The organism is Oikeobacillus pervagus (assembly GCF_030813365.1).
In the GTDB taxonomy this organism is placed as follows: Bacteria; Bacillota; Bacilli; order Bacillales; family DSM-23947; genus Oikeobacillus; species Oikeobacillus pervagus.
The window spans coordinates 1-57,671 of the sequence record NZ_JAUSUC010000014.1; the positions used below are offsets into that span (position 1 = coordinate 1).

Sequence of the window (57,671 nt, forward strand, 5' to 3'; positions counted from 1 at the left end):
CTCAAATTATTGAACCGCCGTATACGGAACCGTACGTACGGTGGTGTGAGAGGGTCGAACGAATCAAAATTCCGATTCGTTCACTCTACTCGATTGTGAGGAAAGAAGAGATTTTTAGCGAATTATAAAGGTTGAGGGAAAATTCGAAAATAATGAAATAATTAAACTTTTAATCATTTTAATGATTAGAAAGTATGAAGTATATCAACGGTTCACACTTCATTTATGAAGAAAGTGCACTAGACAGGCTATGCATATTTTTTCCTTGCGGGGGGATACTGAACTTTGAAACTGTAGCTCCTGCAAGGAGGGAATTCAATTGACTCGCAACAAAGTAGAAATTTGCGGTGTAGATACTTCTAAGCTCCCTGTACTGAAAAACGAGGAGATGCGTGAGCTTTTTAAAGTGATGCAAGCTGGCGATCTTTCTGCTCGAGAAAAGCTCGTCAATGGGAATCTTCGCCTCGTACTAAGTGTTATTAAACGCTTTAATAATCGTGGAGAATTTGTTGATGACCTATTTCAAGTAGGTTGTATTGGTCTCATGAAATCCATAGACAATTTTGATTTAGGTCAAAATGTAAGATTCTCTACCTATGCAGTCCCGATGATTATCGGTGAAATTCGCCGTTATTTAAGGGATAATAATCCGATAAGGGTTTCCCGTTCCTTAAGGGATATTGCCTATAAAGCATTACAAGTACGGGAACGACTAATGAGTAAGACATCAAGGGAGCCGACAGCGGAAGAAATTAGTAAAGAACTTGAAGTTCCCCATGAAGAAATTGTGTTTGCTTTAGACGCAATACAGGACCCGGTGTCATTATTTGAACCGATTTATAATGACGGGGGAGATCCAATTTACGTCATGGATCAGCTTAGTGATGACAAAAACCGCGACAGTCATTGGGTAGAAGAACTGGCATTAAAAGAAGGAATGAAAAGATTAAATGATCGAGAAAAATTAATCATTCGCAAACGCTTTTTCCAAGGGAAGACTCAGATGGAAGTTGCGGAAGAAATTGGAATTTCACAAGCCCAAGTATCTAGGCTTGAAAAAGCAGCCATTAAACAAATGAATAAAAACATTAATTAGTTTTTTGAAAGTGTAAAGTTACATGAAAACAACTGAATTGAAAGATTTTTCAAGACCCTTTAATGATTTTTAAAGGGTCTTTATCTTGTTTTCATGCATATATTTAGGTAATAAGTTTACATGGGAAAGCGGGGAATACGGATGGTTCGCATTTCTGAATTTCAAGTGAAAGATGTTGTTAGTGTTTCCGATGGTCGGAAATTAGGAAATATATCCGATATTGAAATCGACCTTGATACAGGTCGGATCGTCGCAATCGTAATTAGTTCTGGAGGTAAGTTATTAGGCTTTTTTGGAAAAGAAGAGGATACCGTCATTCCTTGGAACCAAATTGTGAAAATTGGCGAAGATGTTATACTTGTTCGCTATAAGGATTCATATTATACTCAAGCCAAACTAGAACAACCTAAAGCATGAAAATAAAGTGACTCTTATTGTGTCATTATGGTAAACTAAAGAAAAAATGGTCGGGAGAATTGTCAAATGATGGAGCCGTTTCAATTAGTAAATGAAAGCTATTATTTGATCAAAGATTGGCAAATAAAAGATCCCTCACTTGTTGCAGGTTTCACCACAAGATTTGGGGGTGTCAGTGGAAAGCCGTTTGATGAATTGAATATGGGATTTCATGTAGGGGATCAAGTAGAAGACGTTCGTATAAATCGAAAGCGGTTGGCCAATTCGATTTCATTCCCTATTGACGAATGGATTGGGGCAGAGCAAACCCACAAACATCATATTCAATATGTAACATCGCTACATAAGGGGAGGGGCGCTCTTCAGTACGAAGACAGTTTACTTGATACGGATGGATTATATACAGATGAGTCGAATCTTTTCTTAACGTTATGCTATGCTGATTGTGTCCCTATTTATTTTCTTTCATTTGAGAAGAAGAAAATAGGAATCGTCCATGCCGGATGGAAAGGGACCGTACTCGGAATTGCAGCTGAATTAGTGAAAATATGGAAAAATCTAGGAATTCATGAAGATGAAATCCATGTTGTGATTGGCCCCTCCATTTGTGGTAATTGTTATATTGTAGATGACAGGGTGATCAACCAGGTGAAGAAGCGGCTATCTCCTAGCCAGGAGTTGCCATTTACCATGAAAGAGACGGGTCAATATTATTTAGATTTGAAGCGAATGAATGAATTGATCCTGAGGGAAGCAGGAATACCGAAACTTCAAATTCGAACGTCAAAGCTTTGCACGAGTTGTGATCATCGGTTTTTTTCCCATCGGAGGGATCATGGAAAAACAGGTAGAATGATCGGGTTTATCGGTTGGAAGGAGAATGGAAATGGTGGAAAAGGTAGTAAATAATTTAGAGATGATTCGGAAAAACATTGCGGATACGTGCCAACGCATCAATCGAGATCCTGCAGAAATTCAAATTATTGCTGTAACGAAATATGTATCAACAGAGCGAGCCATGGAAGCGTTAGATGCTGGAGTTTCTCACCTTGGTGAAAACCGTGATGATGGATTAATACATAAATATGAAATCCTAGGAGACAAGCCTACATGGCATTTTATCGGTACATTGCAAACAAGAAAAGTGAAGAATATCATCGATAAAGTATCATATATTCATTCCTTGGATCGGCTCTCTCTTGCTAAGGAGATCCATAAAAGAGCGGACAAGCCTATCTCTTGTTTTGTACAAGTGAATGTATCTGGGGAACAGTCGAAACATGGATTAGGGGAAGAAAGCGTAAAGGAATTTATTCTTCAATTAGAGGAGTTATCCCATATTCGAGTCGTTGGACTTATGACGATGGCACCTTTAACCGAAGATGAGCAAATCATCCGGTCCTGCTTTCGCAAATTAAAACAGCTGCAGCAGGAAATACAAAGTTTGAATTTGGAATATGCCCCATGTACAGAACTTTCAATGGGGATGAGCAATGACTATTTAATTGCAATCGAAGAAGGGGCTACATTTGTAAGAATTGGTACAGCACTTGTAGGCGAGTAAAAAATATAGACGGTTTTAGGATGAATCTCGAAACTATGTTTAAAAAGAGGACTGACTAGTCACTTTTTAGCTATTCGGATCCGCATAATGCTATAGTAATGGGAGGAATAATCGATGGGAATTAAATCGAAATTTAAAACGTTTTTCTTTTTAGATGAAGAAGATGAAGACGTTAAAGAAGATGGCGATCTAGATGAACATACAACATCGTCCAATCAAGTAAAACAGCAGCCTGTTAAACAAAATGTTGTGAGCTTGCAAAGTGTCCAGAAATCCTCTAAAGTTATTTTGATAGAGCCAAGAGTCTATGCGGAGGCGCAAGAGATTGCAGACCATCTAAAAAACCGTAAAGCGGTTGTGGTCAATTTACAACGGATCCAACATGATCAAGCCAAAAGAATTGTGGATTTCCTAAGTGGCACAGTCTACGCAATTGGTGGAGATATTCAACAGCTTGGCCCAAAAATATTTTTATGCACACCAGATAATGTCGAAGTCTCCGGTAATATTTCCCAGATGATGGAAGGCGATGAAATTGAAAATACAAGGTGGTAATAAGTAGAATGATTATTGTGATTCAGGGTATCGCGTTCCTTATTGAAATTTATTCATGGGCGCTCATTATTTATATTTTAATGTCATGGTTTCCAGGGGCTAGGGAAAATGCATTTGGCCGATTTTTAAGTTCTATTTGTGAGCCTTTTTTAGAACCTTTTAGGAAAATCATTCCTCCACTTGGCATGATTGATATTTCCCCAATTGTTGCCTTTATTGTGTTGAACCTAGCCAAAAAAGGGGTACAACAACTATATTTTTGGTTTTAATGAAAAGGACATTCCTCCATCCAAAAGTTCATGTATTCCGCTTTTATACAAAAAATCAAAAGACATGAAAGGAAGCGAACGGTTGGGAACCGGCTTCCTTTTTTCATAAAATAAAACTAGCCGTACGTCACAGGCAGGTGGCAGAAAAAAGGTATAACTGTAATTTGGAGAGAGAACAATGACTATTTATCAACATTTTCGCCCAGAAGAACACGAATTTATTGACAAGGTTTTAGGTTGGAAACAGATAGTGGAATCTCAATATGCCCCTAAGCTCACTGATTTTCTTGACCCGAGAGAACAGAAGATTGTTCAGTCAATCGTCGGAAATCACGGAGAGATATCGGTTTCTTTTTTTGGTGGTACTGAGCAAGCAGAGAGGAAGCGAGCCCTAATTTTTCCTGAATATTTTTCCCCAGAAGAAGGCGATTTTAATCTAATATTGTTTGAGGTTACATATCCAAAAAAGTTTATTGTCCTCGAGCATCGAAATGTACTTGGAAGTCTTATGGGATTGGGGTTACGACGTGAAAAATACGGAGACATATTGGCGGATGGAGATTGTTTCCAATTCTTCGTTACAAATGAAATCAAAGATTATGTGAAAATGAATCTAGATCAAATTGGGAGAGCCTCTATAACATTAGAGGAAAAGCCACTACATGAAGCTGTTCAGACAAAGGAGATATGGAGGGAACGTATGATTACAACAAGTTCTTTACGATTGGATACCATTCTTTCCTCCTTTACCCATCAATCAAGACAAAAAGTACAAAACCAAATTAAGTCAGGGCTTGTAAAAGTAAATTGGACGACTGTAGAAGAGACTTCATTTGAATGTGATGAAGGCGATGTCATTTCAGTAAGAGGAATTGGAAGAAGTAGGATTATGTCAGTTAATGGGAAGACTAAAAAAGAAAAATGGCGAATAACTATAGGAACAATGAATTAATTTCTAAAAATTGCAGGAATTCCCCCACAATTCGTCGAAAAACCATTATAATATACATTAGAGTTTTGCTTGGAGGTGGCTAAATGCCTTTAACGCCGTTAGACATACATAACAAAGAATTTAGTCGGGGTTTTCGCGGTTATGATGAAGATGAGGTAAATGAGTTTTTAAATCAAGTGATTAAAGATTATGAACTTATTATTCGTGAAAAAAAGGAATTGGAAGAAAGACTAGAATCATTAAACGATAGACTAGGTCATTTCACCAATATTGAAGAAACCTTAAATAAGTCCATTTTAGTTGCACAAGAAGCTGCTGAAGAAGTAAAAAGTAATGCTCATAAAGAAGCAAAGTTAATTATTAAGGAAGCTGAGAAGAACTCAGACCGCATTATCAATGAAGCGCTATCGAAAGCTCGCAGAATTGCGATTGAGATTGAAGATTTGAAAAAGCAGTCCAAAGTATTTCGTACCCGTTTTAAAATGTTAATTGAAGCCCAGTTAGATTTATTAAATAATGATGATTGGGATCATTTAATGGAATTTGAAGTGGATGCAACGGAGCTAACCAGTTTGCAAGAAGAAGAACGTTAATCTTGACGAATCATGATTTCATTTTTTATAATGAGAAATTAAGAGCTGAATTTAAAGAGTATACGATGATAGGGAGAGTACATTCCTTAAGCTTATAATTGTCATACAACAGCGAACTAGGGAAGGTGGAAGCCTAGTATAAGCCGGGAAATGGAAAATCACCCTTGAGTACTTGATTCGAACGTATGATGACTAGTAGATGATAGCGACGCATTCACGTTAAGAATGTTAAGTGGGTAAACAAGATATGTTTACCAATTTGGGTGGTACCGCGGGTAAGCCTTCTCGTCCCTTTATAGGGATTGGAAGGCTTTTTTTATTGTTTTAAATAAACCTATTTTCTATCATCGTGTTTTTGAATAAGGAAAATGGTTGAATCAGTTTATTTTTGGAAACATATGTATTAGGAACCTATTAGAGGAGGTTATGAGGATGGAGTTTAAAGATACTTTATTAATGCCAAAAACGAAATTCCCAATGCGTGGGAATCTTCCGAAACGTGAGCCGGAAATTCAAGAAAAATGGGAAGAAATGAAGATTTATGAAAAGGTACAACAACGGACAAAAGGACGTCCCCTTTTTGTATTACATGATGGCCCCCCTTATGCTAATGGAGACATCCATATGGGGCACGCGCTTAATAAAATTTTAAAAGATTTTATTGTTCGCTACAAATCAATGAGTGGTTTTCACGCACCATATGTTCCGGGGTGGGACACTCACGGACTTCCAATTGAGCAAGCTTTAACAAATAAAGGGGTCAAACGAAAAGAAATGACCGTTGCGGAATTCCGCAAACTTTGTGAAAAATATGCTTATGAACAAATCAATAATCAAAGGGAACAGTTTAAACGATTGGGAGTACGTGGAGACTGGGAAAACCCATACATTACATTAAAACCTGCTTTTGAAGCACAACAAATTAAAGTGTTTGGGGAAATGGCGAAGAAGGGCTATATCTATAAAGGAAAAAAACCAGTATATTGGTCTCCTTCTAGTGAATCTGCTCTTGCTGAAGCTGAAATTGAGTATAAAGATAAACGCTCACCATCTATCTATGTTGCGTTCGACGTAAAAGATGGAAAAGGCGTGTTAGAAGAGGGCACGAAAATCATTATTTGGACGACAACTCCTTGGACAATTCCAGCTAACCTAGGGATTTCTGTACATCCTAACTTAACTTATGTGGTCGCAAGCGTGAATGAAGAAAAGTTTGTCATTGTTGAAGATTTACTTGAAGAGGTTAAGAAGGAGTTGGAATGGGAAGATCTACAAGTAACGAAAAAGGTTAAAGGATCTGAGTTGGAGTATGTCGTGGCGAAACACCCGATATATGACCGTGATTCATTAGTAATGCTAGGGGAACATGTCACAACTGATTCTGGTACTGGTTGCGTACATACGGCACCAGGACACGGGGAAGATGACTTTCTTATTGGAAAGAAATATGGTCTTGATGTGCTTTGTCCTGTCGATGATAAAGGTCATATGACAGCAGAAGCTCCTGGGTTTGAAGGATTGTTTTATGATGCAGCGAATAAACCTGTGACAGAAAAACTGGAAGAAGTGGGAGCCTTATTAAAATTAACATTCATTACTCACTCCTATCCACATGATTGGCGGACGAAGAAACCTGTTATTTACCGTGCAACTGCCCAATGGTTTACTTCGATTGAAAAATTCCGCGATGAATTATTACAAGCGGTGAAAGAAACGAAATGGGTACCAGCATGGGGAGAAACAAGATTATTCAACATGGTACGGGATCGTGGAGATTGGTGTATTTCTCGTCAACGTGCGTGGGGAGTTCCAATTCCAGTGTTCTATGCGGAAAATGGGGAAGCCATTATTACAGACGAAACGGTCCAACATATTTCTGATTTGTTCCGTGAATTCGGTTCAAATGTATGGTTTGAAAGAGAAGCGAAGGATTTATTACCAGAAGGATTTACTCATCCAGGAAGCCCGAATGGCGAATTTACAAAAGAGATGGACATTATGGATGTGTGGTTTGATTCAGGTTCTTCTCATCAAGCTGTCCTAGTTGAACGTGAAGAGCTCCAACGTCCAGCTGATTTATATTTAGAAGGTTCAGATCAATACCGTGGATGGTTTAATTCCTCTTTATCAACGGCTGTTGCGGTTACAGGGAAAGCTCCATATAAAGGAGTATTAAGCCATGGATTTGCACTTGATGGGGAAGGCCGCAAGATGAGTAAATCATTAGGAAATGTCGTTGTACCAGCTAAAGTGATGAATCAATTAGGGGCAGATATTCTACGTCTATGGGTGGCTTCTGTTGATTATCAAGCAGATGTGCGGGTTTCTGATGCGATTTTAAAACAGGTTGCTGAAGTATATAGAAAAATTCGTAATACATTCCGCTTCTTACTCGGAAACCTTGCTGATTTTGATCCGAAAGAAAATGCTGTAGCATATGAAGAACTTCGCGAAGTGGATCAATTCATGTTAGTGAAATTAAATCATTTGATTAAAGAAGTTCATCATTCATATGAACATTTTGAGTATGCTGCCATCTATCATGCGATCAATAATTTCTGTACAGTCGATTTAAGTTCTTTCTATTTAGATTTTGCCAAAGATATTCTTTATATTGAACCTGTTAATCATGAAGATCGTCGAGCGATTCAAACCGTTTTATATGAATGCTTAGTATCTTTAGCGAAATTATTGTCACCAATTCTTTCTCACACGACTGATGAAGTATGGCAATTCATCCCGGGTGTTCAAGAAGAAAGTGTTCAGCTAACAGATATGCCGACATATAAGGAATTACCAAATGCTCAACAACTAGAAGAAAAATGGAATCAATTTTTGGCATTGCGGGATGATGTTCTAAAGGCACTTGAAGAAGCTAGAAATAACAAAGTCATCGGAAAATCCTTAAACGCAAAAGTCATCTTATATGTGAATGAGGAAATGAAGTCTCTTCTTGACTCCATTAAAGAAGATTTGAAACAATTATTTATCGTTTCGAACTTAGAAGTGGCTGGAGATTTAGAAGTTGCACCGAAAGAAGCCTTAGCGTTAGAACATGCGTCTATCGTGATTGAAAAGGCAGAAGGTGAAACATGTGAGCGTTGTTGGATTGTAACACCAGATGTCGGTCAGAATGAAAATCATCCAACTTTATGTCCTCGTTGTGCTGAAGTAATCGAGACGCATTATACTTGCCAATAATCTAGCTTATTTGAAAACAGCTTTGAATAAAGATTTTGTTAAAAAGAATCAGTAATTAAAAAAAGAAGCTTTGGATAATATTATCCAAAGCTTCTTTTTCTTTCATCGTAAGTCCTCTCTATTCTTAGGGATAATAATGATATGGAGGGATGATGATGGAACAAAAATTCGAACAGATTTACAATCAGTTGCAAGAAATGTATGAAGAACTATCAGATGTCACCTCAAATCGGGAAGAAATTCAAGTATATATTGACCAAGAAAAATTAGATATTAAAAGGGCACTTCAAAAAATAAAAAATGGGCATTATGGTTTTTGTGAAAATAGCGGTCAACCAATTCCATATGAATGGGTAGAACAACTCCCTACAATTCAAACATTGGACGATTGGGATCAGTGTATTCAACATTATGGAAGGAAGAGTTTTTATTAAGGAAAAGAGGACATCTTAGATTTATCCCACCTTAACGGGCAGTAAAACCTCCTCCTCAAAATGTTGGAATATAAGAAGATAGGTGTGGATGATCACTGCCTTAAAGGTCCGATATTTTGTGGTAAATTCTTTTTTGGCATCAAGGAATCTTTTAGTATTCATCCGAAATCATTGTAGCTGGAAAAAATTTTATGATAAAATGCAGAGGAAATCATTTTTTATTAAGATTTAAATGGAGGTTTCCTTTGTGTACTATATTATTGCCTTATTTGTTCTACTCTTAGATCAATGGACTAAATGGCTTATCGTTCAAAAAATGAACATTGGGGAGCAAATCGAAATCATCCCTAACTTTTTTTACATTACATCCCATCGAAATCGTGGGGCGGCGTGGGGAATGTTAGAGGGTCAAATGTGGTTGTTTTATATTATTACTGTAATCGTTATGATCGGAATTATTTATTACATGAACCATTATGCGAAAGATAAGCCACTAATGAAAATAAGTTTAGCCTTTTTATTAGGTGGAGCTTTGGGGAATTTTATCGACCGGGTATTTCGTCAAGAAGTAGTGGACTTTATTAATACGTACATTTTTAGTTATGACTTTCCAATCTTCAATATTGCTGATTCTGCATTAACGATTGGTGTCGTGTTACTAATGGTCGCCATGTTTAAAGAAGATCGGGAAGAAAAGGAGAAAGCAAATGGAAATAGTCGAACACATCATTCCTGAACAGCAACAAAATCAACGGATTGATAAATTGGTTTCAAGTCTAAATAGGGAATGGTCAAGAAGTCAAGTGCAAGAATGGATTAAATTAGGATTTATTAAAGTAAACGGACAAACGGTCAAACCAAATTATAAATGCTCCACAGATGATCGTGTCACGATTACGACACCAGAACCTGAACCAATACATATCGAGCCGGAAGAAATGGATCTTGATATTTATTATGAAGATAAGGATGTATTAGTTGTCAATAAACCTAAAGGGATGGTTGTTCATCCAGCACCTGGTCATTCCAGTGGAACATTAGTCAATGGTTTAATGGCCTATAGTGATCATTTATCCACCTTGAATGGAATTTTAAGACCGGGGATTGTGCACCGAATTGATAAAGATACGTCAGGTTTGTTAATGATTGCAAAAAATGATTTTGCACATGAAAAATTAGTTCAGCAATTGGTAGACAGAACGGTTACACGGAAATATCAGGCCATTGTTCACGGAAATATTTCTCATGATGCAGGCACCATTGATGCACCTATTGGACGTGATCCTAAAGATCGCCAAAGCATGGCTGTTGTGGATAATGGAAAACATGCTGTGACCCATTTTCATGTATTAGAACGATTCTCTTCTTTTACATGGGTTGAATGTAAACTTGAAACTGGTAGAACCCATCAAATTCGTGTGCATATGAAATATATTGGATTTCCATTAGCAGGGGATCCTAAGTATGGTCCGAGAAAAACATTACAAACTGACGGACAATTGTTACATGCCGGAATCATCGGATTTAAACATCCACGAACAGAAGAGTATCTAGAGTTCGAAGCGCCATTACCCAATGAGTTTACAAAGGTTTTAGATTTTTTACGACAATCTCATTGACAAATTTCTCAATAAACATTAAGATAATAACAGTTCAATAAGAGCCTTTAATACAGTCCAGAGAGGCTGAGAAGGAAACGGAAAGATTAAGGACGCCTTAATCTAATCATTTACGCGCTAGCTGTGTAAATTTTCCCTCTCGCCAAATTGGTGAGAGGATTTTTTGTTACATAGGACCGTTTCCTATAAAGGAAAGAGGTGAAGGATGAATGCAAAAAGCAATTGTACTCGACCAGCCAGCCATAAGGCGAGCATTGACGAGAATTGCCCATGAAATCATTGAACGAAATAAAGGAATTGAAAATTGTGTGATTGTCGGTATTCGCACGAGAGGAATTTATTTGGCAAAAAGACTAGCTGAACGAATCCAGCAAATTGAAGGTGAGGAAGTTCCAGTTGGTGAAATCGATATTACCTTATATCGTGATGATTTAACGATAAAAGGTGAAACGAATGAACCAGAAGTAAAAGGTTCCCAAGTTCCAACAGATATTACGAATCAAACGGTCATTCTCGTTGACGATGTATTATTTACAGGTCGGACTGTTCGAGCAGCATTGGATGCATTGATGGATTTCGGTAGACCCTCACTTATTCAGTTAGCCGTTCTTGTAGATCGAGGACATCGAGAACTTCCAATTCGGGCTGATTATGTTGGAAAGAATATTCCCACTTCAAGAGGAGAAAAAATTGTCGTGGAGTTAGAGGAAGTCGATCAATTGGATCAAGTAAGTATTTACGATAAATAAATAACCCTTTAATTGTAGTCCGAGAGGCTAACAAAGGGGAACAAGGGGAGCGCTCGAGTAATAGAGTGACTGACCCAGTGTACCCTCTTTGAGAAAACAAAGAGGTTTTTTTGTAAGACCGCGGTTAATGGTAAGAAAAGGGCGCCTGCAGCAGGAATCAATTGCCAAGTTTAAACGGAGCCCTATATAAAAAAATAAAGATTCACCTTTTAAGAAAGTACAGTGAGACGTTCAAGGGTGTAGGAAAAAAGCAAAAGAAGTTTGCTAAACACCTTGGAACGGTTGATGGTCAAGGTGTTTTTTTATCCAAATTTTCGCGAATCTTAATGGTTGTTGGATGGACAAAAGTAAAATAGTAAAAAGTGTAGATAGACGAAAAATGGAAAAAGGAGAGATTCTCATGTTAAGAAATGTCGTTTCAATGAAAGATTTAAGTAAAGATGAGATTCTGTCAATTTTAAAACAAGCTAGAAAATTCACACTTGGTGAAAAATGGTTTCCAAGTCAACAAACATTTGTGGCCAATCTTTTTTTTGAGCCAAGTACTAGAACGAAAACGAGTTTTGAAGTAGCTGAGAGAAAATTAGGATTAGATGTTGTACCTTTCGAGGCTGGCAGATCAAGTGTTTTGAAAGGTGAAACATTATATGATACGGTCCGCACGTTAGAATCGATTGGAATTAATGCTGTGGTCATCCGCCATGATGCAGATGAATATTATCATGAGCTTGTCAATAATGTGAATATTCCTGTCATCAATGCAGGAGATGGGTGTGGACAACATCCAACCCAATGTTTACTTGACTTATTTACGATTCATCAACAATTTGGCCAATTTGAAGGGCTGAAAATTGGTATTGTCGGAGATGTTCGCCATAGCCGAGTTGCCCATTCAAATGCGGATGCTTTAAAAAAATTAGGGGCTGAAGTAAAATTTTCTGGACCTTCTGAATGGTTTGAGGAAGAATATGTACAGTCAGGGGATTATCTACCTTTCGATGATCTCATTCCTGAGGTGGATGTGCTCATGCTCTTGAGAATTCAACATGAACGCCATAACAGTGAAAGCGCGATGTCGAAGGAAGAATATCATCAATCATATGGATTGACAGTGGAACGGGAAAAAAGAATGAAAGAAAACAGTATTATCATGCACCCTGCACCAGTGAATCGTGGTGTTGAAATTGCAGATGAACTTGTAGAATGTGAAAGATCAAGAATCTTTAAGCAAATGGAAAATGGTGTATATATTCGAATGGCTGTATTAAAAGAAGTCTTAGAAGGGAGAATGGCAAATGAATTGGCTTATAAAAGACGGAAGTATTCTATCTAACACAGGTGGACTAGTAAAGAAAGATATAAGAATTCAGGATCAGAAGATTGTTGAAATCGGAGAAAATTTAGAACCAGTTTCTGAAGAAAAAATCTTTCAGGCAAATGGACATCTTATTACTCCCGGCTTTGTGGATCTTCATGTCCATCTACGTGAACCAGGCGGTGAAAGAAAAGAAACGATCGAAACAGGCACGATGGCAGCGGCAAGAGGTGGATTTACAACGATTGCTGCAATGCCGAATACAAGACCAGTACCAGACACTGTGGAACATGTAAGAGATTTGCAACAACGTATCAAGGAAACAGCACATGTAAGGGTACTTCCATATGCATCGATCACGATTAGAGAAGCCGGAAAAGAGTTAACCAATTTTGCAGAATTAAAGCAAGAAGGTGCCTTTGCCTTCACAGATGATGGTGTAGGTGTACAGAATGCAGGGATGATGTTTGAAGCGATGAAACAAGCCGCTGCTATCAATGGATCGATTGTAGCTCATTGTGAAGAAAATACGCTCATTTATGGCGGAGCCGTGCATGATGGAGAATTTGCCAAAAAGCATAATATTCCGGGAATTCCATCTATATGTGAAGCAGTACATATTTCCAGAGATGTTCTGTTAGCAGAAGCTGCCGGTTGCCATTACCACGTTTGCCATATTAGTACGAAGGAATCTGTACGAGCAGTCCGTGATGCTAAGAAAGCAGGAATTCGAGTAAGCGCAGAAGTAACTCCTCATCATTTATTGCTTTGTGAAGAGGATATTCCTGGTTTAGATACGAATTTTAAAATGAATCCACCATTGCGAAGCCGAGAGGATCGCGAAGCATTAATTGAAGGCTTAATGGATGGGACGATTGATTTTATCGCAACAGACCATGCTCCACATACAGAGGAGGAAAAAGCAGTAGGCATGAAAACAGCCCCATTCGGAATCGTAGGGCTTGAGACAGCCTTTCCGCTATTGTATACAAATTTTGTCGAAAAAGGTCTAATGTCATTAAAGCAATTGGTTGATTGGTTAACGATTCATCCCGTAGAAACCTTTCAATTGCCATATGGAAGATTAGAAGTCGGACAATTAGCAGATATTGCCGTCATCAATCTAAAGGAAGAAAAAGAAATTGATCCGCAACAATTCGCATCAAAGGGAAAAAATACTCCATTTAAAGGTTGGAAGTGTAAAGGTTGGCCAGTGGCGACATTTGTAGATGGGAAACTTATTTGGCAGGAAGGAATGGTTAACGCATGAACAAACAACTCGTATTAGAAGACGGAACAATCTTTGTGGGAAAAGGCTTTGGAAGTGATAAAGAAACGAGTGGCGAAGTCGTCTTTACAACAGGAATGACAGGATATCAAGAAGTGCTATCAGATCCTTCTTATTGTGGTCAAATTATTACCTTTACTTATCCGTTAATTGGAAACTACGGGATTAATCGTGATGATTTTGAAACGATTCATCCAGCTGTAAAAGGTTTAATTGTAAAAGAACAAGCACAGTTCCCTTCCAATTGGAGAAGTGAAATGTCCATTGATGAATATTTAAAAATGCGGGATATTCCCGGAATTGCAGGGATAGATACGAGAAAATTAACGAGAATCATTCGTCAATATGGAACATTAAAAGGAGCCATTGTTTCTGCAGACGTAAATGTCCAAGATGTCATTGAAAAATTAAAAAACACTCCATTACAGAAAGACCAAGTCAAACAAGTGTCAACAAAATCTGCATACCCAAGTCCAGGACGTGGATTCCGCGTTGTTTTGATAGACTTTGGAATGAAACACGGAATATTGCGCGAGTTAAATAAAAGAGATTGTGATGTCATTGTTGTCCCTTATAACACGACAGCCGATGAAATCATTCAACTAAATCCAGACGGTGTTATGTTATCAAATGGACCTGGTAACCCGAAACATGTACCTGAAGCAATCGACACTCTTAAAACATTGATCGGAAAGGTACCAATATTTGGAATTTGCTTGGGTCATCAATTATTTGCCTTAGCAAGTGGAGCTGAAACCTTCCAATTAAAATTTGGACATCGTGGATCCAATCATCCTGTGAAAGATTTAGAAACAGGGAAAACAGCTTTAACTTCACAAAACCACGGATACGCGGTGGATGAAGATTCTCTTAAAAATACGAAGTTAGAAGTGACTCATGTCGCATTAAATGACGGTACAATTGAAGGGCTGAAACATAAAGAATTTCCTGCATTTACTGTTCAGTACCATCCAGAGGCATCTCCTGGTCCAGAGGATGATAATCCATTATTTGATCGCTTTATTGAATTAATGAAAAAACATAGTGCTACTCGAAAGGAGATTCATCATGCCTAAACGTACAGATATCGAAAGCATATTAGTTATTGGATCAGGTCCTATTATCATTGGACAAGCAGCCGAGTTCGATTATGCAGGAACTCAAGCCTGTCTCGCACTGAAAGAAGAAGGGTATCGTGTCATCTTAGTGAACTCTAACCCTGCTACGATCATGACGGATACAGAAATTGCCGATAAAGTCTATATCGAACCTATTACGTTAGATTTTGTCAGTCGTATTATTCAAAAAGAGCGTCCTGATGCGATTTTACCAACATTGGGCGGGCAAACGGGACTGAATATGGCTGTTAAACTTGCAAACGCTGGAGTATTAAAAGAGTATGGAGTGAAAATATTAGGAACAGAACTTTCAGCCATCGAAAAAGCAGAAGATCGTGACTTATTTAGAAACTTAATGAATGAGTTAGGAGAACCTGTTCCTGAAAGTGACATTGTCCATTCACTTGAAGAAGCGTATAAATTTGTTGAAAGAATCGGGTACCCGATCATTGTTCGACCTGCCTATACACTAGGCGGAACTGGTGGAGGAATTTGTGAAAATGAAGAAGATTTAATCGAGATTGTATCAAGTGGCTTAAAGAATAGCCCAGTAAACCAATGCTTACTTGAAAAGAGTATTGCAGGATACAAGGAAATCGAATATGAAGTAATGCGTGATAGCAATGATAATGCCATCGTAGTTTGTAATATGGAAAACATTGATCCGGTAGGAATTCATACAGGGGATTCAATCGTTGTTGCACCGAGTCAAACATTAAGTGATCGCGAATATCAATTGCTTCGAAATGTTTCCTTAAAAATTATTCGTGCTTTAGGAATCGAAGGTGGATGTAATGTCCAATTAGCACTTGATCCATACAGCTTCAACTATTACATCATTGAAGTGAACCCACGTGTTAGTAGATCATCGGCACTCGCATCGAAAGCGACAGGTTACCCGATCGCAAAATTAGCAGCAAAAATCGCTGTTGGATTAACATTGGATGAAATTAAAAACCCTGTAACTGGGAGAACATATGCATGCTTTGAACCAACACTTGATTATATCGTTACCAAAATTCCACGCTGGCCATTCGATAAATTCGAATCAGCCAATAGACATTTAGGAACACAGATGAAGGCAACCGGTGAGGTTATGGCGATCGGTCGTACATTTGAAGAATCGATTTTAAAAGCCGTCCGCTCACTCGAAAGTGATGTATACCATTTGAATTTAAAAAATGGCGAACAACTCTCGAATCAACATATCGAAAAACGCATCCGAAAAGCAGGAGATGAACGATTATTTTATATCGGAGAAGCACTTCGCAGAGGAATTACAATTGAGACGATCCATGAATGGAGTCAAATTGACTTATTCTTCTTAAATAAATTTAAAGGGATTGTTAACTTCGAAAAAGAGGTGAAGGCACATCCATTTGATCAGGAAGTGGCTAGAAAAGCAAAAGAATGGGGCTTTGCTGATCGTACAATCGCTACTCTTTGGAACACAACAGAAAAAGAAGTATATGATTGGAGAAAACAACAAAACATCATTCCTGTCTATAAAATGGTAGATACTTGTGCAGCTGAATTTGAATCGGCAACACCATATTATTACGGAACTTATGAAGAAGAAAATGAATCGGTTGTAACAGATCGCAAAAGTGTAGTTGTACTCGGTTCCGGGCCAATTCGTATTGGTCAAGGGGTAGAATTTGATTATGCAACGGTTCATTCTGTTTGGGCCATTAAGGAAGCGGGATATGAGGCCATCATCATTAATAATAACCCTGAAACCGTTTCGACTGACTTCAGTATCTCAGATAAATTATATTTTGAACCATTAACGATTGAAGATGTAATGCATATCATTGATTTAGAGAAACCAGAAGGGGTAGTCGTCCAATTTGGGGGACAAACGGCCATCAATTTAGCTGCAAAATTAGTGGAACATGGTGTAAAAATTTTAGGAACATCATTAGAAGCATTAGACCGCGCAGAGGACCGTGATAAGTTCGAACAAGCTTTAGAAAAATTACAAATCCCTCAGCCTTTAGGAAGAACCGCTTTCTCTGTAGAAGGGGCAGTGGAAATTGCTAATAAGATCGGTTACCCTGTTCTCGTAAGACCGTCCTACGTTCTTGGGGGACGTGCGATGGAAATCGTTTATAAAGAAGAGGAACTTCTACTTTATATGCAAACGGCGGTAAATATTAATCCTGAACATCCTGTGTTAATTGACCGTTATTTGACAGGGAAAGAAATTGAAGTGGACGCGATCAGTGATGGTAAAAACGTTGTGATCCCAGGGATTATGGAACATATTGAAAGAGCGGGTGTTCACTCTGGGGACTCCATTGCGGTCTACCCACCACAACATTTAACAAAAGAAATAAAAGACAAAATTGTTGACTATACAATTAAACTAGCCAAGGGTTTAGAAATCATTGGACTACTTAATATTCAATATGTCGTTTCAAACAATGAAGTGTACGTTATTGAAGTCAATCCGCGCTCAAGCCGTACGGTTCCATTCTTGAGTAAAATTACAAACGTACCAATGGCCAAATTAGCGACAAAAGCGATCTTGGGCACATCATTGAAAGAACTTGGCTATACAACAGGACTTGTCGATGAAAAACCAGGTGTGTTTGTAAAAGTTCCTGTGTTCTCATTTGCTAAATTACGCCGCGTTGACATCACGTTAGGACCAGAAATGAAATCAACAGGTGAAGTGATGGGGAAAGATTATACATTAGAAAAAGCGCTATACAAAGGTCTCGTCGCATCTGGAATTACCATTCACCAAAAAGGTTCTGTTTTAATGACGGTTGCGGATAAGGATAAAGAGGAAGCATTGAGTCTCGCCAAGCGTTTTGATCTCATCGGTTACAATATATTGGCAACAAGTGGAACGGCTCAAGTGTTCAAAGACGCTGGTGTTGAAGTAGAAACGGTAGATAAAATTGGTTCGGAAGGTCCGGATTTATTGGATGTCATTCGTTCAGGCAAAGCACAGCTAGTGATCAATACCCTTACAAAAGGAAAGCAGCCTGAAAGAGATGGTTTCCGCATTCGAAGAGAAGCTGTTGAAAATGGAATCCCATGTATGACTTCTTTAGATACAGCTGAAGCGATTTTACGAGTACTTGAATCTATGATTTTTTCAAGCGAACCGATGCCTAAATCTAAATTACACAATGAAGAAATGGTGGTATTGTAATGAAAAAGCAATGGATGTCCGTTGTTTCCCATAATGCAATAGCCAAAAATATATATGAATTAACATTGTCAGGAGAACTTGTGAGAGAGATGAACGAACCAGGTCGGTTCGTTCATCTTAAAGTAAGCGAACAAATCACCCCACTTCTTAGACGTCCGATCAGCATTGCTAATATCAATCAACAAGCAAATGAATTTACAATGATTTATCGAGCGGATGGAGAAGGAACAAAAATTCTTTCAAAGAAAAAAGTTGGCGACAAAGTGGATGTTTTAGGCCCACTAGGAAATGGATTTCCTGTTGAAGCCACATCATCTGGTGAAACAGCTATTCTTGTTGGGGGTGGAATCGGTGTTCCTCCATTATATGAGCTATCCCAAAGACTTGTTGAAAACGGCGTAAAAGTCATACATGTTCTTGGTTTTCAAGATAAAGAAACGGCCTTTTATGTGGATCAATTTTCTGAATTAGGGGAAACGTATGTGGCAACGGTTGACGGTTCACTTGGTACAAAAGGATTTGTCACAGATGCCATTTCGCAATATCAAATCAAAGGAAATGTTTTATATGCCTGTGGTCCGATTCCAATGCTAAAAGCACTGGAATCCATTCATATCACTGACAAGGGTTTTATCTCATTGGAACAGAGAATGGGATGTGGCATCGGCGCGTGTTTTGCCTGTGTTTGCCATTTGAAAGAAGATCCTACTGGGACAAGTTATCGAAAAGTATGCAGTGATGGTCCTGTGTTTCCGATTGGGGAGGTTGTATTGTGAGCAGATTACAAGTTGATTTACCTGGTTTACAATTAAAAAACCCCGTCATGCCAGCTTCTGGTTGCTTCGGATTTGGACGGGAATTCAGTCAATTATACGATTTAAATATATTAGGTGCGATGATGATTAAAGCGACAACTGAGGAACCTCGATTTGGAAATCCAACTCCTCGTGTAGCAGAGACACCGGCAGGAATGTTAAATGCGATCGGTTTACAAAATCCAGGTCTAGAGCAAGTGATGGAAAAAGAACTTCCTTGGCTTTCTCAATTTGATGTGCCGATTATTGCCAATGTGGCGGGTTCACAAATTGAAGATTATGTCCGAGTTGCGAAGTACATTTCAACCGTAGAAAACGTCAAAGCATTGGAACTTAATATTTCCTGTCCGAATGTTAAAACAGGAGGAATTGCGTTTGGAACAAATCCTAATGTTGCAAAGGAATTAACGAAAAAAGTAAAGGATGTTTCATCGGTTCCTGTGTATGTGAAACTTTCTCCTAATGTAACAAACATTTTAGATGTCGCAAAAGCAGTTGAAGATGGCGGGGCAGATGGCTTAACAATGATTAATACATTATTGGGTATGAGAATTGATATAAAATCAGGGAAACCGATTATTGCGAATGGAACAGGGGGATTATCTGGTCCAGCCATTAAACCAGTAGCCATCCGAATGATTCACGAAGTAAGCCAAAATGTCAATATTCCGATTATTGGAATGGGTGGCATTACGACGGTAGAGGATATTATTGAGTTTTTCTATGCGGGCGCTAGTGCGGTGGCTGTCGGGACGGCGAATTTTTCGGATCCATATATTTGCCCGACATTGATTGAAGAACTGGATGAGTATTTAACGAATATGGGTGTATCACATATCAGCGAATTAACAGGAAGGAGCTGGAAGGATCATGGAACGAGAACCCATTATTGCTCTTGATTTTCCAACTTGGGAAAAAACGAAAGAGTTTCTACAACCATTCAAAGGACAGTCTCTTTTCGTTAAGGTCGGAATGGAACTTTATTTGCAAAACGGACCGGTCATTATTGAGAAAATAAAAGAGCAAAATCACCGAATTTTTCTAGACTTAAAGCTTCATGATATTCCAAATACGGTCAAGAGCTCAATGAAAGGACTCGCATCCCTTGGAGTCGATATGATTAACGTACATGCTGCGGGCGGAACTGTAATGATGGAGTCTGCCAGAGATGGATTGGAACAAGGGACAACGAACGGGAAACGCCCAATTCTTTTAGCCGTCACACAATTGACTTCCACTACAGAGGAGCAAATGAAAACCGAACAATTAATTTCCACAAGTTTAGAACAATCTGTTTTACACTATGCTAAGTTATCAAAACAAGCGGGGTGTGATGGGGTCGTCTGCTCGGTTCATGAGGCCAATCAAATTTCTCAAGAATGCGGATCACAATTTTTAAAGGTGACACCAGGTATTCGGATGAAAGAGGATGAAATACATGATCAAAAAAGAATTGCGGATCCTCAAACGGCGAAGAAATTAGGGTCTAGTATGATTGTGGTAGGAAGATCGATTACAAAAGTAGCGGATCCATTAGCAGCGTATGAGAAGGTTAAACAATTATGGGGAGGAGTAGAATGATGTTAAAAAAAGAAATAGCTGAACAATTATTAGAAATAAAAGCGGTGTTTTTACGACCTAATTCCCCTTTTACTTGGTCATCAGGAATTAAATCACCTATCTATTGTGATAATCGTTTAACATTATCTTATCCAGAAGTTAGACAAAGAATAGCTACTGGTTTAACAGACCTAATTAAAGATCATTTTCCCGATGCTGAATTGATTGCAGGAACCGCAACAGCTGGAATCCCGCATGCGGCTTGGGTCAGTGATCAACTAAACTTACCGATGTGTTATGTTCGCTCTAAGGCAAAAGGACATGGAAAAGGAAATCAAATTGAAGGAAAAGCAACGGCTGGAACAAAGGTTGTCGTTGTGGAGGATTTAATTTCAACGGGTGGTAGTGCCATTACGGCTGTTAAGGCTCTTCGTGAAGTAAATTGTGAAGTATTGGGAATTGTATCGATCTTCACTTATGAACTAGACAAAGGGAAAAAACAGTTAGATGAAGAAAAGGTTCAAGCCTATAGTTTAAGCGATTATTCTACCCTAATTGAAGTTGCCTTAGAAAAAGGTTATGTCCAAGAAGAAGACTTACAAACATTGAGAAAATGGCGTGAAAATCCTGAGGAATGGTTAGCATAATACATAAGATGGAGTTGATGCAAAACAATTTCATCTGTAAAAAATAAGGAAGGGGATGCTCCCTTCCTATTTTTTGTTACAGTTATTCATGTTTCATTTGTATAACAGTATCCGGATTTGGAGTAACATATATGGTTTGTTGATTTTCATAGATCACAAACCCAGGCTTTGATCCACTTGGTTTTTTAACATGTCGGACTTTAGTAAAGTCTACTGGCACAGAACTAGAATGTTTTGCTTTACTAAAATAAGCGGCCAAATTCGCGGCTTCCAGTATCGTTTGTTCTGTCGGGTCTTCATTTCGAATGACAACATGACTCCCAGGTATATCTTTCGTATGAAGCCATATTTCATCACGCCGGGCAAATTTATTCGTTAAATAATCGTTTTGTTTATTATTTTTCCCAACAAAAATAAGAGTTCCATCACTTGATAAATAGGTTTCAAGAACGGGTTTATCATTTGGTTTTTTTCGTCTTTTTTGTACCTTTATTTTTATATACCCTTCTTCAGCTAACTCTTCACGAATTTCTTCGATGTCCTTAGGAGAGGCTGATTCCAATTGTTGAAGGATATGATCGAAATAGTCGATTTCTTCATGAGTTTTTTCGATTTGTTGCTGAACAATTCCTTGGGCATTCTTTGCCTTTTGATATTTTGAAAAATAAATTTGGGCATTTTCCGATGGTGTTTTTTGTGGATTTAATGGAATTGTCATTATTGCACCATTCTCATCGTAATAATTGACCACCTCGATCGCTTCCATTCCTTTTTTTACAGCGTAAAGGTTTGCGGTCAATAATTCTCCACTTAATTTGAAATGATCTGCATTTTTAGCCTCTTCTAACGTTTTTCTTAGTTTCTTTAATTTTGATTGATTTTTTTCCAGCTCATTTTTTATGAGACGTTCTAAATCATGTGCTTGCTGTTTTACTCGATCTCTTTCTGCTTTTCCAAAATAAAACCGGTCTAACATTTCATTGATAGAATGAAATGATCTCTTTTCACCATTTAAATGGGCTATTTCACTAATATAAAATACTTCTTTTGTGCCTGTATCTACAATCGTGGGATTGAATTGCTGCCTTTTAAAAGGCTGAATGGCCTGAAGAAAGGCTTTCGGTAATGTTTCCTGATTGGCGAGACCACTTCTATGAACAATCTCTTTCGCGAATAAAGGAGATAAACCGGAAAATCTGTTCACAAGTTGCCGATCTAATTTTCCATTATTAAAATCAATGTTTTTCTTGATTTCGTCTTCCGTTGCCTCTAAAGGATTTGCTTTATTTTGCGCTGGTGGGAAAACATATTTTTGCCCAGGTAAAATGGTACGAAAACTATTCACTGCAGCAGGTATATGTTTAATACTATCCAAGATCATTGCTTTTTCTTTATCTATTAAAATAATATTGCTATGTCTTCCCATGATCTCGATGATTAACTGTTTATATGAAATATCACCGATCTCATTTTTCCCCTTTAAATGAAAAATGACAATTCGATCTAAATCAATTTGTTGAATGTCCTCCATAATTGCTCCCTCTAAATGCTTTCTCATCATCATACAGAACATAGAAGGCTCTTTTGGATTTTCGTAGGCTTCATTCGTAATTTGAATGCGAGCATAGCTTGGATGTGCAGAAAGAAGCAGTTTATGATTTTTTCCTTGAGATCGGATGTTTAAAACAATTTCATTTTTAAAAGGGTGATGAATTTTATTAATTCTTCCACCTTGCAGTAAATTTTTTAATTCGAAAACCATTGCTTTCGTAAATAAACCATCAAATGACATATGATCGTCATCCTTTTCTAAGAATTTGTCGTATTTTGTCCATTGACCCACTAATCCATTTGCCTTACTGTAAAGGAAAAATAAGTTAATGGTTCCAATGGTAGCCAAGAAGCATCTTTTAATATTTTGACAACTGTAGCTATTTTCAAGATCATTTTAAAGTTTTTTCATGACTATTGTAAATCATATCATTTTTTACACTGAGACTGAATAATCTTGCTATGAAGGGACAACTTTGTTTTCCAAAAGATTGGCGGAAAACATCATTTTTTTGCGAATCCGTCTGGTACCAATTTTTAAACATCAAGGTGCTAGTGTTTTTCTTAGGGAGGGTGTGATGGTGGAATGAAGTTCCATGAGATGAACAAAAGAGATGTAGAAGATCATTTAAAAACGAATTTCCAAACAGGTCTATCAAGTCAAGAGGTCGAAAAGAAAAGGAAAAAGTTTGGATTCAATCAGCTTGAAGAAGGGAAAAAACAATCCGCAATATTACTTTTTTTCCAACAGTTTAAAGATTTCATGGTATTGGTTCTTTTAGCTGCGACCTTTATTTCTGGATTAATGGGTGAGTATATCGATGCCATTGCCATCATCTCGATTGTCGTCATCAATGGCTGTTTAGGATTTTTTCAAGAGAGAAAAGCCGAAAAATCGTTACAAGCTTTAAAAGAAATGTCTGCACCACAAGTGAATGTATTGCGTGATGGGCAATGGCTAAAAATCCCGTCAAAAGAAGTAACAGTTGGGGATATTTTAAAGTTTGAAAGTGGGGATCGAATCGGTGCAGATGTTCGAATTATTGAATCGGTGAATCTGGAAATCGAGGAATCTGCTTTAACGGGTGAGTCAGTACCTGTCACAAAGACTGATCATCCGATTCATGTCGATCATGTAAGCTTAGGGGATTTGGAAAACATGGCCTTTATGGGGACACTCGTTACAAGGGGAAATGGTGTAGGGGTTGTCACCGCTATTGGGATGAGCACCGCAATGGGACAAATTGCGGATATGCTCCAAAATGCTGAAACGATGATGACTCCTTTGCAAAGACGGTTAGAACAATTAGGGAAAATCCTGATCATATGTGCGTTATTATTAACGGTATTAGTGGTTGCAATCGGAGTGATGCAGGGCCACGATTTATATACAATGCTACTTGCAGGCGTGTCTTTAGCTGTTGCGGCCATTCCTGAAGGATTACCTGCCATCGTCACGGTCGCCTTATCGCTTGGCGTACAACGTATGATTCGTAAAAGGGCGATTGTAAGGAAGTTACCTGCTGTCGAAACATTAGGATGTGCTTCTGTCATTTGCTCGGATAAAACAGGAACGATGACTCAAAATAAAATGACGGTGACAAGTCTTTGGAGTGGTGGCGATACATGGAAAGTAACAGGAACAGGTTACAATCCAAACGGCCAATTTTATGCAGGGGAAAATGTCGTCCACCCGAGTGACGAAAAAAGTTTATATCAACTTTTAACATTCGGTTTACTATGTAATCATGCAGAGCTAAAAAGGAAAGAAGATGAATTCTATATTAATGGGGATCCAACTGAAGGGGCCTTATTAGTCTCCGCTTTAAAAGCGGGTTTAACTCGGGAAGGATTACGGAAGCAATTTACAATTGAAAAGGAATTTCCATTTGACTCAACTAGAAAGATGATGTCCATTATTGTGAAAGATTCGCATGGCAAAAGATTTGTGATTACAAAAGGGGCACCAGATGTCTTAACAGAAAAGAGCACGGCGATACTTTGGCAAAAACGATCGGAAGTGTTTACGTCAGAATACAAGCAAGAAGTACAAGCAGCAATAGAAGGGATGGCAGCTAATGCATTAAGAACGATTGCCGTTGCCTTTAAACCTCTATCTCAAGGTGAGTCACTCCAGGATGATTTGGAGATAGAAAAGGATTTAACGTTAATTGGCCTTCAAGGAATGATCGACCCTCCTCGTCCTGAAGTGAAAACAGCTGTTAAGGAATGTCGTGAAGCAGGAATTAAAACAATCATGATTACCGGCGATCACGTTATCACTGCGAAAGCGATTGCTTCTACTCTTGGAATCTTAAGAAAAAAAGATCAAGTTCTAGATGGCAAAGATTTAAATCAAATGTCATTAGAAGAATTAGAGGAGGTAGTAGAGAATGTATCGGTATTTGCCCGCGTCTCCCCTGAGCATAAGTTGAAAATTGTGAAAGCTCTTCAAAATAAAGGACATGTAGTAGCAATGACAGGGGATGGGGTCAATGATGCCCCCGCTATTAAAGCGGCTGATATCGGTGTAGCGATGGGGGTAACTGGAACAGATGTGGCAAAAGAGGCATCATCGCTCGTCTTAATGGACGATAATTTTGCCACCATTAAGTCGGCTATTAAAGAAGGTAGAAATATTTATGAAAATATCCGAAAATTTATTCGTTATTTATTAGCTTCAAATGTTGGAGAAATTTTGGTCATGCTATTCGCTATGCTACTTGCCCTTCCATTACCGCTCGCGCCCATTCAAATTCTATGGGTGAATTTAGTAACAGATGGTCTTCCTGCTATGGCCCTAGGGTTAGATCGCCCTGAGGAAAATGTGATGAAAAGGAAGCCTAGAAATCCAAAAGAAGGAGTATTTGCAAGGGGATTAGCATGGAAAGTAATTTCTCGTGGATTTCTCATTGGAATTACCACATTAATCGCCTTTATGATTACGTACAAACAAAACCCAGATCATTTGGAATATGCACAGACCGTTGCATTTGCCACCCTAGTACTCGCACAGTTAATCCATGTTTTTGATTGCCGAAGTGAAAAAAGTATTTTCTCACGGAATCCATTTGGAAATATGTATTTAGTTTGGGCTGTTCTTTCGTCGTTTATTTTAATGTTTGTGGTCATCTATGTCCCATCTTTACAACCAATTTTCCATACAGTATATATTGAACCGAGAGATTGGCTTCTCATTTTTGGTTTGAGTGCTCTACCGACATTTTTGTTGGCTGGGTCACTTTTTTCAAGAAAAACGAAATAAAGTATGATATAATCCAAAAGGTAGTAGGGGAAATCTCTATTACCTTTTATTTTATTGGAAATGATATCTTGCTTATTTTTAGTAAAGCATTGGGCAGGATTTATAAAATCAGTAAAAAATACTTTATTCCTCTTTTATAAAGGGAAAAGCTGTGAGAGATAGGAAGTGGTCGGCATATGGTTATGAGTATGACAGGTTTTGGAAGGGATAAGAAGCAATCTTCCAACCATGCGGTTACCGTGGAAATGAAAACGGTGAATCATCGTTTCAGTGAATTCTACATTCGAATGCCGAGACAATTAATGAATATAGAAGATAAAATAAAAAAAAGGTTAAATGAGTACATAAAAAGAGGGCGTGTGGAAGTCTTTGTCACCATTGAAGGGGGCGGGCTTGTTCATCATTCCCTACATGTTGACTGGGATTTAATACAAGAGTATTATCAGATCGTTGAAGAGATTAGCAGTAAGCTGAATGTCGTCAATGATGTTCAGTTAAAGGATATTCTTGCTCGTACCGATCTGATTACCATTGAGGAATTGGAAGAGGAGAATGAGGAGTTAGAACAATTAGTACTGGAAGCGGCCGAAGAAGCGGTAAAAAAACTGGTACATATGAGAAAAGCTGAGGGAAATGAATTGAAAAAAGATTTGCTCCTTCTTATGAAACAATTCCAATCCACCGTACAACAAGTAAAAAGTCATTCCCCAGTCGTTGTTGAACAATATCGAGAGAGATTAGAAAAAAAGATTAAAGAGCTTACAGATCACTTGATCGAGGATCAAAGTAGAATTTTAACCGAAGTGGCTATTTTTGCAGATAAATCAGATATTCATGAAGAATGTACAAGGTTAGAAAGTCATATCAGTCAATTTCTTCATACGCTTGAAAAAGATGAGTCTATTGGACGTCGATTAGATTTTATGATCCAAGAAATGAATCGCGAAGTGAACACGATCGGTTCAAAAGCAAATAGCTCAGAAATTGCCACGAAAGTAGTCGATTTGAAAACATGTCTTGAGAAAATGAGAGAACAAATACAGAATATCGAATAAGCGTGTTTTTTCTCTTTTTTAGTCAAGACATTATATTGATTGGGGGTGCCTCATGTCTATTAGGCTTATAAATATTGGATTTGGAAATATTGTTTCTGCAAATCGTATTATTTCGATCGTGAGCCCTGAATCTGCGCCGATTAAGAGGTTGGTTCAAGAAGCGCGTGAACGGGGAACACTAATAGATGCTACATATGGAAGAAGAACAAGAGCGGTGATCATGATGGATAGTGATCATGTTATTCTTTCAGCTGTCCAGCCGGAAACCGTAGCACAACGAATTGTATCAAAAGATGAATTAGAAGAGGGGCAGGGAAAATAATAATGAAAGAAGAAGGTTTATTAATTGTGTTGTCAGGGCCTTCAGGAGTTGGGAAAGGGACGGTTCGAAAAGAAATTTTTTCTCAACCTGACATAAACTTTGAATATTCTATTTCGATGACGACAAGACTTCCTCGTGAGGGAGAAGTGGATGGAGTAGATTATTTTTTTAAAACGAAAGAAGAATTCGAACAGCTCATTGCACAAGACAAGTTATTAGAATATGCTGAGTATGTTGGGAATTATTATGGTACTCCTGTTGATTATGTGAAACAAACATTAGCATCAGGAAAAGATGTTTTCCTTGAAATTGAAGTTCAGGGAGCAAAACAAGTTCGTGAAAAATTTCCTGAGGGGCTATTTATCTTCTTAGCTCCCCCAAGTTTATCTGAATTACATAGCCGCATTGTGAATCGGGGGACAGAATCCGATGAGTTAATTAGGGGAAGAATGGAAAAAGCTCGGAAAGAAATTGAAATGATGAATTTGTATGATTATGTAGTAGAAAACGATCAAGTAGAACATGCTTGTGAACGAATTAAAGCGATTGTTGTAGCCGAGCATTGTCGTTTAAATCGTGTACAACATCGTTATCATAAAATGCTGGAGGGAGAATAAATTATGTTATATCCATCTATTGATTCTTTGTTAACAAAAATTGATTCGAAATATTCACTTGTTAGTGTAGCGGCAAAAAGAGCTCGAAGATTACAAGATGGCAGTGAGAAGGAATTATTAGATTCTTATGTTTCTCATAAATATGTAGGGCGCGCATTAGAAGAAATTTATGCAGAAAAACTTACAATGAAGGAGAAAGATGCTAGTACGGTTTATTCAGATGAAGTATAACAACCTTTCATAGGTTGTTATTTTTTTGCTATTGATGTTCGTAAAATTCCAGAATGAACGGAAACGATCAGAAAAGTCATATAGTGAAAAAAACAAAGAAATGCTTCATAATGAAATAAAAGTTTAAAAAATGGGGGTTCATGCATGCTTAAGGGGAAGAAGATTTTATTATGTGTGTCAGGAGGTATTGCCGTTTATAAAGCAGCGGCATTAACGAGTAAGCTTACACAAGCAGGCGTACAAGTGAAAGTACTTATGACACCTTCTGCTCAGCAATTTGTAACACCTTTAACATTCCAAGCGTTATCAAGAAATGATGTATATACTGATACATTTGATGAGAAAGATTCAAAGGTCATTGCCCATATCGATCTAGCTGATTGGCCTGATCTTATTTTGCTAGCTCCTGCAACCGCCAACATTATTGGGAAACTTGCTAATGGAATTGCAGATGACATGATTACGACGACTATGCTCGCAACAAAAGCTCCTGTATGGATCGCACCAGCAATGAATGTCCATATGTATGATCATCCAGCGGTCAAGCGCAATATCGAGCAATTAACTTCCTACGGTTATCAATTTATTGAGCCGAGTGAAGGATATTTAGCCTGTGGTTACGTAGGGAAGGGCCGATTGGAAGAGCCGGAAAAAATCGTCGCCACCATGGATCAATATTTTTCGGGTACAATAAATAAACCTTTAAAGGGAAAAAAAATAGTCATTACTGCTGGACCAACTAGGGAATCCATTGATGCTGTTCGCTTTTTTACCAATCATTCCACAGGAAAAATGGGTTATGCATTAGCAGAAGCAGCCCGCGAATTAGGTGCGGATGTCACCTTAATTTCTGGGCCTGTATCCCTTTCTCATCCAGAGGGAGTCGAAATCCAAAAGGTGCAGAGTGCTGAAGAGATGTATCAAGCTGTCATGCAACGATATGATCAAGCTGATATTGTCATCAAAAGTGCCGCAGTTGCTGATTACCGACCCAAACAAACTTATGATCATAAAATGAAAAAACAAGACGGCGATTTGGTTGTTGAAATGGAACGGACAAAAGATATTTTAAAAACATTAGGTGAAAAAAAACAACATCAAATTTTAATTGGATTTGCGGCTGAAACAGACCATGTCGGTGAATATGCTATGAAAAAATTAAAATCCAAAAATGCCGATATGATTGTCGCGAATAATATCAAAATGAAAGGGGCAGGTTTTGGAGGAGAAACCAATATCGTTACCTTTTTTAAACAGGATGGGTCAAAGAAGGAATTAGGAATTCTTTCGAAAAAAGAGGTAGCTTATGAAATATTAAGGGAAGCGGTAGAAATATTGAAAAAGGAAGGGTCAAAATGAATATTGCGACCGTCGTTGTTGACGTTCCCGCGATGAATACAGATCGAGAGTATGATTATTTAATTCCTGAGAAATGGAGTGGGATGATCCAGCCTGGGATGAGAGTGAATGTTCCATTTGGACCGAGAAATGTACAAGGGTTTGTGACGGACATTAGAGATCATTCAGATTATGATTCTTTAAAAGCGATTGTGGAACCAATGGATATTCTTCCTGTTTTAAACCAAGAGCTTTTGCTACTAGGAGAATGGTTAACTGAAAAGACTTTATGTTTTAAAATTCAAGCATTTCAGGCAATGCTTCCGGCTGCGATGAGAGCTAAATATGAAAAGGTTTTTATTCCTCGAGACCAACAAGTATTGGAAAAACCTGAATTAAAGAAAATTTTCAATCAAAAAGGGGAAATTCCTTGGGATGTAGGAGAAAAGCTCAATTTATTAACATTATTAAAGCGAGAAGTGGAAGCAGGTGCACTTGAGCTTTTATATAAAGTGAAGAGTAAAGGAAAAAAACGAACTGTAAAAATGATTGGCACGGCCTTAACAAAAGAAGAACTTATACAGGCAGAAAAACAACTGATGGGGAACTCCACCAAACAAAAACGTGTTTTACAATATTTTATCGATAATGGTCCGGACATATGTATAAAGAAACAATTAATGCAGGAGACAGATGCCGGGGATTCAACGATTAAGTCTCTACTAGAAAAAGAATACTTATTTGAACGAAACGTAGAGTCCTATCGCGATCCTTATGAACATCATCATTTTGAAAAAACGACTTCATTCCCTTTAACAGAGGAACAAACCAATGCGATTTTACCGATTTTAGACGCCATTGAAAAAAAGCAACATGAAACATTCTTATTATACGGGGTAACGGGGAGTGGAAAGACGGAAATTTATCTTCAGTCGATTCAGCGTGTACTGGAACAAGGAAAAGAGGCGATTGTTTTAGTTCCTGAGATTTCCTTAACACCGCAAATGGTTCGACGTTTTAAAAGTAGGTTTGGAAATGATGTCGCAGCCCTTCATAGTGGTTTATCCGTTGGAGAAAAATACGATGAATGGCGGAAAATTTTACGGAAAGAAGTGAAGGTTGTCGTTGGTGCACGTTCAGCGATCTTCGCTCCTTTCGAAAATATAGGAATCATTATTATCGATGAAGAACATGAGACAAGCTATAAGCAGGAAGAAAACCCTCGGTACCATGCAAGGGATGTTGCGATCAAAAGAGGTCAGTTTTACCAATGCCCAGTTATTTTAGGGAGTGCCACCCCTTCACTTGAAAGTTTTGCAAGAGCGAAGAAGCAAGTTTTTTCATTATTAACTTTGAGAAAAAGAATGAATAATCAGGCATTACCATCGGTTGAGATTGTCGATATGCGTGAAGAGTTACGTTCCGGGAACCGTTCAATGTTTTCTACGAAGTTATTTGAGAAACTTCAAGATCGCATAAAAAAGAAAGAACAGACGGTTTTGCTTTTAAATCGTCGAGGGCATTCCTCTTTTGTGATGTGCCGAGACTGTGGGTATGTTGTTCAATGCCCGAATTGTGATATTTCCTTAACTTTTCACCGTTACTCGCACTCTATGAAATGCCATTATTGTGGCTTCGAATCTAGAGTCCCGAACGTATGCCCAGAATGTCAAAGCGAACATATCCGATATTTTGGGACGGGAACCCAAAAGGTAGAAGAGGAACTTCTGAAACTTTTACCTGAAGCAAGAGTGATTCGCATGGATGTAGATACGACAAGCAGAAAAGGGGCCCACGAAAAATTGTTACAACAATTTGGTGATGGAAAAGCGGATATATTATTAGGAACGCAAATGATTGCTAAAGGCCTCGATTTTCCTAATATTACATTGGTTGGCGTCTTAAGTGCGGACACAACGCTACATATTCCAGACTTTCGATCCTCGGAAAAAACATTCCAATTATTAACCCAAGTAAGTGGCAGAGCAGGCAGGCATGAGTTACCTGGTGAAGTGGTCATTCAGACCTATACTCCAGAACACTACAGTATTGAACTTGCAGGTGAACAAGATTATGACCGATTTTACCAAAAAGAAATGATGGTAAGAAAACTTGGGGGGTATCCACCCTTTTATTATGTAGCTCTTATTACCGTAAGTCATGATGAGGTGATGACAGCTGCTTCTGTTACAGAAAAAATCACAAAATTCATTCGCCCTCATTTATCAGACAAAGCGATTATTCTTGGTCCTGTTGCTTCTCCAATCCCGCGGATCAATAATAGATATCGATACCAATGTTTGATAAAATACAAACGTGAACCAAAACTAAATGAGACTTTAAGGAAGGTTATGGAACATTTTGCTACATCCGGCAAAAAACATATACAAGTTGCGATTGATGTGAATCCATATATGATGATGTAAAGAGTGTAAAGGAGGAGTTAGTTTGGCGAAATTACCTATCGTCATGCATCCGGCAGAAATATTGGAGACGAAATGCAAGCCGGTGCTTGATTTTGATAGAAATTTAAAAAAGCTTATAAAGGATATGCATGAAACGATGATCGAAGCGGATGGCGTGGGACTCGCAGCTCCGCAAATTGGGTTAAATCTCCAAGTGGCCATTGTCGATATTGAGGATGACCACGGAATGATCCCGCTTATTAATCCAGAAATAATCGAATCATCAGGGGAACAATTAGGATTAGAAGGGTGTCTTAGTTTCCCAGGGGTATACGGCGAAGTAAAGCGATTTTCTTATGTAAAGGTCAAGGCGCGTGATTTGAAAGGACGCTATTTTATTATAGAAGCGGAAGATTTCTTAGCTCGAGCCATTCAACATGAAATCGATCATTTACAAGGAATTCTTTTTATCTCAAAAGTTGAAAAATATGTGGATGAAAAAGAACTAGAAAGGTATGAACAAGTATGATCAAGATTGTTTTTATGGGTACACCGGATTTTTCCGTTCCGATTTTGCAAACGTTAGTTCAGGACGGCTATGAAGTCCAAGCAGTGGTCACACAACCGGATCGTCCAGTAGGGAGGAAGAGAATCTTAACACCTCCACCTGTCAAAGTAGAGGCAGTGAAACAGAATATTCCTGTCTTACAACCGGAGAAAATGAAAGGTTCAGAAGAAATGCAACAAATCATTGATCTAAAGCCTGACTTGATTGTAACAGCTGCTTATGGTCAAATTTTGCCAAAAGCTTTACTAGATTCGCCGAAACTAGGTTGCATTAATGTCCATGCTTCACTCTTACCTGAACTACGTGGGGGGGCTCCCATTCATTATGCCATTTTACAAGGGAAGAAAAAAACCGGTGTGACGATTATGTACATGGTTGAAAAATTAGATGCAGGCGATATGATTAGTCAAATTGAAGTGCCAATAGAAGAACAAGATCATGTTGGCATCTTACATGATAAATTAAGTGAAGCTGGCGCTAAACTACTATCTGAAACATTGCCGAAACTAATCAATGGGGAAACGACTCCGACCCCGCAGGATGAAAAAGCGGCCACTTTTGCTTTTAACATCAAACGGGAAGAAGAAAAGATCGATTGGTCTAGAACAGGGGAAGAAATCTATAATCATATTCGTGGATTACATCCTTGGCCAGTGGCCTATACGACACTTGATGGAAAGGTAATGAAGATTTGGTGGGGAGAAAAGATGGTGGCAAAAGAAAATCCATCCCCAGGCGAAATTATCGCCATTGAAAAAGATGGGCTGATCGTTTCAACAGGGAATCAAACGTCAATCAAAGTAACAGAGCTTCAACTTGCTGGGAAAAAACGCATGAAAGCGGAACAATATTTAAGAGGATCGAATTTAGAAGTTGAAGTTGGGAAAAAGTTAGGGGACAATGATGAAAAATAGAAAAAAGTTGGTTCGTGAAGTGGCTCTAGACATCCTGGAGGCGGTTGAAAAGCACCAATCTTATAGTAATTTATTGCTTCATTCGGCCATTGAGAAAAACGCCATTACAGGACCGGATATCGGACTGTTGACCGAGTTAACATATGGCACTATACAAAGAAAATACACCCTTGATTATTATCTTGCTCCTTTTTTGAAGAAAAAAGTGGAACCATGGGTAAGGGAAATATTACGGCTTTCATTATATCAAATCGTATTTTTAGATAAAATTCCTGACCGGGCTGTTATTTATGAAGCAGTCGAAATGGCGAAAAAGCGTGGGCATAAAGGCATTGCAAGCATGGTAAACGGTGTATTAAGATCAATCCAGAGAAAAGGAGTCCCTTCCTTAGAACTTATTGAGGATCCGGTTGAAAGAATTTCAATTGAAACAAGTCATCCGCAATGGCTTGTGCGCCGCTGGTCAGACCAATTTGGTTTAGAGCGGACTAAAACAATGTGTGAAACCAATTTAATTGCTCCTACTCAAACGGCTAGGGTAAACTTAACAAAGGCGACGAGAGATGAAGTAATCGAGTTACTGCGTCAAGAAGGATTTCAGGTAGAAAAAAGTGAAATGATTCCAGAGGCTGTGCACATATTAAGAGGAAATATGGCTCGTTCAACTGCTTTTCAGAAAGGTTTTTTAACTATACAAGATGAGAGCTCGATGATTGTAGCCTATGCTCTTCAGTTAGAAGAACATATGAAAGTATTAGATGCTTGTGCGGCTCCTGGAGGGAAGACGACACATCTAGCAGAAGTGTTAAATAATACAGGGGAAGTATACGCTCTCGATTTGCATCAACATAAAGTAAAGTTAATAAAGGATAATGCAGGCCGATTAGACTTAACGAATATTCAAGTAAGATCAACCGATAGTCGAAAAGCGAATAAACTCTTTCCAAAAGAAAGCTTTGATCGGATTTTAGTTGATGCTCCTTGTTCAGGTTTGGGTGTTGTGAGAAGAAAACCAGATATTAAATATACAAAACAAGAAAAAGATTTGCGCTCCCTCCAAAAAGTACAATTGGACATTCTGTCAGCAGTGGCTCCGTTGCTGAAAAAAGATGGGCTTCTCGTATATAGTACATGTACAGTGGATCGAGAAGAAAATGAGGGAACAATTAAACAATTTCTTGAAAATGAAAGAGAATTTGAGCCTGAAATGTTAACCACATTACCTGAGCCCATTCAATCTTTAACAACTGGACATTTTGTGCAAATTTTCCCCCAAGATTTTGGCGGGGATGGATTTTTTATTAGCAGCTTTAGGAAGAAGGTGTAATGATGGAACAGCCAACGACAACAAAGAAAAAAACAACCAATGAACCAAAACAACCTTCCATTTATTCATTACAATTACAAGAATTAAAAGAATGGTTGCAAGCTCAAGGTGAAAAACCGTTTCGTGCGGAACAAATTTTTGAATGGCTTTATCAAAAAAGGGTCACAACATTTGAAGAAATGTCGAATTTATCGAAAGCATTACGGCAAAAACTAAGCGAACACTTTACATTGACTACTTTAAATACGATTATTGAGCAGACATCAGCAGATGGAACGATCAAATTTTTATTTGAACTACATGATGGATACTCGATTGAAACGGTTTTAATGCGTCATGAATATGGCAATTCTGTATGTGTAACCACTCAAGTTGGTTGCCGAATTGGCTGTACATTCTGTGCTTCAACTTTAGGGGGATTAAAACGGCATTTGGAAGCAGGAGAAATTGTGGCACAAGTAGTAAAAGTTCAACAAGCATTAGATAAAACGGACGAGCGTGTCAGCTCAGTTGTCATTATGGGAATTGGCGAGCCATTTGATAACTATGATGAAATGCTAACGTTCTTAAAAATTATTAATCATGATAAGAGTTTAAACATTGGGGCAAGACATATCACCGTTTCGACAAGCGGAATCATCCCGAAAATTTATCAATTTGCGGATGAAAATATGCAAATTAATTTTGCGATTTCGCTTCATGCACCAAACAATGAGTTGAGAACCAAATTAATGCCGATTAATAAAGCCTATAAGCTTCCTGACTTAATCGAAGCTGTAAAATATTATACAAAGAAGACAGGAAGACGAGTGAGTTTTGAGTATGGCCTATTCGGTGGTGAAAATGATTCAGTTGAACATGCGATAGAATTGGCCCATTTAATTAAAGGATTAAAATGTCATGTCAATTTAATTCCGGTCAACTATGTACCAGAAAGAAATTATGTTCGCACCCCCAAAAAACAAATTTTTAAGTTTGAAAAAACATTAAAAGATCATGGGATCAATGTGACGATCCGCCGTGAACAAGGATCGGATATCGATGCAGCATGTGGTCAACTTCGTGCAAAAGAACGGAAAGAGGAAACGAGGTGATTTATGATGGAGTCTGCCTTTAAAACGGATAAAGGGAGAATTCGCCAGCATAATGAAGATCATGGAGGAGTTTTTGAAAATTCCTCCCGTGACCGCCTTGCCGTCGTTGCAGATGGCATGGGCGGGCATAATGCTGGAGATGTAGCGAGCAACATCGCGATTGATCAGCTACAATCAAGCTGGGAAAAAGTGGAGTATATCTCATCACCAGAAGAGGCTGAAGAATGGCTAAAACAGGCGATCGAAACAGTTAATAGACAAATCTTCTCCCATTCGAGAGAAAACATTGAATGCCAGGGGATGGGGACTACTTTGGTCGCCGTCATAAGTACAGACCGATTTTGCACGATCGCTCATATTGGAGATAGCCGCTGCTATATATTAAATGAAAGTGGATTTACATTACTGACTGAAGATCATTCCTTAGTCAATGAGCTAGTTAGAACAGGACAAATTTCAAAAGAGGCTGCAGAACATCATCCTCGCAAAAATGTTCTGACTAGAGCACTTGGAACGGAGGAACAGGTGGTAGCCGATTATCGCACGATTTCATTTGAAGCGGGTGATTATTTACTACTTTGTTCAGATGGATTGTCAAATAAAATGACAGATGAAGAAATGGCGTTAATATTACAGATGGATCTTTCATTATCGGATAAAGCAGAAAAATTAGTGAATTTGGCAAATGAAAACGGTGGAGAGGACAATATTACCATTGTGATCCTTCAGCAATCAGCTGATTGTGAAAGTGGGTGATGGATAAGTGCTGATCGGAAAACGCCTGAATGATCGATATAAGATAAAAGAAATGATTGGCGGTGGCGGTATGGCCAATGTCTATTTGGCAAGAGACATGATACTTGAGCGGGATGTCGCCATAAAAGTATTACGTTTAGACTTTGCCACCGAAGAGGAATTTATCCGCCGCTTTCAACGAGAAGCTCAATCCACAACAAGTCTTGTTCACCCAAATATTGTGAATATTTTCGATGTTGGGGAAGAGGATGATATCTATTATATCGTCATGGAATTTGTAGACGGGATGACACTTAAACAATACATACAACAATATTCCCCCATCCCGGTTGAAAAAGCGATCGATATAATGAAACAGCTGGCATTAGCTATATCTCACGCACATCAAAATTCGATTATCCATCGGGATATCAAACCGCAAAATATTTTAATCGACCATGATGGAAATATTAAAATTACGGATTTTGGAATTGCGATGGCACTTAGTGCTACATCGATTACCCAAACAAATTCTGTACTGGGTTCGGTGCATTACATATCACCTGAGCAAGCAAGAGGGGGAATGGCAACAAAGAAATCCGACATTTATTCTTTAGGAATTGTCATGTTTGAGCTTTTAACGGGACGACTTCCTTTCTCAGGGGAATCGGCCGTTTCTATTGCTTTAAAGCATCTTCAATCAGAAACACCTTCACTTAAAAGGTGGAATCCAAATATTCCTCAAAGTGTTGAAAATATCGTGTTAAAAGCGACAGCGAAAGACCCTTTTTATCGATATAATAGTGTAGACGAGATTGTAGATGACCTTTCAACAGCATTAGACCCAGATCGAATAAATGAACCAAGATTTGAAATCCCTATAGATGAAGAAGCAACAAAGGCCATCCCCATAATTGCGGATCATGAACAAATGAATAGCAATCTTGAAGAGACGAAAGTGATTCAACGAGATGATCAGAAGAATGGGTTGAAAGAGGAAAAGGATGATTCCGTATCACAAAATCAACAAAAAAAGAAAAGGAAAAAATGGCCTTGGGTTCTTTCAATTATTCTTTTACTAGCACTGCTTACCGCAGCCGCTTTCGCCATTTTTTCGATGAATACGCCTGAAAAAGTAGAGATTCCTGATGTTAAAGGAAAAAATATCGATGATGCTATCTCTATTCTTGTTACAAAAGGATTCAAAATTGGGGATACAATCGAAAAATCTGATGAAGAAATTCCAGAAGGAAAAGTGGTGAAAACGGATCCTAATGCCAATAAAATGGTGACAAAAGGGGAGGAAATCGATCTCTATGTGAGCTCAGGGAAAGCGACATTTAAGTTAGACGATTATCGTGACCGCCAATTTGACGAAATTGTTCAGTTACTTAAGGACGAAAATTTCAAAGAAATCAAAAGAGAGACGGTTTATGATGATCAACCTGAAGGAACCATTATCGAACAGGATCCAGACCCTAGGGAAGAAGTCATTCCAGAAGAAACGATCATTACTTTCACGGTAAGTATGGGTCCAGAGAAAATTTCATTAATTGATTTGACCGAATACAATGAAAAAAGTTTAAAAGATTATGCAGCATCTTCAGGGCTTACAATTAGTATTCTAAGAAAAGAATATTCGGACACCGTTTCGGAAGGACTAGTGATTTCTCAGGATCCTGCTCCGGGCACAAAATTGCAACAAGGCGATAAAGTAAACGTCGTCCTGTCACTTGGAAAAGAGGAAATCCCACCCAAGACAGTATCGAAGGAAATTACCATCCCTTTCGAACCGGATGAATTAGGTCAACCGCAAGAAGTTCAAATTTTTATTGAAGATATGAATCATAGTATGACGGAGCCTTTTGAAACTTTTTATATTCATGAAGATACAAAGAAAACCTTACAGTTTATCATTGAAAAAGGAAAAAAAGCTGGATATAAAGTGATGAGGGACCAGAAAGTGATTATAGATGAAGCTATCATGTACCCTGAAGGTTAAGGAGGACTGGTATGGAAGAGGGAAAAATTATTAAGGCATTAAGTGGTTTTTATTATGTGATAACAAAAGATGAACGTATTGTTCAATGCCGAGGAAGGGGAGTTTTTCGAAAACAAAAAATCACCCCTCTTGTTGGGGATTTCGTCCAATTTCAAGCAGAAAATGACCACGAAGGATATATATTAAACATTTTCGAGCGGAAGAATGAATTAGTCCGGCCTCCGATTTCAAATGTTGACCAAGCAATCCTTGTGTTCTCAGCAGCAAATCCTGACTTCAGCACAAGCTTGCTTGATCGCTTTCTCGTCTTAATCGAATCAAAAAAAATGAAATCGATTATTTGCATTACAAAATTAGATCTATTAAATGAATCTGAAAAAGAATCGATTGATCAATTTGTTCATCATTATCGCTCTTTCGGATATGAAGTGATTTTAACTTCATCGATTTTAAATGAGGGGCTGGATCCATTTATTCATTGTATTCAAGGGAAAACTTCTGTTTTTGCTGGGCAATCAGGAGTGGGGAAATCATCCTTATTAAATGCGATTCGTCCAGATTTACAACTAAAAACGGGGGATATCTCGCAATCACTTGGAAGGGGAAAACATACGACACGTCATGTTGAATTAATCAAGGTGGAGGAAGGATTAATCGCGGATACACCTGGATTTAGTTCCTTGGAATTAACAGAAATCACGGCAGAGGAGCTAGCAGCTTGTTTTCCAGAAATGGTAGAAAGAAGTCATGAATGCAAATTTCGCGGTTGTCTTCATTTGAATGAACCGAAATGTCAGGTGAAGGCTGCCGTTGAAAATGGAGAAATTCCATCCTATCGCTACGAACATTATCAGCAATTTATGGAAGAAATAAAAGAAAGAAAGCCGAGGTATTAATATGGTAAAAATAGCACCATCCATCCTTTCAGCAAATTTTGCAAAACTGGGGGAAGAAATTAAGGAAGTTGAACAAGGGGGGGCTGATTATATTCATATTGATGTTATGGACGGACATTTTGTTCCCAATATTACAATGGGACCGATCGTTGTAGAAGCGATTCGTCCCATCACCAAATTGCCGCTAGATGTCCATTTAATGATTGAAAATCCTGATCTTTACATTGAGGATTTTGCCAAAGCAGGAGCCGATTACATCACAGTTCATGTAGAAGCATGTCCGCATCTACACCGCACCATTCAACTCATACGATCTTTTGGGGCGAAACCGGGAGTGGTTTTAAACCCTGCAACACCAGTCGAGACGATTCAACATATAATTGAGGATGTTGACTTGGTATTATTAATGACGGTCAACCCTGGTTTTGGGGGTCAGTCATTTATTCATTCAGTTGTACCCAAAATACGTCAAGTAAAGGATTTAGTGGATTCTAAAGGATTATCGGTTGAAATTGAAATTGACGGTGGTGTAAATAAGGAAACGGCAAAAATTTGTGTAGATGCCGGAGCGAATGTCCTTGTAGCAGGTTCAGCTATTTATAATCAAAAGGATCGCAAAGCTGCCATTCAACAAATACGTGAAAACATAGAATCATAATTAAAGGTCAGCTTCGGCTGGCTTTTTTACCATTTACTTATTGAGCTTTATTTCGATTTAGGAGGATTTGTTAATGCAAATTGGGATAGTGGCTGGAGGTCCAAAACGATACATTCCAGAATTAATGCCGTTCGCAAAAAGTGATTGGATATGGGTTGGAGTTGATCGCGGGGTTTATTATTTACTAGAAAATGGGATACGTCCTAATGTAGCTTTCGGGGATTTTGATTCTGTAACAAAAAAAGAATGGCAAGAGATTCAAGAGAAAGTAACCGATTTAAAAAAATATAAACCTGAAAAAGATGAAACAGATATGGAACTTGCTCTAGTATGGGCATTCAAACAAAGACCGGAAAAAGTCTACATATTCGGAGCGACTGGAGGGAGACTGGACCATTTTTTGGCGAATATAGGTTTATTAGTTCGCGAGGAATGGATTCATGATGAAATCCAGTTTGAAATGGTGGATAAAACGAATAGAATCTCTGTCTATACTCCAGGAACGTATGAATTGCCCCGTCATTCAGAAATGAAATACATTTCTTTTGTCCCCGTCACCCCTATCGTAAAAGAGATTACTTTAAAAGGATTTAAATACCCTTTAACAAATAAAACCATTCGTATAGGATCGACTTTATGTATCAGCAATGAATTGGTTGAAAAAAAAGGTACTTTTTCATTTTCAGATGGCATATTAATAATGATAAGAAGTCGTGATGAAAGACTTTGAATCATACCCTAACTTGGGATTATGCGTACTTATTCTAGTTGTTTGAATATAATAATAAGGGGTTCAAGCGAGATGGGCATTTCTTTTTTTAGAATGGGGAGGGACATTCATGAAATTTTATACAATTAAACTACCTAAATTTTTAGGTGGGATTGTTCGCGCTATGCTTGGAACTTTTAAGAAGGAATAAGATGAATTTATTCACTCGGTGGGGCTTAATTGTCCCGCTGAGATAATCGTGGAGCCATTTACCGCGGATCCCCCTCAAAATTAGAGGGATGAGATACAACAACATTGTCATAAGAATAATCAAAGATCCATCGTTTACAAACAATCTAAAAAAATAAAATAAGCACCCGAATTGGGTGTTTTTTTATTATTGAAAACAGTAAGAAGGATGTAAATAGAATAAAAGCATCCACCTTGTATAGGAGATGCTTTTATAAGTATTATACACGCTCAACTTTTCCGGATTTTAAAGCTCTTGCAGAAACCCATACACGTTTAGGTTTTCCATCTACAAGAATACGAACTTTTTGAAGGTTCGCGCCCCAAACACGCTTAGATGAGTTCATCGCATGAGAACGAGCGTTACCAGAACGAGCTTTACGGCCTGTAACAACACATTTTTTTGGCATGATATTCCCTCCTCACTACCTGAAGGTGAAGATATTTGTTTCAACACTTCATTATAGTCACAACATACTTTAATAATTTATCATACCTGTTCCTTGTTTGCAATACGTTTTATCCCCTGTAGTTGCAGGAAAGACCTTCACCTTAAATTGTTCGTCTGGGTTAATTGCGAGCAATCTGTTCACAATTGATAATCATCAATGGGGGATGAATTGACTTACACTGAATGACATTTCACGTTATCAAAGTCTTTCAAGAGAAAAACCTTGACATATATGAGGTGGTTTTGGAATGATTAGATAGGCATATCGTGTGGCTTTCAAATCTGTATTAATTATAGTAAAATATGTGTAGCCAAATGATGAACCTATAAGGGGGGCTTACAATGACCATAGAACTTAAAACGAAATTTGGACAAATTGATATTTCAAATGAAGTCATTGCGACAATAGCTGGTGGAGCAGCAGTAGATTGTTATGGAATTGTTGGAATGGCATCCAAAAACCAAATTAAAGATGGGATAACGGATATTTTAAGAAAAGAAAATTTCAAACGTGGGGTTATTGTTCGACAAGAAAACGATGAGGTTCATATTGATATGTATATTATCGTCAGCTATGGAACAAAAATTTCGGAAGTGGCCCTAAATGTTCAGAATAAAGTGAAATACACATTAGATCAAACCGTTGGGCTGGCTGTTGATTCAGTCAATATTTTTGTTCAAGGTGTAAGGGTAATGAACCCTTAGTGTGAGGAGGAAGAATTGTGTCAATTACATCTTTGGATGGAGTGCGTTTTGCGGAAATGGTGATGGCAGGTGCAGAACATTTATCTGCAAATGCAAAAATGGTAGATGCTCTTAACGTATTTCCTGTTCCGGATGGAGATACTGGAACAAATATGAATTTATCTATGACTTCAGGAGCAAAGGAAGTTAAAAATAATTTAAATGCTCATATTGGGAAGGTAGCCGCTTCATTATCAAAAGGTTTGCTCATGGGGGCTCGAGGAAATTCAGGCGTCATATTATCTCAATTATTTCGTGGATTTGCCAAAGAGATCGAGCGAAAGTCATCCATTAATTCACTTGAATTAGCCCATGCTTTTGAAGCAGGAGTGACAACCGCTTATAAAGCGGTTATGAAGCCAGTGGAAGGGACGATTTTGACAGTAGCAAAAGATGCTGCCAAAAAGGGAGTTCAAGCAGCAAGAAAGCAAAAAGACATCGTGCAATTTATGGAATTATTTGTAGAAGAGGCAAAAGCTTCCCTCAATCGAACACCAGAATTACTTCCTGTATTAAAGGAAGTAGGGGTTGTAGATAGTGGAGGTCAAGGCTTACTCCTTGTGTATGAAGGTTTTCTAGCAGTGCTTAAAGGGGAAAAGTTACCCCAAGTGCTTGTAGGTCCCTCAATGGATGAGCTCGTGAATGCTGAACATCATAAAAGTGTTCAAAGCTTTATGAATACCGATGAGATTCAATATGGTTACTGCACAGAATTCATGGTTCGATTTGAAAAAGAGAAAATTGCCAAACACCCATTTTCTGAAGACCAATTCAGACAGGATTTAAGTGCTTATGGAGACTCATTGCTTGTTATTTCGGATGATGAAATAGCTAAAATACATATTCACTCAGAACAGCCTGGTGAAGTATTAACATACGGGCAAAGATATGGAAGTCTAATTAAATTGAAAATCGAAAATATGCGTGAACAACATAGTAGTATTGTTGGTGAACAAGGATTGCAACCAAAAGTGGTAGAAAAAGTTAAAGAAGACCAACAAGAATATGGAATTGTAACGGTTTCAATGGGAGAAGGGATTGCTGAATTATTTAGAAGTATTGGGGCATCGGCTGTTATTGAAGGTGGCCAAACGATGAACCCAAGTACAGAAGATATTGTGAAGGCAATCGAAGAAGTCAATGCTAAGAAATTGATTATTCTACCAAATAATAAGAATATTATCATGGCAGCTGAACAGGCGGCTGAGATGGTTGATGTAGAGGCAGTTGTTGTTCCTTCTAAAACAGTCCCACAAGGCATCACTGCAATGCTTGCCTTTAATCCATCAGCAGAATTAGAACAGAATAAAGAAATGATGACGGACGCGCTTGCAAATGTAAAAACGGGCCAGATCACTTACGCCGTTCGCGATACGAGCATTGATGGAATTGCCATTAAAAAAGATGATTTCATGGGAATTGTCGATGGAAAAATTGTGGTAACGGATAAAGATAAAGTGCAAGGAGCCCAATCCCTTCTTCAACAAATGGTAGATGAAGATGTGGAGATCCTAACCATTTTATACGGACAAGATGCAGAGGAAGAAGAAATTAACGCGATTGTCCAATATATAGAAAAAGAATTTCCAGATGTAGAAGTTGAAATTCACAACGGAAAACAACCTTTATATTCATTTATATTCTCAGTTGAGTAAGAAGTAAAAAATTGGGGAAGTCCAAAAGCTAAAAACACAGCATAAACCGGACCTCCCCATTTGTAATACAAAAAAGCGGAGGCGACTGTATTGCTGTGACAAGCAAAAGCTCAGCCTTGGCGTGGCGTATTTTGCCACAGAAAGGAAGAGGTTTTGACCTCGAGCAGCAAGGAGCCGCAGCTAGATTAAAAAAGCGGAGGCGACTGAACAGGGGCGACAAGCATCGCCAAGCCTTTAAAAACCCTCACTAATTGAGTTTCACTTTATGTGGATTGCTAATAAACTATTAACATCTAGGAGGGAATTTTTATGAAATATAAAAGTGTATTTGATATCATTGGTCCGATTATGATTGGCCCATCTAGTTCCCATACTGCGGGTGCTGCCAGGATTGGACGGTTGGCGAGAAGTATATTTGGAAGAGAACCTAAATGGGCGAAAATAGCCCTTTATGGATCATTTGCCAAGACATATAAAGGACATGGAACAGACATTGCAATTATTGGCGGATTATTAGATTTTGATACTTTTGATGAGCGAATACGGGATGCCATAAATATTTCACAGAAAAAAGGAATGGAGATTGAATTTATTGAGGAAGAGGCCATTCCAGATCACCCAAATACGGCCAAAATCACTTTGGGGGATGAGAAGGGGGAAATGGAACTCGTAGGCGTTTCAATAGGTGGGGGTAAAATTGAGATCACTGAATTAAATGGCTTTGAATTAAAGCTTTCTGGAATTCACCCTGCCATCCTCGTGGTCCATAATGACCGATCAGGTGCCATTGCGAAAGTCGCCAATATTTTAGCGGAAAATGATTTGAACATTGGCCATATGGAAGTTTCTAGAAAGGAAAAAGGAAAGATGGCTTTAATGGTCATTGAAGTGGACCAGGCAGTAGGAGAGTCAGTTATGAAGCAAATAGAAGCATTACCAAACATTTTAAAAGTGGCTCGTATCGTTGATTAAATGATAAGTTGGTAGCGCTTACATTCTCCTGCATCAAGAATGATTCTCAAGTATTAGAATAACGCGAACCTAGAAAGGAGAGAATGTCATGTTTCGGAATGTTGCTGAATTGGTAGAATTAGCTGATAAGAACGACAAGCTCATTTCAGAACTTATGATTCAACAAGAAATGGAAGTGACAGGTAAGTCAAGAGATGAAATAATGGAACAGATGGAAAAGAATTTGAAAGTGATGGAGAATGCAGTTGAACGCGGATTAAATGGTGTACATTCTCACTCGGGATTAACAGGTGGTGATGCAGTACTTCTGCAAAACTATATTCAGAAAGGGAATTTTCTCTCGGGTGAAACGATTCTTGATGCTGTAAGTAAAGCGGTAGCTACAAATGAGGTGAATGCCGCAATGGGAACGATTTGTGCAACTCCAACCGCAGGGAGTGCAGGCGTAGTCCCTGGAACATTATTTGCAGTCAAAAATAAATTATCCCCGACAAGAGAACAAATGATTCGATTTCTTTTTACAGCGGGGGCTTTCGGTTTTGTTGTAGCGAACAATGCTTCCATTTCTGGTGCAGCGGGAGGGTGTCAAGCGGAAGTTGGATCTGCGTCAGGGATGGCTGCTGCCGCTATTGTAGAAATGGCAGGTGGTACACCAAAACAATGCGCTGACGCTATGGCCATTACATTAAAAAATATGCTTGGTCTCGTGTGTGATCCAGTCGCAGGCTTAGTTGAGGTACCTTGCGTCAAACGAAACGCGATGGGGGCTGCAAATGCAATGGTTGCAGCAGATATGGCATTAGCCGGAATTTCTAGCAGAATCCCATGTGATGAGGTGATTGATGCCATGTACAAAATTGGGCAAGTCATGCCTACCGCACTAAGAGAGACCGCACAAGGAGGGTTAGCGGCAACACCGACAGGACGTGAACTGGAAACGAAAATCTTCGGTGTGCCATTTGAAGAACGTGAGTAATTTATTGTTATTACAACAACCAGTCACTGTGATGAAAGGGATTGGTGAGGAAACTGCTCGTCAATTAGCAGATTTGAAGATCCAGACTGTATTACAATTATTAGAATACTTCCCCTATCGTTATGAGGATCATAGACTTCGAGATTTAGCTGAAGTCGCTCATGAAGAAAGGGTAACAATTGAGGGGAAGGTTCATAGTGAGCCTTCCCTTATGTATTATGGAAAGAAAAAATCAAGACTTACAATGAGAGTACTTGTTGGAAGGTATTTAATTACAGTAACTTTCTTTAATCAACCATACTTAAAGAAAAAGATTGCATTACATGACACGATTACATTAACTGGGAAATGGGATAAGCACCGGCAACAAATTTCCGCACAACAATATCATTTAGGACCGCATAAAGCAGAAGGAAATTTTGAACCAGTATATTCTACAAAAGGGAACTTAAATGGAAAAACCCTTCGGAAATATATCCAAAAGGCTTTTACCGAATTTGGTCATTTGTTGGAAGAAAACTTACCAGAGGAATTCATTGCTACTTATCGACTAGTAGGAAGACGAGACGCCTTTCGGATCATTCATTTTCCCCAATCAGAAAAAGAATTGAAGCAGGCCCGAAGAAGGTTTGTCTATGAAGAGTTTTTAGTTTTTCAATTAAAAATGCAGGCATTACGGAAATTTGATAGAGAAAATTCAAAAGGTGTAGCTCATCACTATGATTTGCAAGCTTTAAAGAAAATGATTCTTTCCTTGCCATTTTCACTTACTGATGCTCAAAAGCGAGTGGTAAATGAAATTTGTTTTGACCTTAAATCTCCTTATCGTATGAATAGACTCCTACAAGGAGATGTAGGATCTGGGAAAACAATCGTTGCGGCCATCTGCTTATATGCGAATGTAACAGCTGGCTTCCAGGGAGCTTTAATGGTCCCTACAGAGATTCTAGCGGAGCAGCATTATGATTCATTATGTGAACGATTAACCCCATTTAATGTCCGTGTTGAGATTTTAACAAGTTCAATAAAAGGGAAAAAAAGAAAAGAACTACTTCAAGATTTACAGGAGGGAAAGGTTGACATCGTCATTGGAACACATGCATTGATTCAAAAAGATGTCAATTTTAAATCGCTTGGGTTTGTCATTACAGATGAGCAGCACCGCTTTGGGGTAGAACAAAGAAGAGTGTTGCGGGAAAAAGGGATCAATCCTGATGTGTTATTTATGACGGCAACCCCCATTCCGCGGACGCTGGCGATTACGGTGTTTGGTGAAATGGATGTTTCTATCATCGATGAGATGCCTGCTGGTCGTAAAACAATTGAAACTTATTGGGCAAAACAAGAAATGTTTGAACGTGTGTTAGTTTTTATGGAGAAAGAATTAGCAAAAGGGAGACAAGGATATATCATCTGCCCATTAATCGAGGAATCTGACAAGCTTGATGTTCAAAATGCGATTGATGTTCATGCACAATTAACTCATTTTTTTCAAGGAAAATACGAAATTGGACTCATGCATGGTCGGCTATCTTCTGATGAGAAAGAAGAGGTTATGAAAGCTTTCAGTGAAAATCATGTACAAGTTCTTGTTTCCACAACGGTGGTGGAAGTCGGTGTAAATGTCCCGAACGCCACTATCATGATCATTTATGATGCTGAAAGATTCGGATTAGCCCAGCTCCATCAACTTCGTGGGCGCGTCGGTCGGGGGAGTGAGCAATCCTATTGCATTTTATTAGCGAATCCCAAAACAGAAGTGGGTCAAGAGCGAATGAAAATCATGACAGAAACGAATGATGGATTTGTTTTAAGTGAGAAAGATTTAGAACTACGGGGACCAGGAGATTTCTTTGGTAAGAAGCAATCAGGGTTACCGGAATTTAAAGTGGCGGATATGGTCCATGATTATCGGGCGCTTGAAGTAGCTAGACAAGATGCTATTAAACTCATTCAATCAGATTATTTTTGGAAGGAAGAGGAATATAGTAATTTACGCAAGCAGCTGCAAAAATCAGAAGGATTAAAAGGTGAAAAATTAGACTAACAGCCAATCTGTAACTCTCTTTGTACAAGGGCGGTACCCTCTCTAGAAGTAGGGGGGCTGCCTTTTTTCTCTAAGGCCGTTGACGGACTGCAAGTACCGAAGGATAAGTTTTACTTTATTCTTGCATTCTTCCATTATTGATTATATACTACTATTAGTACCTAGTACTAATAGCGAATGGTGTGATCAATTTGAGAATTTCCAAAAAAGAGAGACAAATACAATTACAAGAAACGATAGAAGATAATCCTTTTGTTACAGATGAGGAACTTGCTGAACAATTTTCTGTTAGTGTTCAAACCATTCGCCTTGATCGAATGGAACTTTCAATCCCAGAATTACGTGAAAGGATTAAGCATGTTGCAGAGAAACGCTTTGTTGATGAAGTTCGTTCCTTACCGATAGATGAAGTCATTGGGGAAATAATAGATATCGAACTGGACCAAAGTGCGATTTCTATTTTTGATGTGAAAGCAGACCATGTGTTTAAACGGAATGGGATTGCACGCGGTCATCATCTGTTTGCCCAAGCGAATTCACTAGCTGTCGCCGTCATTAATGATGAGCTGGCGTTAACAGCTCGAGCCAATATTCGTTTTACACGTTCGGTTAAAAAGGGGGAACGTGTCGTTGCGAAAGCAAAGGTCGTCGATGCACATTTTGAGCAAGGAAAAACAGTCGTAAAAGTAAATAGTTTTGTAGGAAAAGAATTAGTATTTGACGGAGAATTTATTATGTACCGTTCGCATACTACAGCAAAGGATGAAAAGAAGTGAGAATAGCGATAGATGCCATGGGCGGCGATAATGCTCCGAGAGAGATTTTATTAGGAACGAAACGTGCTCTACAAGAATTTGATGATTTAGAAGTGCTCGTTTTCGGAAATGAGACGAAAGTAAAAGAAATTTTGCCTAGCTCAGATCGGGTAAATATTGTACATACAGATGAAGTTATTTTGGGAACAGATGAGCCAGCAAGAGCTGTTCGTCGGAAGAAAAATGCTTCCATGGTGTTAATGACGCAGGCGGTTGCTAATGGAGAAGCCGAGGCATGTGTATCTGCAGGAAACACAGGTGCCCTAATGGCAGCGGGGCTTTTTGTTGTTGGCCGCATCGAGGGAATCGAACGACCAGCTTTAGCACCAACATTACCTACAGTGGATGGGAAAGGATTTTTAATGCTGGATTTAGGAGCCAATGTGGATGCGAAGCCTGAGCATTTATACCAATATGCAATTATGGGATCCATTTATGCAGAAAAGGTTCGGAAAATACAACACCCAACAATTGGGCTTTTAAATATTGGAACAGAAGAGAAAAAAGGAAATGAATTAACGAAAAAAACCTTTCAACTCCTTCAGCAATCAAATTTAAATTTTATTGGAAATGTTGAATCTAGAGACTTATTACAAGGTGTGGCAGATGTCGTTATAACAGATGGTTTTACAGGAAATATGGTATTAAAATCAATTGAAGGTACAGCGATGTCTGTCTTTCGTATATTAAAGACAACTTTGACATCCTCACTGAAAGCTAAAATTGGTGCAGGGCTGTTAAAATCAGAATTAATGTCTTTAAAAAATAAAATGGATTACACCGAATATGGTGGAGCTAATCTTTTTGGATTAAAGGCTCCTGTCATAAAAGCACATGGATCATCAAATGAAAATGCTTTCTTTAATGCATTACGGCAGGCAATTCAAATGACGAGCTCAAATGTTCCAGAAAAAATAAAAGAAGCAATAGTCAATCAATAATAACATAAAGGAGAGAGTAGGATGGGGAAAATCGCCTTTCTATTTCCAGGACAAGGATCACAAAAGGTTGGAATGGGAAAGTCACTTGCCTCCGCTTATGAGGAAGTTGCTCAAATTTTTGAACAAGCAGATACGCGTTTAGGCTATTCCTTAAGTGACATTATTTTTAACGGACCACAAGAAACATTAACATTGACCTTTAATGCCCAACCCGCTTTGTTAACAACAAGCATGGCCGTTTTGAAAAAATTAGAAGAGCATGGGATTAAAGCGGACTATGCGGCAGGCCATAGTTTAGGAGAATATACAGCTTTAGCAGCGACTGGGGCCATTGCCTTTCCAGATGCGGTTTATACTGTCCACCAAAGAGGAAAATTTATGGAGGAAGCAGTCCCGGCTGGAGAAGGTACGATGGCAGCTGTCTTGGGGATGGATCGTGAAGATTTACGACAAGTAACAGAGGAAATTAGTAGTAAAGGGGAAGTAGTCCAACTGGCTAATTTAAATTGCCCAGGTCAAATTGTGATTTCAGGTACAAAACTTGGAGTTGAAAAAGCAGCCGAATTAGCCAAAGAAAAAGGAGCAAAAAGAGTTCTTCCACTTAATGTGAGTGGTCCGTTTCATTCTTCTTTGATGGAACCAGCAACCGAAAAACTATCAGAGGTTCTAGATGGAATTACAATACAAGATTCTTCCATCCCAATCATTGCCAATGTAGATGCAGAACCGGTTTCAGATGCACAAGAAATTCGTGGCAAGCTCTTGCAACAATTATATTCTCCTGTTTTATGGGAAGATACAGTAGCGAAACTGATCAGCTTAGGTGTGGATACATTCATTGAAATTGGACCTGGGAAAGTATTGTCAGGATTAGTGAAAAAGGTCGATCGCAAAGTGAAAACCTATGCCATTCAAGATGAGGAAACGATGAATGCAGTCGTTCAGTCTTTAAAGGGGGAAGAGTCATGAAGTTAGAAGGGAAAGTCGCATTAGTTACCGGTGCTTCACGTGGAATTGGAAGAGAAATTGCGTTAGAACTTGCTCGTCAAGGTGCGAATGTAGTGGTCAATTATGCAGGTAGTGAAGCAAAAGCACAAGCTGTTGTGGAAGAAATAAAATCGATTGGAACGGAAGCCGTTGCTCTTCAGTGTAATGTGGCCGATCAAGAATCCGTTCAATCGATGGTCAAAGCAACAATCGAACAATTTGGACGTGTAGATATTCTTGTGAATAATGCCGGGATTACAAAAGATAATCTATTGATGAGAATGAAGGAAGAAGAGTGGGATGCTGTTATTAACACCAATTTAAAAGGTGTGTTTTTATGCACGAAAGCTGTGACAAGACAGATGATGAAGCAACGTAGTGGTCGAATTATAAATGTTTCATCGATTGTTGGAGTTAGCGGGAATCCAGGACAAGCTAATTATGTAGCAGCTAAGGCAGGAGTTATTGGATTAACGAAAACAACCGCAAAGGAATTGGCGACACGCAATATTACAGTCAATGCAATTGCACCCGGATTTATTTCAACAGATATGACAGAACAATTACCTGAGGAATCAAAGCAAGCGATGTTACAACAAATTCCACTTGCTCGCTTTGGTGACCCGAAAGACATTGCAAAAGTGGCGGTTTTTCTTGCATCAGACGATTCTTCCTATGTGACAGGTCAAACACTCCATGTTGACGGTGGAATGGTGATGTAATCTAGAGCAGAAGATCTAGATGATGAAAGAATAGTTGTTCATATTTGATTGTTACTTTATAATATTATGAGGATTTCTTGGAATACAACGATCTAAAGAAACCTTATAGACCCATTGACTTTTGAAACTTGAGGGGAGGTGAGGCAAAAATGGCAGAAGTATTAGAACGTGTAACTAAAATTGTCGTAGACCGTTTAGGTGTTGAAGAATCTCAAGTAACATTAGAAGCTTCTTTCAAAGAAGATCTTGGCGCAGATTCTCTTGATGTTGTAGAATTAGTAATGGAATTAGAAGATGAGTTCGATATGGAGATTTCTGACGAGGATGCAGAAAAAATTGCAACAGTGGGTGACACTGTAAATTACATAAATGGAAAAATGTAATCGTTAGAAATTAATTAGAGCTCCGTTTTTTATAAACGGAGCTTTCTTCCGTTTTTTGCACCAGGAAATTTTAAAATTTATAACTGTGGGGACGTCTAGCAACAGCGCCTATCGACTAGCGAATTTCTCCGTTTTCTCCCTACGATAAGTCAACATCAGCTCGCTGTGTTTCCTTTATCTCAGTCGAAACCTACGAAATTCGTACGCCGATGATCGAGGCGCTTACGCATTTGGTGACGTCTAGCTTCAGCGCCTATCGACTAGTGGATTTCTCCGTTTTCTCCTTACGATAAGTCAACATCAGCTCGCAAACCCGGCTCGCTGTGTATCCTTTATCTCGGTCGAAACCTGCGAAATCCATACGTCGATGAACAGGCGCTTGCGCATTTGGTGAAGAAAAGTGAAAATGGACTTTGCGATTCTTTTCATTTTCGAATACACTGGAATTTGAGCCTAAATATTTGATTCAAAGTGGAGGACCATAATGAAAAAGAAAAATAAAACTAGTAGAATAAATACTAAACATGAAGAAAAATTTAAACAAGTTCAAATAGATCTTCAGATTCAATTTGAAAATGAGTCCTTATTAAAACAAGCTTTTACTCATTCATCTTATGTGAATGAGCATCGGAAAAAACCATACGAAGATAATGAACGTCTTGAATTTTTAGGGGATGCAGTTTTAGAATTAACGGTTTCTAAATATTTATTTAAAAAATATCCACTTATGAGTGAGGGGGATTTAACAAAGCTAAGAGCAGCCATCGTATGTGAACCTTCCCTTGTCACCTTTGCAAATGAGTTGCATTTTGGAGAACTCATCCTGCTTGGAAAAGGGGAAGAGATGACAGGTGGACGCACTCGGCCAGCTCTTCTTGCTGATGTGTTTGAAGCATTTATTGGTGCACTTTTCCTAGACCAAGGAATGGAAACCGTTATTCGTTTTTTAAATCAATACGTCTTCCCTAAAATTAATGCCGGTGCTTTTTCTCATGTGATGGATTATAAAAGTCAACTTCAAGAACTTGTTCAACGAGATGGAAGAGGCATGATTGAGTATCGAGTGCTTCATGAAAAAGGGCCCGCACATAGTAAGGAGTTTGTTTCACAAGTATTTTATAATGATGAAGTGCTTGGGGAAGGAACTGGCCGATCAAAAAAAGAGGCGGAACAACATGCAGCACAAATGGCCTTATCAAAGTTAAAACAACATAAAGATAACAGAAAGTAGGGGAAAAGCATGTTCCTCAAACGATTGGATGTCGTTGGCTTCAAGTCCTTTGCCGAACGAGTCTCGATTGATTTTGTGCCTGGGGTAACAGCAGTAGTAGGTCCTAATGGATCTGGAAAAAGTAATATTACAGATGCCATCCGCTGGGTATTAGGGGAGCAATCTGCAAAATCATTACGAGGAGCAAAAATGGAAGATATTATTTTTGCTGGTAGTGAATCGAGAAAAGCACAAAATTTCGCTGAGGTAACACTCACACTAGACAATGAAGATCAATATTTGCCAATTGATTATAATGAAATAAGTGTAACAAGGAGAGTTTTCCGCTCCGGTGAAAGCGAATTCTTCATGAATAAGCAATCTTGTAGATTAAAAGATATAATTGATTTATTCATGGATTCGGGGCTTAGTCGCGAAGCTTTCTCTATCATCGGACAAGGGAAAATTGAAGAAATACTAAATAGCAAACCGGAAGAAAGAAGAACCATTTTTGAAGAAGCTGCAGGTGTTTTAAAATATAAAACGCGGAAAAAAAAGGCAGAGTATAAATTAGCTGAAACACAAGAAAATTTAAATCGTGTCCAGGATATTTTATACGAACTAGAAAGTCAAGTAGAGCCTTTAAAAATACAAGCTTCTATTGCCAAAGACTATCTTGAAAAGAAAAAAGATCTTGAAAGGTTTGAAGTAGCTTGTATTGTGTATGAAATTGAGGAACTTCATTCTAAATGGGAACAACTAAAGCAAGATTTACAATTACATGAGAAACAAGAAATTCAGGTTTCTTCTGCCTTGCAGCAAAAGGAAGCGAAATTAACCGAATTACGGGACAAGTTGACAGCATTAGATGAATCTGTCAGCGACTTGCAAAATGTCCTGTTAACTGCTAGTGAAGAATTAGAAAAATTAGAAGGGCGCAGAGAGGTTCTAAAGGAACGCAAAAAGAATGCAACTAATAATGAAGAACAACTTAAGATGAACCTTCAAGAAGCGACTGGAAAATTAGATCAATTACTTACCCAAAAACATCAGCTCGAGCGTGAAGTCATTTATTATGAAGCAGAAGTAACAAAGCTAAAACAATTATTACAAGAAAAACAGACAGAACTAAAGGGCTTCACAGAAAACATTGAAGAAATGATTGAGTTATTAAAAACAGACTATATTGAAACGTTAAATAAACAAGTTTCAGTCAAAAATGAAATATCCTACTGTGACCAACAAATTTCTCAATTGAACAGTAAATTAGCGAAGCTTCGCCAGGAGAACGAGAAATATGTGAATGAAAGACAACAGGTATATGAGAAGAAACAACAGCTAGAGCGTAAGGTTCAATCAGTTGGTGAACAATTAACAGAAGCAGTCCACCAATATCGCAATGGGCAAAGAATGCTTGAGGCATTAAAGTTGAAATATGAAAATCAAGAAAAGAATTTATATCAAGCTTATAAAATATTGCAGCAAGCAAAGTCACGAAAAGAAATGCTTGAGTCTATGGAAGAAGACTATGCTGGATTTTTTCAAGGTGTAAAACAAGTACTAAAAGCAAGAAATCACCCATTACAAGGGATTATTGGGGCGGTAGCTGAACTAGTTCAAGTTCCAAAAGGGTATGAAACTGCCATTGAAATTGCTCTAGGGAGTGGTATGCAACATATCGTCGTTGAAAACGAAGAATTTGGAAGAAAGGCGATTGCCTTTTTGAAGCAACACCAATATGGACGTGCCACCTTTTTGCCAATGAATGTGATAAAAGGGAAAAGATTTCCTTCGACACAACTAAATTTATTGCGCGGAGATGAACGGTTCATTGGAATTGCTTCAGATCTTGTCACATATGAAGAAAAATACGAGAATATTATCACCAACTTATTAGGGAATGTTGTCGTGGTGGAAAATTTAAAAGCTGCGAATGAGATGGCGAAGCTGCTTGCTTATCGCTACAGAATCATTACCCTTGATGGGGATCTCGTTAATCCTGGTGGCTCGATGACGGGAGGGGCATCCAAGCGAGCTTCTTCCTCTTTGCTTGCGAGAAAAGGAGAACTAGAAGAACTAAAAGCAAAGTTAGTCATAATGGAAGAGAGGACGGCTGCGGTTGAAACCCAAGTGAAAAAACTAAAGGAAGAGATCCAAACGAAGGAAAAAGAACAAGAAGCCAGTCGTTCAAAAGGTGAAACATTACGAATCGAAGAACAAAAATGGAAAGCAAATCTTCGGGAAATAGAATTGCATTTTGAAAATATGAATGAACGCCTATCGATTTATGATATGGAAAAAGATGAATATGAAAATGAATTAAAAAAACTTCAAGAAAGAAAAGAGCAATTAACGGAATCTACATTGGCGATTCAAAAGGAAATTGCCCAACTTGACAGCGAAATTCAACAATTAACAGAAAAAAGAAAAAGTGAGCGGACATCAAAGGACATATTGATAGCAGAAACAAGTGATATAAAGGCCGAACTTGCGGCGAAAAATGAGAAATTTATGTCAAGCAGGAAACAGTTCGAACGGGTTGAACAGGAAATTTTAGAAACGAATCAACGTAAAGGAAGACTGCAAGAGGATATTGAGTGGCTTCAGTCGGAAATGACAGAGAGTTTCGAAGGAGAAGGGAAATTAGAAGAACAAGCAAAAAGAAAATTATTTGATAAGACGGAAACAACAAAGCTTATTTCATTGCGCAGGGAAGAACGGCTTCATCTTCAACAAACAATAGAAGATGAGGAACTAGATTTGAAAGAATTAAAACGCCAACACAAAGGGATGTTGGAAGTAGTGAAAGATGAAGAAGTAAAGTTAAATCGAATGGATGTTGAGTTAGAAAATAGACTAGAACACCTCCGAACAGAATACGTTCTTTCATATGAAGCAGCTAAACAAGAATATCCACTATCCCTTCCAATTGATGAGGCACGAAAAAAAGTGAAGTTGATCAAACTGGCCATAGATGAATTAGGAACTGTGAACCTAGGTGCGATTGATGAATATTCCCGAGTGGAAGAAAGATATACTTTTTTATTAGAACAGCAAACAGACTTACAGGAAGCAAAAGATACTTTATTTCAAGTGATTGATGAAATGGATACAGAGATGAAAAAACGTTTTAAAGAAACGTTCGATGCGATATGTAACCATTTTGAATCTGTTTTCAGAGCGTTGTTTGGCGGTGGGCGTGCAGAATTGAAATTAACAGATGCCTCGAATTTATTAAAGACAGGCGTCGATATTGTTGCACAACCACCCGGTAAAAAATTGCAGAACCTAGGGTTGTTATCAGGAGGGGAACGGGCTTTAACAGCCATTGCGTTGCTTTTTTCTATCTTAAAAGTGCGCCCAGTCCCTTTCTGTGTGTTAGATGAAGTGGAAGCAGCATTAGATGAAGCCAATGTGCACCGCTTTAGTGAGTATTTGAAACAGTATGGAAGAAAAACTCAATTTATCGTTATTACGCACCGAAAAGGAACGATGGAAGAAGCAGATGTTTTATACGGAGTGACCATGCAAGAATCAGGAGTATCAAAACTCGTTTCTGTTCGATTGGAAGAAACGAAGGAGATTTTACAATCCAATGAAAAGGAAGTGATGGTATGAGTTTTTTTAAGAAATTAAAAGAAAAGTTCACACAGTCAACGGATCAAGTGACAGAAAAATTTAGAAGTGGCTTAACTAAAACTCGTGATGTATTTGCTAATAAGGTAAATAATTTAGTTGCTCGTTATAGAAAAATTGATGAGGATTTCTTTGAAGAATTAGAAGAAATTTTAATTGGAGCGGATGTTGGATTTCAAACGGTCATGGATTTAATCGATGAATTAAAAATGGAAGTAAAACGAAAAAATATTCAAGATCCAAAAGAAATGCAGGATGTGATCGTCGAGAAATTAGTCGAAATCTATGAAAATGGGGATGAGCAAACAAATGATCTTGCAATCCAACCAGATGGATTGACTGTGATTTTGTTTGTTGGTGTGAATGGAGTAGGTAAAACAACTACGATTGGTAAGCTTGCTCATCAATTCAAAAGTGAAGGGAAAAATGTTCTGTTAGCTGCAGGGGATACATTCCGTGCTGGGGCAATCGATCAATTAGAAGTATGGGGGGACAGAGTTGGGGTTGAAGTCATTAAACAAGGAGAAGGTTCAGATCCGGCTGCTGTGATGTATGATGCAATTCGAGCTGCAAAAGCAAGAAACGCAGATGTTCTCCTATGTGATACTGCGGGTCGACTGCAAAATAAAGTAAATCTAATGAAAGAATTAGAAAAAGTAAAACGTGTGATTGAACGAGAAATACCAGGAGCTCCCCATGAAGTATTACTTGTTCTAGATGCGACTACTGGGCAAAATGCTATGACCCAGGCAAAGCAATTTAAAGAAGTTACCAATGTAACAGGAATTGTCTTAACAAAGCTTGATGGAACAGCTAAGGGTGGAATTGTCCTTGCCAT

At 38.4% G+C, this 57,671-nt stretch carries 54 protein-coding genes and 1 other annotated feature (1 of these 55 running past the window's edge); of the genes, 52 read left to right on the forward strand and 2 right to left on the reverse strand.

The features are described from left to right. The first annotated feature begins 319 nt into the window (after positions 1–319). The 22 genes from sigG (at position 320) to pyrE (ending at position 21,358) form a co-directional block, all read left to right on the forward strand. Positions 320–1,096 carry an RNA polymerase sporulation sigma factor SigG gene (gene sigG, locus J2S13_RS07090; RefSeq protein ID WP_307257044.1) on the forward strand — a complete coding sequence of 259 codons (777 nt, stop codon included), beginning with the start codon at positions 320–322 and terminating at the stop codon, positions 1,094–1,096. A 141-nt stretch (positions 1,097–1,237) separates the two neighbouring features. Next, positions 1,238–1,513, forward strand: a complete 276-nt coding sequence (locus tag J2S13_RS07095; RefSeq protein ID WP_307257045.1) for a YlmC/YmxH family sporulation protein — start codon at positions 1,238–1,240, stop codon at positions 1,511–1,513. A 66-nt stretch (positions 1,514–1,579) separates the two neighbouring features. Beyond that, positions 1,580–2,422 (forward strand): peptidoglycan editing factor PgeF, encoded by an 843-nt coding sequence (gene pgeF, locus J2S13_RS07100; protein WP_307257046.1) that lies wholly within the window; start codon positions 1,580–1,582, stop codon positions 2,420–2,422. Continuing rightward, positions 2,400–3,077, forward strand: coding sequence for a YggS family pyridoxal phosphate-dependent enzyme (locus J2S13_RS07105; protein WP_370873978.1), 678 nt, complete (start codon positions 2,400–2,402; stop codon positions 3,075–3,077). Before pgeF ends, J2S13_RS07105 begins: the two co-directional genes overlap by 23 nt. A 114-nt stretch (positions 3,078–3,191) precedes the next feature. After that, positions 3,192–3,632: a cell division protein SepF gene (locus J2S13_RS07110; protein WP_307257047.1), complete on the forward strand. Its 441-nt coding sequence runs from the start codon at positions 3,192–3,194 to the stop codon at positions 3,630–3,632. Positions 3,633–3,640: 8 nt separating this feature from the next. Continuing rightward, positions 3,641–3,901, forward strand: a complete 261-nt coding sequence (locus tag J2S13_RS07115; RefSeq protein ID WP_307257048.1) for a YggT family protein — start codon at positions 3,641–3,643, stop codon at positions 3,899–3,901. A gap of 178 nt (positions 3,902–4,079) precedes the next feature. After that, positions 4,080–4,853: a YlmH family RNA-binding protein gene (locus tag J2S13_RS07120; RefSeq protein WP_307257049.1), complete on the forward strand. Its 774-nt coding sequence runs from the start codon at positions 4,080–4,082 to the stop codon at positions 4,851–4,853. Positions 4,854–4,936: 83 nt separating this feature from the next. Further along, entirely contained in the window at positions 4,937–5,446 is a 510-nt protein-coding gene (locus tag J2S13_RS07125; protein ID WP_307257050.1) for a DivIVA domain-containing protein, read from the forward strand. Positions 5,447–5,502: 56 nt separating this feature from the next. Beyond that, positions 5,503–5,742: a binding site (T-box leader), on the forward strand. A gap of 136 nt (positions 5,743–5,878) precedes the next feature. After that, a complete protein-coding gene (gene ileS, locus J2S13_RS07130) occupies positions 5,879–8,647 on the forward strand; it encodes an isoleucine--tRNA ligase (protein ID WP_307257051.1) in 2,769 nt (922 codons plus the stop codon). A 155-nt stretch (positions 8,648–8,802) separates the two neighbouring features. Further along, positions 8,803–9,081: a TraR/DksA family transcriptional regulator gene (locus J2S13_RS07135; RefSeq protein ID WP_307257052.1), complete on the forward strand. Its 279-nt coding sequence runs from the start codon at positions 8,803–8,805 to the stop codon at positions 9,079–9,081. A gap of 232 nt (positions 9,082–9,313) precedes the next feature. Beyond that, positions 9,314–9,817 carry a signal peptidase II gene (gene lspA, locus J2S13_RS07140; RefSeq protein WP_307257053.1) on the forward strand — a complete coding sequence of 168 codons (504 nt, stop codon included), beginning with the start codon at positions 9,314–9,316 and terminating at the stop codon, positions 9,815–9,817. After that, a complete protein-coding gene (locus tag J2S13_RS07145) occupies positions 9,789–10,700 on the forward strand; it encodes an RluA family pseudouridine synthase (protein WP_307257054.1) in 912 nt (303 codons plus the stop codon). Before lspA ends, J2S13_RS07145 begins: the two co-directional genes overlap by 29 nt. Positions 10,701–10,909: 209 nt before the next feature. Beyond that, the gene (gene pyrR, locus J2S13_RS07150; RefSeq protein WP_307257055.1) at positions 10,910–11,449 is read left to right on the forward strand and encodes a bifunctional pyr operon transcriptional regulator/uracil phosphoribosyltransferase PyrR; all 540 of its coding nucleotides are present in this window, start codon (positions 10,910–10,912) and stop codon (positions 11,447–11,449) included. A 161-nt stretch (positions 11,450–11,610) separates the two neighbouring features. Next, on the forward strand, positions 11,611–11,805 hold the full coding sequence (locus J2S13_RS07155; protein ID WP_307257056.1) for a hypothetical protein: 195 nt from the start codon (positions 11,611–11,613) through the stop codon (positions 11,803–11,805). Positions 11,806–11,849: 44 nt separating this feature from the next. Further along, positions 11,850–12,782, forward strand: coding sequence for an aspartate carbamoyltransferase catalytic subunit (locus tag J2S13_RS07160; RefSeq protein WP_307257057.1), 933 nt, complete (start codon positions 11,850–11,852; stop codon positions 12,780–12,782). Then, entirely contained in the window at positions 12,745–14,034 is a 1,290-nt protein-coding gene (gene pyrC / locus J2S13_RS07165) for a dihydroorotase (RefSeq protein WP_307257058.1), read from the forward strand. The genes J2S13_RS07160 and pyrC overlap by 38 nt, the downstream gene beginning before the upstream one ends. After that, positions 14,031–15,128 (forward strand): carbamoyl phosphate synthase small subunit, encoded by a 1,098-nt coding sequence (locus tag J2S13_RS07170; RefSeq protein ID WP_307257059.1) that lies wholly within the window; start codon positions 14,031–14,033, stop codon positions 15,126–15,128. The genes pyrC and J2S13_RS07170 overlap by 4 nt, the downstream gene beginning before the upstream one ends. Beyond that, complete coding sequence (carB, locus tag J2S13_RS07175) at positions 15,121–18,336, forward strand: carbamoyl-phosphate synthase large subunit (protein WP_307257060.1); 3,216 nt, start codon at positions 15,121–15,123, stop codon at positions 18,334–18,336. Before J2S13_RS07170 ends, carB begins: the two co-directional genes overlap by 8 nt. Then, on the forward strand, positions 18,336–19,112 hold the full coding sequence (locus J2S13_RS07180; RefSeq protein WP_307257061.1) for a dihydroorotate dehydrogenase electron transfer subunit: 777 nt from the start codon (positions 18,336–18,338) through the stop codon (positions 19,110–19,112). Before carB ends, J2S13_RS07180 begins: the two co-directional genes overlap by 1 nt. Then, positions 19,109–20,050, forward strand: coding sequence for a dihydroorotate dehydrogenase (locus J2S13_RS07185; RefSeq protein WP_307257062.1), 942 nt, complete (start codon positions 19,109–19,111; stop codon positions 20,048–20,050). The genes J2S13_RS07180 and J2S13_RS07185 overlap by 4 nt, the downstream gene beginning before the upstream one ends. Continuing rightward, positions 20,022–20,732, forward strand: a complete 711-nt coding sequence (gene pyrF, locus J2S13_RS07190; RefSeq protein WP_307257063.1) for an orotidine-5'-phosphate decarboxylase — start codon at positions 20,022–20,024, stop codon at positions 20,730–20,732. Before J2S13_RS07185 ends, pyrF begins: the two co-directional genes overlap by 29 nt. Continuing rightward, entirely contained in the window at positions 20,732–21,358 is a 627-nt protein-coding gene (gene pyrE, locus J2S13_RS07195) for an orotate phosphoribosyltransferase (protein WP_307257107.1), read from the forward strand. Before pyrF ends, pyrE begins: the two co-directional genes overlap by 1 nt. Before the next feature lie 82 nt (positions 21,359–21,440). On the opposite strand, the gene J2S13_RS07200 is transcribed toward pyrE, so the two are convergent. Further along, entirely contained in the window at positions 21,441–23,150 is a 1,710-nt protein-coding gene (locus J2S13_RS07200; protein ID WP_307257064.1) for an Rqc2 family fibronectin-binding protein, read from the reverse strand. A gap of 345 nt (positions 23,151–23,495) precedes the next feature. On the opposite strand from J2S13_RS07200, the gene J2S13_RS07205 reads away from it, so the two are divergent. From J2S13_RS07205 to spoVM, 17 genes are all read left to right on the forward strand, one after another. Continuing rightward, positions 23,496–26,174, forward strand: a complete 2,679-nt coding sequence (locus J2S13_RS07205) for a calcium-translocating P-type ATPase, SERCA-type (RefSeq protein ID WP_307257065.1) — start codon at positions 23,496–23,498, stop codon at positions 26,172–26,174. Between the two features lie 176 nt (positions 26,175–26,350). Beyond that, positions 26,351–27,229, forward strand: coding sequence for a YicC/YloC family endoribonuclease (locus J2S13_RS07210; RefSeq protein ID WP_307257066.1), 879 nt, complete (start codon positions 26,351–26,353; stop codon positions 27,227–27,229). Between the two features lie 52 nt (positions 27,230–27,281). Next, positions 27,282–27,551: an extracellular matrix/biofilm regulator RemA gene (remA, locus tag J2S13_RS07215; RefSeq protein ID WP_307257067.1), complete on the forward strand. Its 270-nt coding sequence runs from the start codon at positions 27,282–27,284 to the stop codon at positions 27,549–27,551. 2 nt (positions 27,552–27,553) lie between these two features. After that, positions 27,554–28,168 carry a guanylate kinase gene (gene gmk, locus J2S13_RS07220; RefSeq protein WP_307257068.1) on the forward strand — a complete coding sequence of 205 codons (615 nt, stop codon included), beginning with the start codon at positions 27,554–27,556 and terminating at the stop codon, positions 28,166–28,168. A 3-nt stretch (positions 28,169–28,171) separates the two neighbouring features. Further along, on the forward strand, positions 28,172–28,399 hold the full coding sequence (gene rpoZ, locus J2S13_RS07225; protein WP_370873979.1) for a DNA-directed RNA polymerase subunit omega: 228 nt from the start codon (positions 28,172–28,174) through the stop codon (positions 28,397–28,399). 144 nt (positions 28,400–28,543) lie between these two features. Continuing rightward, on the forward strand, positions 28,544–29,758 hold the full coding sequence (gene coaBC, locus J2S13_RS07230) for a bifunctional phosphopantothenoylcysteine decarboxylase/phosphopantothenate--cysteine ligase CoaBC (protein WP_307257069.1): 1,215 nt from the start codon (positions 28,544–28,546) through the stop codon (positions 29,756–29,758). After that, on the forward strand, positions 29,755–32,163 hold the full coding sequence (gene priA, locus J2S13_RS07235; RefSeq protein ID WP_307257070.1) for a primosomal protein N': 2,409 nt from the start codon (positions 29,755–29,757) through the stop codon (positions 32,161–32,163). The genes coaBC and priA overlap by 4 nt, the downstream gene beginning before the upstream one ends. A 22-nt stretch (positions 32,164–32,185) precedes the next feature. Further along, on the forward strand, positions 32,186–32,671 hold the full coding sequence (gene def / locus J2S13_RS07240; RefSeq protein WP_307257071.1) for a peptide deformylase: 486 nt from the start codon (positions 32,186–32,188) through the stop codon (positions 32,669–32,671). Continuing rightward, positions 32,668–33,624 (forward strand): methionyl-tRNA formyltransferase, encoded by a 957-nt coding sequence (gene fmt / locus J2S13_RS07245; protein ID WP_307257072.1) that lies wholly within the window; start codon positions 32,668–32,670, stop codon positions 33,622–33,624. Before def ends, fmt begins: the two co-directional genes overlap by 4 nt. Then, on the forward strand, positions 33,614–34,951 hold the full coding sequence (gene rsmB / locus J2S13_RS07250) for a 16S rRNA (cytosine(967)-C(5))-methyltransferase RsmB (protein ID WP_370873980.1): 1,338 nt from the start codon (positions 33,614–33,616) through the stop codon (positions 34,949–34,951). Before fmt ends, rsmB begins: the two co-directional genes overlap by 11 nt. 2 nt (positions 34,952–34,953) lie before the next feature. After that, complete coding sequence (gene rlmN / locus J2S13_RS07255) at positions 34,954–36,045, forward strand: dual-specificity RNA methyltransferase RlmN (RefSeq protein ID WP_307257109.1); 1,092 nt, start codon at positions 34,954–34,956, stop codon at positions 36,043–36,045. 6 nt (positions 36,046–36,051) lie between these two features. Continuing rightward, a complete protein-coding gene (locus J2S13_RS07260; protein ID WP_307257110.1) occupies positions 36,052–36,801 on the forward strand; it encodes a Stp1/IreP family PP2C-type Ser/Thr phosphatase in 750 nt (249 codons plus the stop codon). Positions 36,802–36,808: 7 nt separating this feature from the next. Continuing rightward, positions 36,809–38,782, forward strand: a complete 1,974-nt coding sequence (gene pknB, locus J2S13_RS07265) for a Stk1 family PASTA domain-containing Ser/Thr kinase (RefSeq protein WP_307257074.1) — start codon at positions 36,809–36,811, stop codon at positions 38,780–38,782. 11 nt (positions 38,783–38,793) lie between these two features. Then, entirely contained in the window at positions 38,794–39,678 is an 885-nt protein-coding gene (rsgA, locus tag J2S13_RS07270; RefSeq protein WP_307257075.1) for a ribosome small subunit-dependent GTPase A, read from the forward strand. A 1-nt stretch (position 39,679) separates the two neighbouring features. Continuing rightward, positions 39,680–40,336, forward strand: coding sequence for a ribulose-phosphate 3-epimerase (gene rpe / locus J2S13_RS07275; protein ID WP_307257076.1), 657 nt, complete (start codon positions 39,680–39,682; stop codon positions 40,334–40,336). 73 nt (positions 40,337–40,409) lie between these two features. Next, positions 40,410–41,066, forward strand: coding sequence for a thiamine diphosphokinase (locus J2S13_RS07280; protein WP_307257077.1), 657 nt, complete (start codon positions 40,410–40,412; stop codon positions 41,064–41,066). Between the two features lie 109 nt (positions 41,067–41,175). Then, complete coding sequence (gene spoVM / locus J2S13_RS07285) at positions 41,176–41,256, forward strand: stage V sporulation protein SpoVM (protein ID WP_058002606.1); 81 nt, start codon at positions 41,176–41,178, stop codon at positions 41,254–41,256. 259 nt (positions 41,257–41,515) lie between these two features. On the opposite strand, the gene rpmB is transcribed toward spoVM, so the two are convergent. Continuing rightward, positions 41,516–41,704: a 50S ribosomal protein L28 gene (gene rpmB / locus J2S13_RS07290; protein ID WP_307257078.1), complete on the reverse strand. Its 189-nt coding sequence runs from the start codon at positions 41,702–41,704 to the stop codon at positions 41,516–41,518. 383 nt (positions 41,705–42,087) lie between these two features. Between rpmB and J2S13_RS07295 the strand changes: the two genes are divergently transcribed. The 13 genes from J2S13_RS07295 to ftsY form a co-directional block, all read left to right on the forward strand. Beyond that, entirely contained in the window at positions 42,088–42,450 is a 363-nt protein-coding gene (locus J2S13_RS07295) for an Asp23/Gls24 family envelope stress response protein (RefSeq protein ID WP_307257079.1), read from the forward strand. 17 nt (positions 42,451–42,467) lie between these two features. Continuing rightward, the gene (locus J2S13_RS07300) at positions 42,468–44,144 is read left to right on the forward strand and encodes a DAK2 domain-containing protein (protein ID WP_307257080.1); all 1,677 of its coding nucleotides are present in this window, start codon (positions 42,468–42,470) and stop codon (positions 44,142–44,144) included. 309 nt (positions 44,145–44,453) lie between these two features. Beyond that, a complete protein-coding gene (gene sdaAB / locus J2S13_RS07305) occupies positions 44,454–45,116 on the forward strand; it encodes an L-serine ammonia-lyase, iron-sulfur-dependent subunit beta (protein ID WP_307257081.1) in 663 nt (220 codons plus the stop codon). Positions 45,117–45,204: 88 nt separating this feature from the next. Further along, entirely contained in the window at positions 45,205–46,092 is an 888-nt protein-coding gene (gene sdaAA, locus J2S13_RS07310) for an L-serine ammonia-lyase, iron-sulfur-dependent, subunit alpha (protein WP_307257082.1), read from the forward strand. Between the two features lie 31 nt (positions 46,093–46,123). After that, a complete protein-coding gene (gene recG / locus J2S13_RS07315) occupies positions 46,124–48,139 on the forward strand; it encodes an ATP-dependent DNA helicase RecG (protein ID WP_370873982.1) in 2,016 nt (671 codons plus the stop codon). 191 nt (positions 48,140–48,330) lie between these two features. Continuing rightward, complete coding sequence (gene fapR, locus J2S13_RS07320) at positions 48,331–48,915, forward strand: transcription factor FapR (protein WP_307257083.1); 585 nt, start codon at positions 48,331–48,333, stop codon at positions 48,913–48,915. Beyond that, the gene (gene plsX, locus J2S13_RS07325) at positions 48,912–49,895 is read left to right on the forward strand and encodes a phosphate acyltransferase PlsX (protein ID WP_307257084.1); all 984 of its coding nucleotides are present in this window, start codon (positions 48,912–48,914) and stop codon (positions 49,893–49,895) included. Before fapR ends, plsX begins: the two co-directional genes overlap by 4 nt. 21 nt (positions 49,896–49,916) lie before the next feature. Next, positions 49,917–50,864: an ACP S-malonyltransferase gene (fabD, locus tag J2S13_RS07330; RefSeq protein ID WP_307257085.1), complete on the forward strand. Its 948-nt coding sequence runs from the start codon at positions 49,917–49,919 to the stop codon at positions 50,862–50,864. Then, a complete protein-coding gene (gene fabG / locus J2S13_RS07335; protein WP_307257086.1) occupies positions 50,861–51,604 on the forward strand; it encodes a 3-oxoacyl-[acyl-carrier-protein] reductase in 744 nt (247 codons plus the stop codon). Before fabD ends, fabG begins: the two co-directional genes overlap by 4 nt. 149 nt (positions 51,605–51,753) lie before the next feature. Next, positions 51,754–51,987: an acyl carrier protein gene (gene acpP / locus J2S13_RS07340; RefSeq protein ID WP_307257087.1), complete on the forward strand. Its 234-nt coding sequence runs from the start codon at positions 51,754–51,756 to the stop codon at positions 51,985–51,987. Between the two features lie 484 nt (positions 51,988–52,471). After that, positions 52,472–53,218, forward strand: coding sequence for a ribonuclease III (gene rnc, locus J2S13_RS07345; protein ID WP_307257088.1), 747 nt, complete (start codon positions 52,472–52,474; stop codon positions 53,216–53,218). 9 nt (positions 53,219–53,227) lie between these two features. After that, a complete protein-coding gene (gene smc, locus J2S13_RS07350; RefSeq protein ID WP_307257089.1) occupies positions 53,228–56,815 on the forward strand; it encodes a chromosome segregation protein SMC in 3,588 nt (1,195 codons plus the stop codon). Next, a protein-coding gene (gene ftsY, locus J2S13_RS07355) for a signal recognition particle-docking protein FtsY (RefSeq protein ID WP_307257090.1) crosses the window boundary here: on the forward strand, positions 56,812–57,671 show its 5' portion. Its footprint extends 136 nt past the window's final position; only the first 860 of its 996 coding nucleotides appear in the window; it begins with the start codon at positions 56,812–56,814; its stop codon lies beyond the right edge, outside the window. Before smc ends, ftsY begins: the two co-directional genes overlap by 4 nt.

Excerpts from the sequence above, each read along its gene's own strand:
- J2S13_RS07095 (WP_307257045.1), top strand. The coding sequence starts at position 1,238 with ATGGTTCGCATTTCTGAATTTCAAGTGAAAGATGTTGTTAGTGTTTCC.
- pgeF (WP_307257046.1), top strand. The coding sequence starts at position 1,580 with ATGATGGAGCCGTTTCAATTAGTAAATGAAAGCTATTATTTGATCAAA.
- J2S13_RS07105 (WP_370873978.1), top strand. The coding sequence starts at position 2,400 with ATGGTGGAAAAGGTAGTAAATAATTTAGAGATGATTCGGAAAAACATT.
- J2S13_RS07110 (WP_307257047.1), top strand. The coding sequence starts at position 3,192 with ATGGGAATTAAATCGAAATTTAAAACGTTTTTCTTTTTAGATGAAGAA.
- J2S13_RS07115 (WP_307257048.1), top strand. The coding sequence starts at position 3,641 with ATGATTATTGTGATTCAGGGTATCGCGTTCCTTATTGAAATTTATTCA.
- J2S13_RS07120 (WP_307257049.1), top strand. The coding sequence starts at position 4,080 with ATGACTATTTATCAACATTTTCGCCCAGAAGAACACGAATTTATTGAC.
- J2S13_RS07125 (WP_307257050.1), top strand. The coding sequence starts at position 4,937 with ATGCCTTTAACGCCGTTAGACATACATAACAAAGAATTTAGTCGGGGT.
- ileS (WP_307257051.1), top strand. The coding sequence starts at position 5,879 with ATGGAGTTTAAAGATACTTTATTAATGCCAAAAACGAAATTCCCAATG.
- J2S13_RS07135 (WP_307257052.1), top strand. The coding sequence starts at position 8,803 with ATGGAACAAAAATTCGAACAGATTTACAATCAGTTGCAAGAAATGTAT.
- lspA (WP_307257053.1), top strand. The coding sequence starts at position 9,314 with ATGGAGGTTTCCTTTGTGTACTATATTATTGCCTTATTTGTTCTACTC.
- J2S13_RS07145 (WP_307257054.1), top strand. The coding sequence starts at position 9,789 with ATGGAAATAGTCGAACACATCATTCCTGAACAGCAACAAAATCAACGG.
- pyrR (WP_307257055.1), top strand. The coding sequence starts at position 10,910 with ATGCAAAAAGCAATTGTACTCGACCAGCCAGCCATAAGGCGAGCATTG.
- J2S13_RS07160 (WP_307257057.1), top strand. The coding sequence starts at position 11,850 with ATGTTAAGAAATGTCGTTTCAATGAAAGATTTAAGTAAAGATGAGATT.
- pyrC (WP_307257058.1), top strand. The coding sequence starts at position 12,745 with ATGAATTGGCTTATAAAAGACGGAAGTATTCTATCTAACACAGGTGGA.
- J2S13_RS07170 (WP_307257059.1), top strand. The coding sequence starts at position 14,031 with ATGAACAAACAACTCGTATTAGAAGACGGAACAATCTTTGTGGGAAAA.
- carB (WP_307257060.1), top strand. The coding sequence starts at position 15,121 with ATGCCTAAACGTACAGATATCGAAAGCATATTAGTTATTGGATCAGGT.
- J2S13_RS07180 (WP_307257061.1), top strand. The coding sequence starts at position 18,336 with ATGAAAAAGCAATGGATGTCCGTTGTTTCCCATAATGCAATAGCCAAA.
- pyrF (WP_307257063.1), top strand. The coding sequence starts at position 20,022 with ATGGAACGAGAACCCATTATTGCTCTTGATTTTCCAACTTGGGAAAAA.
- pyrE (WP_307257107.1), top strand. The coding sequence starts at position 20,732 with ATGTTAAAAAAAGAAATAGCTGAACAATTATTAGAAATAAAAGCGGTG.
- J2S13_RS07200 (WP_307257064.1), bottom strand. The coding sequence starts at position 23,150 with ATGTCATTTGATGGTTTATTTACGAAAGCAATGGTTTTCGAATTAAAA.
- J2S13_RS07205 (WP_307257065.1), top strand. The coding sequence starts at position 23,496 with ATGAAGTTCCATGAGATGAACAAAAGAGATGTAGAAGATCATTTAAAA.
- J2S13_RS07210 (WP_307257066.1), top strand. The coding sequence starts at position 26,351 with ATGGTTATGAGTATGACAGGTTTTGGAAGGGATAAGAAGCAATCTTCC.
- remA (WP_307257067.1), top strand. The coding sequence starts at position 27,282 with ATGTCTATTAGGCTTATAAATATTGGATTTGGAAATATTGTTTCTGCA.
- gmk (WP_307257068.1), top strand. The coding sequence starts at position 27,554 with ATGAAAGAAGAAGGTTTATTAATTGTGTTGTCAGGGCCTTCAGGAGTT.
- rpoZ (WP_370873979.1), top strand. The coding sequence starts at position 28,172 with ATGTTATATCCATCTATTGATTCTTTGTTAACAAAAATTGATTCGAAA.
- coaBC (WP_307257069.1), top strand. The coding sequence starts at position 28,544 with ATGCTTAAGGGGAAGAAGATTTTATTATGTGTGTCAGGAGGTATTGCC.
- priA (WP_307257070.1), top strand. The coding sequence starts at position 29,755 with ATGAATATTGCGACCGTCGTTGTTGACGTTCCCGCGATGAATACAGAT.
- fmt (WP_307257072.1), top strand. The coding sequence starts at position 32,668 with ATGATCAAGATTGTTTTTATGGGTACACCGGATTTTTCCGTTCCGATT.
- rsmB (WP_370873980.1), top strand. The coding sequence starts at position 33,614 with ATGAAAAATAGAAAAAAGTTGGTTCGTGAAGTGGCTCTAGACATCCTG.
- rlmN (WP_307257109.1), top strand. The coding sequence starts at position 34,954 with ATGGAACAGCCAACGACAACAAAGAAAAAAACAACCAATGAACCAAAA.
- J2S13_RS07260 (WP_307257110.1), top strand. The coding sequence starts at position 36,052 with ATGGAGTCTGCCTTTAAAACGGATAAAGGGAGAATTCGCCAGCATAAT.
- rsgA (WP_307257075.1), top strand. The coding sequence starts at position 38,794 with ATGGAAGAGGGAAAAATTATTAAGGCATTAAGTGGTTTTTATTATGTG.
- rpe (WP_307257076.1), top strand. The coding sequence starts at position 39,680 with ATGGTAAAAATAGCACCATCCATCCTTTCAGCAAATTTTGCAAAACTG.
- J2S13_RS07280 (WP_307257077.1), top strand. The coding sequence starts at position 40,410 with ATGCAAATTGGGATAGTGGCTGGAGGTCCAAAACGATACATTCCAGAA.
- spoVM (WP_058002606.1), top strand. The coding sequence starts at position 41,176 with ATGAAATTTTATACAATTAAACTACCTAAATTTTTAGGTGGGATTGTT.
- rpmB (WP_307257078.1), bottom strand. The coding sequence starts at position 41,704 with ATGCCAAAAAAATGTGTTGTTACAGGCCGTAAAGCTCGTTCTGGTAAC.
- J2S13_RS07295 (WP_307257079.1), top strand. The coding sequence starts at position 42,088 with ATGACCATAGAACTTAAAACGAAATTTGGACAAATTGATATTTCAAAT.
- sdaAB (WP_307257081.1), top strand. The coding sequence starts at position 44,454 with ATGAAATATAAAAGTGTATTTGATATCATTGGTCCGATTATGATTGGC.
- sdaAA (WP_307257082.1), top strand. The coding sequence starts at position 45,205 with ATGTTTCGGAATGTTGCTGAATTGGTAGAATTAGCTGATAAGAACGAC.
- recG (WP_370873982.1), top strand. The coding sequence starts at position 46,124 with ATGAAAGGGATTGGTGAGGAAACTGCTCGTCAATTAGCAGATTTGAAG.
- fabD (WP_307257085.1), top strand. The coding sequence starts at position 49,917 with ATGGGGAAAATCGCCTTTCTATTTCCAGGACAAGGATCACAAAAGGTT.
- fabG (WP_307257086.1), top strand. The coding sequence starts at position 50,861 with ATGAAGTTAGAAGGGAAAGTCGCATTAGTTACCGGTGCTTCACGTGGA.
- acpP (WP_307257087.1), top strand. The coding sequence starts at position 51,754 with ATGGCAGAAGTATTAGAACGTGTAACTAAAATTGTCGTAGACCGTTTA.
- rnc (WP_307257088.1), top strand. The coding sequence starts at position 52,472 with ATGAAAAAGAAAAATAAAACTAGTAGAATAAATACTAAACATGAAGAA.
- smc (WP_307257089.1), top strand. The coding sequence starts at position 53,228 with ATGTTCCTCAAACGATTGGATGTCGTTGGCTTCAAGTCCTTTGCCGAA.